This is a genomic window from Pseudomonas guariconensis (assembly GCF_024127895.1).
Taxonomy (GTDB): Bacteria; Pseudomonadota; Gammaproteobacteria; order Pseudomonadales; family Pseudomonadaceae; genus Aquipseudomonas; species Aquipseudomonas guariconensis_B.
This window is the reverse complement of the sequence record NZ_JAMYBK010000001.1, coordinates 54709-112379: the sequence shown is the minus strand read 5'-3', so window position 1 is coordinate 112379 and position 57671 is coordinate 54709. Positions and strand designations below refer to the sequence as shown.

At 65.4% G+C, this 57671-nt stretch carries 50 protein-coding genes, 1 tRNA gene and 2 pseudogenes (1 of these 53 running past the window's edge); 25 read left to right on the top strand and 28 right to left on the bottom strand.

Annotated elements, in window-relative coordinates:
• The first annotated feature begins 104 nt into the window (after positions 1-104).
• The 4 genes from NJF35_RS00530 to NJF35_RS00515 all read left to right on the top strand — a co-directional run bounded on the left by NJF35_RS00530 (position 105) and on the right by NJF35_RS00515 (position 4492).
• Positions 105-189, top strand: a tRNA-Leu gene (locus NJF35_RS00530).
• 355 nt (positions 190-544) lie between these two features.
• Complete coding sequence (locus NJF35_RS00525) at positions 545-1036, top strand: sigma-70 family RNA polymerase sigma factor (RefSeq protein ID WP_253090575.1); 492 nt, start codon at positions 545-547, stop codon at positions 1034-1036.
• A gap of 3 nt (positions 1037-1039) precedes the next feature.
• A complete protein-coding gene (locus NJF35_RS00520) occupies positions 1040-1978 on the top strand; it encodes a FecR domain-containing protein (RefSeq protein ID WP_253090574.1) in 939 nt (312 codons plus the stop codon).
• 102 nt (positions 1979-2080) lie between these two features.
• Positions 2081-4492: a TonB-dependent siderophore receptor gene (locus NJF35_RS00515; RefSeq protein WP_225788597.1), complete on the top strand. Its 2412-nt coding sequence runs from the start codon at positions 2081-2083 to the stop codon at positions 4490-4492.
• A 91-nt stretch (positions 4493-4583) separates the two neighbouring features.
• Here the strand turns inward: NJF35_RS00515 and NJF35_RS00510 are convergent, their stop codons facing one another.
• Entirely contained in the window at positions 4584-5675 is a 1092-nt protein-coding gene (locus tag NJF35_RS00510; protein ID WP_253090573.1) for a diguanylate cyclase, read from the bottom strand.
• A gap of 181 nt (positions 5676-5856) precedes the next feature.
• Between NJF35_RS00510 and NJF35_RS00505 the strand changes: the two genes are divergently transcribed.
• Complete coding sequence (locus NJF35_RS00505) at positions 5857-6408, top strand: GNAT family N-acetyltransferase (protein ID WP_253090572.1); 552 nt, start codon at positions 5857-5859, stop codon at positions 6406-6408.
• Here NJF35_RS00505 and phnE read toward each other — a convergent pair.
• The 4 genes from phnE to NJF35_RS00485 are packed head-to-tail and all read right to left on the bottom strand — an operon-like array spanning position 6371 to position 9601.
• Positions 6371-7138, bottom strand: coding sequence for a phosphonate ABC transporter, permease protein PhnE (gene phnE / locus NJF35_RS00500; protein ID WP_253080788.1), 768 nt, complete (start codon positions 7136-7138; stop codon positions 6371-6373). The two genes, NJF35_RS00505 and phnE, sit on opposite strands and share 38 nt — an antisense overlap.
• A complete protein-coding gene (locus tag NJF35_RS00495; protein ID WP_225788593.1) occupies positions 7135-7962 on the bottom strand; it encodes a PhnE/PtxC family ABC transporter permease in 828 nt (275 codons plus the stop codon). Before NJF35_RS00495 ends, phnE begins: the two co-directional genes overlap by 4 nt.
• The gene (locus NJF35_RS00490; protein WP_253090571.1) at positions 7956-8750 is read right to left on the bottom strand and encodes a phosphonate ABC transporter ATP-binding protein; all 795 of its coding nucleotides are present in this window, start codon (positions 8748-8750) and stop codon (positions 7956-7958) included. Before NJF35_RS00490 ends, NJF35_RS00495 begins: the two co-directional genes overlap by 7 nt.
• A complete protein-coding gene (locus NJF35_RS00485) occupies positions 8747-9601 on the bottom strand; it encodes a putative selenate ABC transporter substrate-binding protein (protein ID WP_225788591.1) in 855 nt (284 codons plus the stop codon). Before NJF35_RS00485 ends, NJF35_RS00490 begins: the two co-directional genes overlap by 4 nt.
• 187 nt (positions 9602-9788) lie before the next feature.
• Between NJF35_RS00485 and selD the strand changes: the two genes are divergently transcribed.
• Positions 9789-10823 carry a selenide, water dikinase SelD gene (gene selD, locus NJF35_RS00480; protein WP_253090570.1) on the top strand — a complete coding sequence of 345 codons (1035 nt, stop codon included), beginning with the start codon at positions 9789-9791 and terminating at the stop codon, positions 10821-10823.
• Positions 10823-11941: a tRNA 2-selenouridine(34) synthase MnmH gene (gene mnmH / locus NJF35_RS00475; RefSeq protein ID WP_253090569.1), complete on the top strand. Its 1119-nt coding sequence runs from the start codon at positions 10823-10825 to the stop codon at positions 11939-11941. The genes selD and mnmH overlap by 1 nt, the downstream gene beginning before the upstream one ends.
• A 193-nt stretch (positions 11942-12134) precedes the next feature.
• On the opposite strand, the gene NJF35_RS00470 is transcribed toward mnmH, so the two are convergent.
• The 11 genes from NJF35_RS00470 to hmpA form a co-directional block, all read right to left on the bottom strand.
• Positions 12135-12674 (bottom strand): hypothetical protein, encoded by a 540-nt coding sequence (locus NJF35_RS00470; protein WP_225788588.1) that lies wholly within the window; start codon positions 12672-12674, stop codon positions 12135-12137.
• A gap of 52 nt (positions 12675-12726) precedes the next feature.
• A complete protein-coding gene (locus NJF35_RS00465) occupies positions 12727-13290 on the bottom strand; it encodes a GNAT family N-acetyltransferase (RefSeq protein ID WP_225788587.1) in 564 nt (187 codons plus the stop codon).
• A 234-nt stretch (positions 13291-13524) separates the two neighbouring features.
• Positions 13525-13911 carry a YkgJ family cysteine cluster protein gene (locus tag NJF35_RS00460; RefSeq protein WP_225788586.1) on the bottom strand — a complete coding sequence of 129 codons (387 nt, stop codon included), beginning with the start codon at positions 13909-13911 and terminating at the stop codon, positions 13525-13527.
• Between the two features lie 232 nt (positions 13912-14143).
• Positions 14144-15352: an alanine transaminase gene (alaC, locus tag NJF35_RS00455; RefSeq protein ID WP_225788585.1), complete on the bottom strand. Its 1209-nt coding sequence runs from the start codon at positions 15350-15352 to the stop codon at positions 14144-14146.
• A gap of 252 nt (positions 15353-15604) precedes the next feature.
• Complete coding sequence (gene cyoE / locus NJF35_RS00450) at positions 15605-16492, bottom strand: heme o synthase (RefSeq protein ID WP_225788584.1); 888 nt, start codon at positions 16490-16492, stop codon at positions 15605-15607.
• Between the two features lie 11 nt (positions 16493-16503).
• Complete coding sequence (gene cyoD / locus NJF35_RS00445) at positions 16504-16836, bottom strand: cytochrome o ubiquinol oxidase subunit IV (RefSeq protein WP_225788583.1); 333 nt, start codon at positions 16834-16836, stop codon at positions 16504-16506.
• A complete protein-coding gene (cyoC, locus tag NJF35_RS00440; RefSeq protein WP_225788582.1) occupies positions 16836-17459 on the bottom strand; it encodes a cytochrome o ubiquinol oxidase subunit III in 624 nt (207 codons plus the stop codon). The genes cyoD and cyoC overlap by 1 nt, the downstream gene beginning before the upstream one ends.
• Before the next feature lie 3 nt (positions 17460-17462).
• Positions 17463-19484, bottom strand: a complete 2022-nt coding sequence (gene cyoB / locus NJF35_RS00435) for a cytochrome o ubiquinol oxidase subunit I (RefSeq protein WP_225788581.1) — start codon at positions 19482-19484, stop codon at positions 17463-17465.
• Positions 19485-19487: 3 nt separating this feature from the next.
• Complete coding sequence (gene cyoA / locus NJF35_RS00430) at positions 19488-20432, bottom strand: ubiquinol oxidase subunit II (protein WP_225788580.1); 945 nt, start codon at positions 20430-20432, stop codon at positions 19488-19490.
• A 556-nt stretch (positions 20433-20988) separates the two neighbouring features.
• On the bottom strand, positions 20989-21495 hold the full coding sequence (locus tag NJF35_RS00425; RefSeq protein ID WP_225788579.1) for a disulfide bond formation protein B: 507 nt from the start codon (positions 21493-21495) through the stop codon (positions 20989-20991).
• Positions 21496-22099: 604 nt separating this feature from the next.
• On the bottom strand, positions 22100-23278 hold the full coding sequence (gene hmpA / locus NJF35_RS00420; protein WP_225788578.1) for an NO-inducible flavohemoprotein: 1179 nt from the start codon (positions 23276-23278) through the stop codon (positions 22100-22102).
• Positions 23279-23434: 156 nt separating this feature from the next.
• On the opposite strand from hmpA, the gene norR reads away from it, so the two are divergent.
• From norR to NJF35_RS00400, 4 genes are all read left to right on the top strand, one after another.
• A complete protein-coding gene (norR, locus tag NJF35_RS00415; protein ID WP_225788577.1) occupies positions 23435-24985 on the top strand; it encodes a nitric oxide reductase transcriptional regulator NorR in 1551 nt (516 codons plus the stop codon).
• A gap of 103 nt (positions 24986-25088) precedes the next feature.
• Positions 25089-25988, top strand: a complete 900-nt coding sequence (locus NJF35_RS00410; RefSeq protein ID WP_225788576.1) for a chemotaxis protein — start codon at positions 25089-25091, stop codon at positions 25986-25988.
• A gap of 88 nt (positions 25989-26076) precedes the next feature.
• Positions 26077-26388 carry a hypothetical protein gene (locus NJF35_RS00405; protein WP_225788575.1) on the top strand — a complete coding sequence of 104 codons (312 nt, stop codon included), beginning with the start codon at positions 26077-26079 and terminating at the stop codon, positions 26386-26388.
• Complete coding sequence (locus NJF35_RS00400; protein ID WP_253090568.1) at positions 26388-27122, top strand: YkgJ family cysteine cluster protein; 735 nt, start codon at positions 26388-26390, stop codon at positions 27120-27122. The genes NJF35_RS00405 and NJF35_RS00400 overlap by 1 nt, the downstream gene beginning before the upstream one ends.
• Before the next feature lie 169 nt (positions 27123-27291).
• Here NJF35_RS00400 and NJF35_RS00395 read toward each other — a convergent pair whose 3' ends face one another.
• Positions 27292-28395 (bottom strand): methyl-accepting chemotaxis protein, encoded by a 1104-nt coding sequence (locus NJF35_RS00395; RefSeq protein ID WP_410046054.1) that lies wholly within the window; start codon positions 28393-28395, stop codon positions 27292-27294.
• A 198-nt stretch (positions 28396-28593) separates the two neighbouring features.
• Positions 28594-28863 (bottom strand): annotated as a pseudogene (locus NJF35_RS24775) (PAS domain-containing protein); the annotation flags it as partial.
• A gap of 234 nt (positions 28864-29097) precedes the next feature.
• On the opposite strand from NJF35_RS24775, the gene NJF35_RS00390 reads away from it, so the two are divergent.
• From NJF35_RS00390 to NJF35_RS00360, 7 genes are all read left to right on the top strand, one after another.
• On the top strand, positions 29098-30261 hold the full coding sequence (locus NJF35_RS00390) for an efflux RND transporter periplasmic adaptor subunit (RefSeq protein ID WP_225788572.1): 1164 nt from the start codon (positions 29098-29100) through the stop codon (positions 30259-30261).
• The gene (locus NJF35_RS00385; RefSeq protein ID WP_225788571.1) at positions 30258-33350 is read left to right on the top strand and encodes a multidrug efflux RND transporter permease subunit; all 3093 of its coding nucleotides are present in this window, start codon (positions 30258-30260) and stop codon (positions 33348-33350) included. The genes NJF35_RS00390 and NJF35_RS00385 overlap by 4 nt, the downstream gene beginning before the upstream one ends.
• A 9-nt stretch (positions 33351-33359) precedes the next feature.
• Positions 33360-34034 carry a heavy metal response regulator transcription factor gene (locus NJF35_RS00380; protein WP_225788570.1) on the top strand — a complete coding sequence of 225 codons (675 nt, stop codon included), beginning with the start codon at positions 33360-33362 and terminating at the stop codon, positions 34032-34034.
• Positions 34009-35421: a heavy metal sensor histidine kinase gene (locus tag NJF35_RS00375; protein ID WP_225788569.1), complete on the top strand. Its 1413-nt coding sequence runs from the start codon at positions 34009-34011 to the stop codon at positions 35419-35421. The genes NJF35_RS00380 and NJF35_RS00375 overlap by 26 nt, the downstream gene beginning before the upstream one ends.
• Positions 35422-35550: 129 nt before the next feature.
• The gene (locus NJF35_RS00370) at positions 35551-35775 is read left to right on the top strand and encodes a hypothetical protein (RefSeq protein ID WP_225788568.1); all 225 of its coding nucleotides are present in this window, start codon (positions 35551-35553) and stop codon (positions 35773-35775) included.
• A 205-nt stretch (positions 35776-35980) separates the two neighbouring features.
• The gene (locus NJF35_RS00365; protein ID WP_225788567.1) at positions 35981-37309 is read left to right on the top strand and encodes an OprD family porin; all 1329 of its coding nucleotides are present in this window, start codon (positions 35981-35983) and stop codon (positions 37307-37309) included.
• A gap of 180 nt (positions 37310-37489) precedes the next feature.
• Positions 37490-38986 carry a sensor domain-containing diguanylate cyclase gene (locus tag NJF35_RS00360; RefSeq protein WP_253090646.1) on the top strand — a complete coding sequence of 499 codons (1497 nt, stop codon included), beginning with the start codon at positions 37490-37492 and terminating at the stop codon, positions 38984-38986.
• Between the two features lie 75 nt (positions 38987-39061).
• On the opposite strand, the gene NJF35_RS00355 is transcribed toward NJF35_RS00360, so the two are convergent.
• Complete coding sequence (locus NJF35_RS00355; protein ID WP_225788566.1) at positions 39062-39538, bottom strand: ferritin-like domain-containing protein; 477 nt, start codon at positions 39536-39538, stop codon at positions 39062-39064.
• A gap of 66 nt (positions 39539-39604) precedes the next feature.
• Here NJF35_RS00355 and NJF35_RS00350 point away from each other — a divergent pair, with 66 nt between their 5' ends.
• Together NJF35_RS00350 and NJF35_RS00345 are read left to right on the top strand one after the other, a co-directional pair.
• The gene (locus NJF35_RS00350; protein ID WP_225788565.1) at positions 39605-39742 is read left to right on the top strand and encodes a hypothetical protein; all 138 of its coding nucleotides are present in this window, start codon (positions 39605-39607) and stop codon (positions 39740-39742) included.
• Entirely contained in the window at positions 39739-39975 is a 237-nt protein-coding gene (locus tag NJF35_RS00345) for a DUF3820 family protein (protein WP_225788564.1), read from the top strand. The genes NJF35_RS00350 and NJF35_RS00345 overlap by 4 nt, the downstream gene beginning before the upstream one ends.
• A gap of 52 nt (positions 39976-40027) precedes the next feature.
• Here the strand turns inward: NJF35_RS00345 and NJF35_RS00340 are convergent, their stop codons facing one another.
• Genes NJF35_RS00340 through ptsP form a run of 3 tightly spaced genes read right to left on the bottom strand, consistent with a single transcriptional unit; the run spans position 40028 to position 45550 of the window.
• Positions 40028-41755 carry a PTS fructose-like transporter subunit IIB gene (locus tag NJF35_RS00340; protein ID WP_253090567.1) on the bottom strand — a complete coding sequence of 576 codons (1728 nt, stop codon included), beginning with the start codon at positions 41753-41755 and terminating at the stop codon, positions 40028-40030.
• The gene (gene pfkB, locus NJF35_RS00335; RefSeq protein ID WP_225788562.1) at positions 41752-42699 is read right to left on the bottom strand and encodes a 1-phosphofructokinase; all 948 of its coding nucleotides are present in this window, start codon (positions 42697-42699) and stop codon (positions 41752-41754) included. Before pfkB ends, NJF35_RS00340 begins: the two co-directional genes overlap by 4 nt.
• 1 nt (position 42700) lies before the next feature.
• The gene (gene ptsP, locus NJF35_RS00330; RefSeq protein ID WP_225788561.1) at positions 42701-45550 is read right to left on the bottom strand and encodes a phosphoenolpyruvate--protein phosphotransferase; all 2850 of its coding nucleotides are present in this window, start codon (positions 45548-45550) and stop codon (positions 42701-42703) included.
• A 288-nt stretch (positions 45551-45838) separates the two neighbouring features.
• Here ptsP and cra point away from each other — a divergent pair, with 288 nt between their 5' ends.
• Both cra and NJF35_RS00320 read left to right on the top strand, forming a co-directional pair.
• A complete protein-coding gene (gene cra / locus NJF35_RS00325; protein WP_225788560.1) occupies positions 45839-46834 on the top strand; it encodes a catabolite repressor/activator in 996 nt (331 codons plus the stop codon).
• Between the two features lie 2 nt (positions 46835-46836).
• Entirely contained in the window at positions 46837-47622 is a 786-nt protein-coding gene (locus NJF35_RS00320) for a TatD family hydrolase (RefSeq protein ID WP_225788559.1), read from the top strand.
• Positions 47623-47700: 78 nt separating this feature from the next.
• Here NJF35_RS00320 and NJF35_RS24770 read toward each other — a convergent pair whose 3' ends face one another.
• The 5 genes and pseudogenes from NJF35_RS24770 to NJF35_RS00300 all read right to left on the bottom strand — a co-directional run bounded on the left by NJF35_RS24770 (position 47701) and on the right by NJF35_RS00300 (position 53598).
• Positions 47701-48405, bottom strand: coding sequence for a methyl-accepting chemotaxis protein (locus tag NJF35_RS24770; RefSeq protein ID WP_410896952.1), 705 nt, complete (start codon positions 48403-48405; stop codon positions 47701-47703).
• Positions 48406-48555: 150 nt separating this feature from the next.
• Positions 48556-48762: pseudogene (locus NJF35_RS24765) on the bottom strand (HAMP domain-containing protein); the annotation flags it as partial.
• Positions 48763-49838: 1076 nt separating this feature from the next.
• Complete coding sequence (ampE, locus tag NJF35_RS00310) at positions 49839-50669, bottom strand: regulatory signaling modulator protein AmpE (protein ID WP_225788557.1); 831 nt, start codon at positions 50667-50669, stop codon at positions 49839-49841.
• On the bottom strand, positions 50666-51232 hold the full coding sequence (gene ampD / locus NJF35_RS00305) for a 1,6-anhydro-N-acetylmuramyl-L-alanine amidase AmpD (RefSeq protein WP_225788556.1): 567 nt from the start codon (positions 51230-51232) through the stop codon (positions 50666-50668). The genes ampE and ampD overlap by 4 nt, the downstream gene beginning before the upstream one ends.
• 191 nt (positions 51233-51423) lie before the next feature.
• Complete coding sequence (locus NJF35_RS00300) at positions 51424-53598, bottom strand: DUF1631 domain-containing protein (protein WP_253090565.1); 2175 nt, start codon at positions 53596-53598, stop codon at positions 51424-51426.
• Between the two features lie 244 nt (positions 53599-53842).
• Between NJF35_RS00300 and nadC the strand changes: the two genes are divergently transcribed.
• Positions 53843-54691 (top strand): carboxylating nicotinate-nucleotide diphosphorylase, encoded by an 849-nt coding sequence (gene nadC / locus NJF35_RS00295; RefSeq protein ID WP_225788554.1) that lies wholly within the window; start codon positions 53843-53845, stop codon positions 54689-54691.
• Positions 54692-54852: 161 nt separating this feature from the next.
• Here nadC and trxB read toward each other — a convergent pair whose 3' ends face one another.
• On the bottom strand, positions 54853-55815 hold the full coding sequence (gene trxB, locus NJF35_RS00290) for a thioredoxin-disulfide reductase (RefSeq protein WP_225788553.1): 963 nt from the start codon (positions 55813-55815) through the stop codon (positions 54853-54855).
• A 329-nt stretch (positions 55816-56144) separates the two neighbouring features.
• Here trxB and cysZ point away from each other — a divergent pair, with 329 nt between their 5' ends.
• The gene (cysZ, locus tag NJF35_RS00285; protein WP_225788552.1) at positions 56145-56873 is read left to right on the top strand and encodes a sulfate transporter CysZ; all 729 of its coding nucleotides are present in this window, start codon (positions 56145-56147) and stop codon (positions 56871-56873) included.
• A 151-nt stretch (positions 56874-57024) separates the two neighbouring features.
• Positions 57025-57671, top strand: the 5' portion of a protein-coding gene (locus NJF35_RS00280; protein WP_225788551.1) for a glycosyltransferase family 4 protein. Its footprint extends 571 nt past the window's final position; only the first 647 of its 1218 coding nucleotides appear in the window; it begins with the start codon at positions 57025-57027; its stop codon lies beyond the right edge, outside the window.

Here is a 57671-nt window from a genome sequence, read left to right as displayed (position 1 = left end):
GTGTTCGGTTCGACAGGGCCGGAAAGTTTAGCCCAACGCGCGAAAATTGACCATGAAACCCGATTGACCGACCCTCGACGCCTCTCTATACTGCGGCGCCACAAGCCCTGATGGCGGAATTGGTAGACGCGGCGGATTCAAAATCCGTTTTCGAAAGGAGTGGGAGTTCGAGTCTCCCTCGGGGCACCAAGATCCGAAAGAACCGACCTTATGGTCGGTTTTTTTATGCCTGGAATTCTGGATGCCAATCCGACCGTTCCAGCACGCCGCAGGTGATTCCGATAGACAAGGCATTATTTCCCACTTCAGCGCTCTGCCTGTGGGAGCGGCCTTGTGTCGCGATTGGGGCGCACAACGCCCCTACACCGCCTTCCAACGCGATCAACGATCTCGTTTCGCACATCCATGCAGCCTCCGCATACGCCCAATGCAGCGATTGCAGTGCCCCGTTGACGAGGCACAAGCGGAACAACGAAAAAGCCCCTTGTTCTGAACAAACACATAAGCCAACATTACAGAGAATCATTCTCATGAAGAGCCGATCATGCCCTCCGCCACCCTGCACCAGCTCTACCAGACCCACAACGGCTGGCTGAACACCTGGCTCCGCGCACGCCTGGGCAACTCCAGCGATGCCGCCGACCTGGCGCAGGACACTTTCATGCGCGTGCTGGCCGCCCGCAACGTCGAGGCCATCCGCGAACCGCGCACCTACCTCAGCTCCATCGCCCGCGCCTTGATGATCGATCGCTTCCGCCGCCGTGCCGTGGAACAGGCCTACCTCGACGCCCTGGCCCTGCGCCCGGAGCCGCTGGACATCTCCCCGGAAACGCGCCTGCTGATCCTCGAAACCCTCACCGCCGTGGATGCCATGCTCGACGGCCTGGGCGATCGCACCCGTACGGTATTCCTGGCGGTGCAACTGGAAGGCCTGAGCTACGTGGCCACGGCGCAGCGCCTGAACGTGTCGGTGACCACGGTGAAGAAGCACATGATCCGCGCCATGACCCAGTGCCTGCTGCTGGTGGAAGACTGAGCGATGCTGGAGCGCAAGGTGCTGGAGGCCGCGGCCACCTGGTACGTGCAGCTCAATGCCGCGCCGCCAGGCCAGGCCGATCATGCTGGCTGGCAAGCGTGGCTGGAGCAGGACGAGCGCCACGCCAGGGCCTGGGCACGATTAGAAAAATTGCAACGCCAGCTCGACACACTCCCCGGCGAGATCGCCCTGCCGGCCCTGGCCGGTGTCCGCACAAGGCGCCGGGCGGTGGCCAAGGTGCTGGGGCTGTTGCTGGCCGCTGGCGCCACGGGCTGGGGCCTGCAGGTGATCGAACCGTTGTCGTCGCGGCTGGCGCAGTATCGTACCCGCAAAGGCGAGCGGCGCCATGTGCACCTGGCCGATGGCGGGCGGTTGGAGATCAACACCAACAGTGCCCTGGACGTTCTCTATGGCGCGACCCTGCGCGAGGTACGCCTGCACCACGGCGAAGTCCTCATCCAGACGGCAGCCGATACGGCGCAGCGGCCCTTCATCGTGCATACCCCACAGGGCAGCATCCGCGCCCTGGGCACGCGCTTCAGCGTACGCAGCGAAGGCCAGCGCTGCCTGGTCCAGGTCACGGCGCATGCGGTCGAACTGCGTCCGGCACAGTCCCCCAGCCGCCTGCTGCGACTGGAAGCCGGCCAACAGGCCTGGTTCGACGATCATCGCCTGGATGTGCCGAGCCCCCTGCCCGACGATAGCGATGCCTGGGTGCGCGGCATGCTGATGGTGGTGGACTGGCGCCTGCGCGACCTGGTCGTCGAGCTCGGCCGCTACCGCCCGGGCTTGCTGGCCTGCAGCGACGCCGTCGCCGACCTGCGCGTCTCCGGCGCCTTCCGCCTGGACGATAGCGATCGCATCCTGGAAAACCTGGCCACATCACTGCCGATCCGGGTGCGTTACCTGACCCGCTACTGGGTGCGCATCGAGGCCGCATGAAAAATTTCCTGCAAAGGGTTGCCGATTTTCATTCTCATTCGGCCAAGCACTGAAGCGGCGACAACTGCCGCACCTTTGCCACGCCAACCCTAGGAAAACACGATGCCCCGTCTTGCCCTGGCCCATGCCATCCACCTGGCCTTGTTTGGCCTGATCGCCACGCCCTTGATCCCCACGGCCTACGCTGCCGAGCAGAACCAGGCCCGTCATTTCGAGATCGAGCCGGGCCCACTGGGTTCCGCCCTGAGCCAGTTCGCCAGCCATGCGGGGGTGAACCTGTCGTTCGCCAGCGAGCAGACCCAAGGCCTGACCTCGCCCGGCCTGCGTGGCCACTACTCGGTGGAGGATGGCCTGGCCCATCTGCTGGCCGGCAGTGGCCTGCAGGCGCGGCGCCAGAGCAATGGCGGCTACGTGCTGATGCCGGTTTCGGCACCGGGAGAAACCGCCCTGGAGCTGACCGCCCTGAGCATCTCCGGCAAGGCGCCGGGCTCGACCACCGAGGGCTCGGGCTCCTACACCACCGAGTCGTCGAGCAGCTCGACCCGCCTGAACCTGTCGCTCAAGGAAACCCCACAATCGGTCACCGTGCTGACCCGCCAGCGCCTGGAAGACCAGAAGCTCGACAACCTCACCGACGCCCTCGACGCCACCACCGGCATCACCGTGGTACGCGAAAGCATTGGCGGCGACAGCACCACCTACCTGTCGCGCGGCTTCCCGATCAACAACTTCGAGATCGACGGCGTACCCACCTCGTCGCGCATGGACAACTACACCCAGAACACCGCCATGTACGACCGAGTCGAAGTGGTGCGCGGTGCCACCGGCCTGATCAGCGGGCTGGGCAACCCGTCGGCGACCATCAACCTGATCCGCAAGCGCCCCACCGTGGATCCACAGGTCCTGCTGTCGGCCGAAGCCGGTAGCTGGGACCGCTACGGCCTGAGCGTGGATGTGGGCGGCGCGCTGAACGACAGCGGCAACGTGCGTGGCCGCTTCGTCGCCGACCAGAAGGACCAGCATGCCTGGATCGACCGCTTCAACCAGGAGCTGTCGACCCTCTATGGCATCACCGAACTCGACCTGAGCGACTCGACCCTGCTGACACTGGGCTTCAGCCACCAGGTCACCCACGCCAACGCGCCGATGCGCACGGGCTTTCCGCTGTTCACCACCGACGGCGACCTGACCGACATCCGCCGCTCGTTCAACCCCTCGCCCGACTGGACCTACTACGACCGCAAGCAGAGCACACTTTTCGCCTCGGTCGAGCAGCACTTCGCCAACGGCTGGAGCGGCAAGCTGGAATACAGCCACGCCCGCAATGACTACGACAGCGTGGTCACCTACATGAGCGGCGAAATCGACAAGGCCACCGGTGCCGGGGCCTACATCATGCCGACCCGCTGGAAGGCCACGCCCGAGCAGGACAACCTCGACGCCTACATGACCGGCACCTTCCCTTTGTTCGGCCGTGAACACGAACTGATCACCGGCGTCACCCTGTCACGCATCGAGGAGCGCGGCACCGCCAACTATGGCGGCTGGCAGCGCCCAGGGTCCGGCTACCAGGGCACCATCGACAACATCTATACCTGGGACGGCCATGCGCCCAAACCGGTATTCAACAAAATCGGCGAAGACGACCTGACCGAAACCCAGTACGGCGCCTACCTGACGTCGCGCTGGCACCTGAGCGATGCCGCCAGCCTCATCGTCGGCGCACGGGTGGTGGACTGGAACCGCGAGAGCAAGAGCCGTCTCTATGCCGGTTCGAGCAGCAAGAGCGAGCGCACCGAGACCGGCATCGTCATCCCCTATGCCGGCTTCGTCTATGACCTGGACGACACCTGGACCGCCTACGCCAGCTACACGCAGATCTTCAACCCACAGTCGTCGAACATCCGCGACGTCAATGGCACCCCCCTCGATCCCCTGGAGGGCACGGGCTACGAGCTGGGCTTGAAGGCAGGCTTCTACGAAGGCCGGCTCAATGCCAGCCTGGCGCTGTTCCGGGTCGAGCAAGACAACCTCGCGGTGGCCGACGGTGACCGCCTGCAACCCAATGGCTACCAGGCCTACAAGGCCGAGAGCGGCACCACCAGCGAAGGCGTGGAGCTGGAGGTCAATGGTGAACTCGCCGACGGCTGGCAGATCACCGGCGGCTACTCCTACAGCGTCAGCTTCAACGATGACGACCATCGCATCGTCACCGAGATCCCGCGCAACAGCGTCAAGCTGTTCACCACCTACCGCCTGCCCGGTGCGCTGGACAAGCTGACCGTCGGCGGCGGGGTGAACTGGCAGAGCGAGACCGGCTACGACCTGAGCTACGCCACCACCCAGAGCAGCTATGCCCTGGCCAACCTGATGGCGCGCTACCAGATCACCCCGTCGCTGTCGGCCACGCTCAACGTCAACAACCTGTTCGACAAGGAGTACTACACCACCACCGCCGCCGGGCTGTATGGCGCGCCGCGCAACTTCATGACGACGTTGCGCTACGCCTACTGAGGTACAGGGGCCCTTGGTTTCGACGAGCTCGGTGAACGTGTCCTTACCGGCCTTGGGAGCCAGAGGCCCCAAGGCATGGAACTGCGTCGTCTCAATGCTGCGCTTGGAAGCCCGTGCTGCTGTTCCCGGACCAGTCAACCCAACTGGTCCCCGCTACCACGGTGCGATTGCGACCTTCGCTCTTGGCCTGGTAGAGCGCCGTGTCCGCCTCATGCAGCCAGGCCTCGGCATCGGTCAGGTGCAGCCCGAAAGGCGCGATGCCGATACTCAGGCTCAGGCGCAAATGCGCCAGGGCAGGGTCGCGGTATTCCTCGACAGCCTGGCGCAGGCGCTCGAGGATTTCCCTGGCCTGTGCCGGTGTGGTGCCGGGGAGCATGACGCAGAACTCGTCCCCTCCATAGCGGGCCACGGGGTCGCTCTTGCGCAGGTAACTGGAAAAGAAGGCGCTGACGATACGTAGAATATTGTCCCCGGCCAGATGCCCATGGCCATCGTTGATCTGCTTGAAGTGGTCGATATCGATCAGGGCCAGGGTATTGGGCAGGTGGTTGGCGCGACAGTGCTCGAATTCACGCAGCAACAGGTCTTTCCAGGCACCGTGGTTGATCAGCCCGGTCAGGCTGTCGGTCTGGCTCAGGCGTGCCAGGGCACGCTTGTGCTCGCCAAGCAGTACGGTGACCCGGTAGCAGATCATGCCGATGGCCATGGGGTAGACCAGCAGGATCGGCAGGCAGGCGAGCATCTGCGCCTGGCTGGTCTCGGGGAACAGCGGCGGCGCGTACAGCCACAGGCCCAGGCCGATGCCCAGCAACTGGGCCAGGAGGGTCTTGAACAGCATGTGCCAGCCGCCAGCGGCGATCTTGTCCATGGCGATCATCGACAGGATGATCACGCTCGGCAGCGGATTCAGGCCCATGACCCCAGCCCAGCAGCCGCCGGCGAAGCCGTCGAACACCAGGTTGCGCTGCTCGCAGCGAAAAGGTTGCGACGACAGCCGGGCGATCTGGAAAGCCAGGTGCGGCCAGACGAAGCCATGGGCCACCAGCAACGCCCATGTCCACCAGGCCGGCTGCAGCGGCCAGATGCCGATCATCACACAGAAGAAGCCCAGCCCCGTGCCGATGGCACGCGGCACGTACATGCGCTTGGCAAAAGAGAGGCCCTTACCCGTTCGCTCGCTCATAGAGGATCACCGATTCGACTGCTGTCCTGGAGGGCACCGGACAGGCGACAGGGCGGGGAAAGGCCCTGGGGTACGGCGACCGCGGCATTGTGCCATCAGCCAGAAGCCGACTTCAAATAACCTGGACGAATTGCATGGGCATGGATAATGTCATCTCGGAATCCACTACTTCCAGCCTGCCATGCGCCTGAACCACCGCCCTGCCCAGCCCGCCGACATCGCTGCCATCTGCCGCTTTCCCCAGGGCCCGGACGAGCTGTTCTACATGTTCCCCAAGGCCAGCTACCCCCTGACCCCGGCCCAACTGAGCGAAGCCATCGCCCAGCGCAGCGGCTCGACGGTGGTCGAGGCCGATGACGAGGTGCTGGGCTTCGCCAACTTCTACAAGGCCGAGCACGGTGGCGTGTGCGCCTTGGGTAATGTGGTGGTGGCGCCGAAGGCGCGTGGCCGTGGCGTAGCGCGCTACCTGGTGCAATGCATGATCGACAAGGCACGGGAACAGTTCGCGGCGCGGGAGGTGTGGGTGTCGTGCTTCAACCACAACACCGCCGGGTTGCTGCTTTATCCACAGCTGGGCTTCGTGCCGTTTGGCATCGAGGAACGGCAGGCGCCGGAGGGTGGCAGGGTGGCGTTGGTGCAGATGAGGCAAGTGCTCTGCGACCCCGATAAACCTCTTGCTACACCCTCCCCCCACCTCAAGCACGCACATAGCGCTGACGCAACAGGTCGCTGAACGCATCCACCAGCAACACCAGCACCAGCATGGCGATGATCACCGTACTGGCCTGCGCCTCCTGGAACAGGCTCAAGGTGGTATAGAGCATCTGCCCCAACCCACCCGCGCCCACGAAGCCGAGCACGCTGGCCATGCGGATGTTGTTCTCCCAGCGGTACAGGCTGTAGGCGAGCAACTGCGGCCAGAGGTTGGGCAAGGTACCGAAACAGAACGCCACGGCCTGGCTACCGCCCTGCAGGCGGATGGCTGCAGCAGGCTCAGCGGGTGCATTTTCCAGCGCTTCGGCGAACAGTCGGCCAAGCACACCGGTGGTGTGCAAGGCCAGCGCCAGGGTGCCGGCATTCGGCCCAAGGCCTGCGGCCAGGACGGTCAGGGCCGCCCAGACCAGCTCGGGAATGGCACGCAGGGCGTTGAGCAGCAGGCGCGCCAGCGATTGCAAGGGCCAACCGAATCGCCCTGCGGCAGGCAGCGCCAGCAGCAACCCCAGGGCCATCGCCAGCAAGGTGCCCAGGCCGGACATGGCCAGAGTCTCCAAGGCCCCCCAACCCACTGCCCGCAAATGGTCGGTGGACAGGTCCGGGCTGAGGAAGCGCGTGGCATATTCGCCCATCTGCGCCAACCCACCGTGGCCGATCACCGAGGCGAGGTCCAGCTCCAGGTAGCCGAACGAGGCCACCACCGCTGCCAGGATGCAGACGATCACCAACAGGTTGAGCAAACGGCTCACGCCAACCTCCCACGCAGGATGCGGCTGAGCAGGTCGGCGAGCATCACCAGCACCAGGAACGCCAGCAGCATGCTCGCCACTTCGGCCCCGGCGAACATACGCATGGACAGGTCGATCTGCTGCCCCAGCCCGCCCGCACCGACGAACCCCATCACCACCGAGGCCCGCACCGCGCACTCCCAACGGTAGACGGTGTACGACACCACCTCCGCGGCCGCATTGGGCAGGATACCGTAGAAGAAGGCCGCCAGCCGGCCGCTGCCCGCCTGCAACAGGGCATGGACCGGGCGCTGGTCGACCGACTCGAAGATCTCCGCATAGACCTTGCCGAGCATGCCGCTGTAGGTGATGGCGATGGCCAGCACGCCAGCGGTCGGCCCCAGCCCCACGGCACGCACGAACAACAGCGCCCAGACGATCTCCGGCACGCTGCGCAGGAACACCAGAAGGCCCCGTACCGGCAGGCGCAGGATGCGCGACCAGGGCCCGGCACGCCCGCCCCGGGATGCCGCGCCCAGCGACAGCGCACGGCTGGCCAGCAGGCTCGTCGGCACCGCCAGCAGCAGCGCCAGGGCCATGCCGGCGGTCGCCACGGCCAGGGTCTGCAAGGTGGCCTCGAACAGCAATGCGAGAAAGTCGCGGTCATGGGCAGGCGGCCAGAAGGCCGCGACGAAGCTGCCCATCTGCTGCCGGTTCTCCTCCTGCAGCAGCACGCCGGGGTTCAATTCGCTCAATTGCACCCCTGGCCACAACACGGCCAGGGCCAGCAAGGTCAGCAACAGACGGGGCAAGGCCGCCGGGTCGCGGGCATCGGCCTTCAGCATCGCGGGATCTGCACCGTCAAGGTCGGCCCCGGCACAGGCGGTGAGCTGAGTTGCTCGTTGGCGTAGAGCGCATCCAGCAGGCTCTCGGTAACGGCCTCGGCCGGGCAGTCGAAAACCACCTGGCCATCGCGGATGCCGACCACCCGGGGGAAATGCGCCAGCGCCAGTTCCACCGCATGCAGGCTGGCCACCAGGGTCACGCCGTGCTCACGGGCATGGCGGTTGAGCAGCGCCAGGCTGTGCTCGGCCAGCACCGGGTCCATGGCCGAGACCGGTTCGTCGGCCAACAGCACGTCGGGGCGCTGATACAGCGCCCGGGCGATGCCCACCCGTTGCAACTGGCCACCGGACAACTGCCCGCACTGGACGAACAGTTTGTCGGCCAGGCCCAGCTCGGCAAGCGCCTGGCGCGCACCCGGCACATCGCTGGGATAGATCAGGTTGAGCAAGCCGCGCAACGTTCCCCACTGCCCCAGGCGCCCGGCCAGCACGGCGGTGACCACCCGCTGGCGCGGCGGTAGCGGCGGTGCCTGGTGCACCAGGCCAACCCGCGCGCGCAAGCGCTGGCGGGCCCCGGACGACAGTGCCCAGGGCTGCTCGTCGAGCAGCTCCAAGCGCCCCGCGCTGGGCCGTACGGCGGTGGCGATCAGGTGCAGCAGGCTGGACTTGCCGGCCCCGGACGGGCCGATGATCGCCACCCGCTCGCCCTTGTCGATGCGCAGGTCCACCGCTTCGAGGGCGCGGACCTGGCCATGGCGCAGGCCTGCGCCGTGCAGATGGATAGTCACTTGAGCAGGCCGGCCTCGCGTGCGGCTTGCTCGGTGCCCACGTAGTTCTCAGGCTTGGTCTCGATGAAGCGGCTGGCGGCCTGCAGGTCGAGGATCGCCTTGTGCTCCGGGTTGGCCGGGTCGAGGGCGAGGAAGGCCTGCTTGATCTTCTCTTTCAGGGCCGGGTCCATCTTGCCGCGCACGGTCCAGTTGTAGTCGTAGTAGGTCGGCGTGGTGGCGAACACCTTCACCTTGCTGGTATCGACCTTGCCCGAGGCGACCAGCTTGTCCCACACGCTGGCGTTGAGCACGCCGGCGTCGACCTTGCCGGCCTGGACCCAGGCAGCAGTGGCGTCATGGGCGCCGGAGTAGGCGATGCGGCTGAAATAGCCCTCGGGCTTGATGTTGTCGTTCTTGAGCATGAAGTAACGTGGCATCAGGCTGCCGGAGGTCGACGAGATCGAACCGAAGGCGAAGGTCTTGCCCTTGAGGTCGGCCAGGCTGTGCACGTCCGGGTTGGCGGTGATGAACTTGCTGGTGAACTGGGCATCCTGCTCACGCTGCACCAACGGCGTCGCGGCCGGGTCCTTCAGGTGCACCTGGACGAAGGTGAAGCCGCCCAGCCAGGCCAGGTCCAGCTTGTCGCTCGCCAGCGACTCGACCACCGCGGGGTAGTCCGCCACCGGCACGAACTTCACGTCCATGCCCAGTTGCTTCTCCAGGTACTCGCCCAACGGCTTGAACTTGCGCAGCAGTTCGGTCGGCGCCTCGTCGGGGATGGCGCTCACCCGCAAGGTTTCAGCAGCCTGGGCGATGACGGCACAGCAGGACAGCGCGAGGCCGGCGGCAAGCGCCAGGGGACGTTTGAGCATGGGGGTTCTCCGGTTCAATAGCGGGGAAGATCAGCGGCGAGCTGCCAAAGAAACTACGAGCTGCAAGAAAGAGCAAATCGGTGCACTGGCTGCTTGAAGCTTGCCGCTGGATGGAGGGGATTATAAGAGGCGCTGGCGCAAAGGCCAGCTTTGCTACAATCGCGCATCACGAAAATCAGAGGTGCGTATGAGCGAGCCGATTCGCCTGACCCAGTACAGCCACGGCGCCGGCTGTGGCTGCAAGATCTCTCCGAAGGTGCTGGATGTGATCCTCGCCGAGAGCGGTGCCCAAGCCCTGGACCCGAAGCTCTGGGTGGGCAACGCTTCGCGCGACGACGCCGCAGTGTATGCGCTGGACGACGAGCGCGGCGTGGTCTCGACCACCGACTTCTTCATGCCCATCGTCGACGACCCGTACGATTTCGGCCGTATCGCCGCCACCAACGCCATCAGCGACATCTACGCCATGGGCGGCGACCCGCTGATGGCCATCGCCATCCTCGGCTGGCCGGTCAACCTGCTGCCGCCGGAAGTGGCCCGCGAAGTGATCCGCGGCGGCCGCGCCGTGTGCGCCGCAGCGGGTATCCCCTTGGCTGGCGGCCACTCCATCGATGCGCCCGAACCGATCTTCGGCCTGGCCGTCACCGGCGTGGTCGGCAAACGCGACCTCAAGCGCAACGATACCGCCACCCAGGGCTGCCGCCTGTACCTGACCAAGCCGCTGGGCATCGGCATCCTCACCACGGCCGAGAAGAAGTCCAAGCTGCGTGAGCAGGACCAAGGGCTGGCCCGCGACTGGATGTGCACCCTCAATACCCCTGGCAGCCGCTTCGGCAAGCTCGATGGGGTCAAGGCCATGACCGACGTGACCGGTTTTGGCTTGCTCGGGCATCTGGTCGAAGTGGCCGATGGCAGCGGCCTGACCGCGCGGCTGCAGTTCGATGCCGTGCCGCGCCTGCCCAGCGTCGAGCACTACCTGGCCGAGGGCTGCATCCCCGGCGGCACCTTGCGCAACTTCGACAGCTACGGCCACCGGATCGGCGCCCTGAACGACGACCAGAAACACCTGCTGTGCGACCCGCAGACCAGCGGTGGCCTGCTGGTGGCCGTGAGCCCCGAAGGCGAAGCCGAGTTCCTCGCCGTGGCCGCCGAACTGGGCCTGTCGCTGTCGCCGATCGGCGAGCTGGTCGAGCGACAGAGCCACGCGGTCGAGGTGTTCTGATGCGCCACGACTGCACCGATTACCGCCAGTTGTTCCTCGACGATGTGCCGATGATGGACATGCGCGCACCGGTCGAATTCGCCAAAGGCGCCTTCCCCGGCGCCGTCAACCTGCCGCTGATGAACGACCAGGAACGGCAGAAGGTCGGCACCTGCTACAAGCAGCACGGCCAGGCCGCCGCCATCGCCCTGGGCCACCAGTTGGTCAACGGCGCCACCAAGCAGCAGCGCCTGGAAGCCTGGGCCACGTTCGCCCAGGCCCATCCGCACGGCTACCTGTACTGCTTGCGCGGCGGCCTGCGCTCGCAGATCGTCCAGGGCTGGCTGAAGGATGAAGCCGGTATCCAGTACCCCAAGGTCAAGGGCGGCTACAAGGCCATGCGGACCTTCCTGCTGGAGACCACCCAGCAGGCGGTCGAGCAGTGCGATTTCGTGCTGGTGGGCGGCCTCACCGGCACCGGCAAGACCGACGTGCTGCACCAGCTGGACAACGTGCTCGACCTGGAAGGCCACGCCAACCACCGTGGTTCCAGTTTCGGCAAGCGCGCCACCGCACAACCGGCGCAGATCGATTTCGAAAACCGCCTGGCCATCGACGTGCTGAAGAAGCGCGCCAAGGGCATGCAACAGTTCGTGCTCGAAGACGAAGGGCGTATCGTCGGTAGCTGCTCGGTGCCGCTGGAGCTGTACCAGGGCATGCAACAGTACCCGCTGGTGTGGCTGGAAGACAGCTTCGCTAATCGCGTGGAGCGCATCCTGCGCGATTACGTGATCAACCTCTGCGCCGAGTTCGTCGCCCTGCATGGCGAAGAGAACGGTCGCCGGCTGTTCGCCGAGCGGATGCTGCAGAGCATGGCCAATATCCACAAGCGCCTGGGCGGCGAGCGCTTCCAGCGCCTGTCGGCCCTGTTGGGGCAAGCGCTGGACGAGCAACTGCGCAGCGGCGATGTGAGCCTGCACCGGGGTTGGATCGAAGGGTTGCTCAACGAGTACTACGACCCGATGTATGCCTACCAGCGCGAAGCCAAGGCCAGCCGTATCGAGTTCGCCGGGGATGGCGTGGAAGTGCGGGAATACCTCAAGGCCAGGGCTCGGCGCGAACCTCGCGTAGCCCCCTAGGGCTGCTTTGCAGCCCATTCGCGGCGCCTCGGCGCCCCGACAAGGCCGCTTCGATCACCAATGATGCGATCTGCAGGCTCCTGGAGCGGCCTTGATGTCGCGAAAGGGCTGCGAAGCGGCCCCAGCCTTCGCCAAGCCAACGGGCTTGCCGGAGCGCCTCGAACGCCTCTTGCTGACACCACACGACCACTTTTCAAAACGACTGCGGCTGCTCCGGCGGCATCAGCACCTTGTCCACATCGAACTGCAGCGAAGGCATCTGGGCCCCGGCATACAGCGTCACGCCAAGCGCGGCGATCAGCGCCACATCGAGCCAGTGCCAGTCAGGCATGTCATTGGCACTGCGCGCCTTCCAGCACCACCAGGCCTGGCCCACGCAAAACAGCAGGATGGCCAGCAACCACAGGTAGAAACCGGCACCAAAACCCGTGACGTCCTGGAAGGCATAGCTCTGGTTGTCTGGCAGGCGCTCGATGCCGAAGCTGCTCGCAGCCAGGTACAAGGCTCCCAAGCCGAGCAGCAGCGCCAGCCGACGAAAGCGCCGGTGCGCCAGGATCGCCACCGCCAGCAAGGGGTTGGCGAACCACTGGTACAAGCCGAAGGGCACGCCCCATGGGCCATACAGCAGCATCTGCAACGCTGGCATGTGCCGCCCGGCCCCCGTCAGGACGCCATCGAAGCACAAGGCGAGCAGGTACAGCAGCAGGCTGAAGGTCAGGTAGTAGGCAGGCAACCGCGTGCTCCATCGGCTCTGGGCAGGCCCCTGACCATACAGCACCCAGGCCTCATGCGACAGGCGGCTCCAGCAGCAAGCCGTAGATGCCCGAGTCGGTGAACTCGCCTGCCACGCACCAGCGCGCCCGCAAGGTGCCCTCGAGGACGAAGCCCTGGCGCTCCAGGGTACGTGCCGAGCCGGTGTTGCGCGGGTCGATCTCCGCTTCCAGGCGGCGCATGTGCAGGGTATGGGCCAGGTAGTCGATGAAGCAGGTCAGCGCCTCGTCCATGTAGCCACGGCCTTGCACGGCGCTGGCCAGGCAGTAGCCGATCTCGCCGCGGCGAGACGCTTCGTCGATGTTGAACAACTGGACCATGCCGATCAGCTCGCCGTTGTCGCGGCGGTACATGCCCAGCTTGAGCATCTGGCCGCTGGCATAGGCCTCGCGATCGGCAGCCAGGGCGCTCTCGGCCTCGGCCAAGTCGTGCCAGGGCGCGTGGTGCCAGTAACGCATGACCTCTGGATCGGCCATGATCGCCAGCCATCGAGGAGCGTCGCCATGACGCATGGGGCGCAGCTGCAGCCGTGGGCTATCGAGGCACAGGTCGCTGGGGAAACTGCGGGGTGGGGTCACGCCGGGACTCCTGTCCATTGCGAAGAAGATGACAGTCTAGCGTCAGCGGGGAGACAAGGCAGTAGTGGAGTCGGCCTGTTTGCCATTTGGGGCAGCTTCGCGCCCTATCGCCGGCAAGCCGGCTCCCACAGGGTCTTCTGCATGACACACGATATGTGGAGCACCACAGACCTCCTGTGGGAGCCGGCTTGCCGGCGATGGGCTGCACAGCAGCCCCAATGCGCAGCAGACAGCTCAGGCCACCGCCGCCCCGTCATCATCCGGCCAATGCGGCTCGTTGGCTTCCGGCGGAGTCAACGGCGCCAGCCCATAGTGGGCCCGGGCGGCATCGCAACTGGGGTTGTGCACGCCATGGGCCCAGGACGCCTCGAATTCACGGCAAGGGGTCGAACGGTTGGCATAGAGCGTACAGGCGACCTGCTTGCCGATCTCCCCATCCAGGCCGATGCAACGGCAGGGCTTGGCATCGGTGCCGATCATGGCGACCCGGGTCGGGTTGATCTGCACCACCAGGTCATCGGGCACCAGACCGCCCGCGGATTGGCATTCGCCCCAGAAGAAGGACACACGGAAGTACCCGCAGCAAGCGCCGCAGTCAAGGCAAGGGTTGTATTCGGACATGATGACACGGAGGGAAGGTTGTTGTTATCGGGGCGCTGCCCGCGCGCCATTTTTAATCCAAGGATGGGGGGGTTGAGAAGAGGGGGATTGCAAAAAATCTCGCCATTTATCAGCTTCAAGCGGCAAGCTGCAAGACGAATCGCGTCGGCCTCCTACCCCGCATGAACTGAAAAGCCGCAAGAGGCCGCCTTCACACGGGCCTGCTTGCGGCTTGAAGCTACGAGCTTGTCGCTTACTTGCGAGCCAAGCCGTCGGCCCGGAACATCTGGCGAATCCCACGGATCGCCTGGCGAATGCGGTCCTGGTTCTCGATCAGGGCAAAGCGCACATGATCGTCGCCATAGTCACCGAAACCGATACCCGGCGAGACGCAGACCTTGGCCTCGGCCAGCAGCTTCTTGGAGAACTCCAGCGAGCCCATGTGCGCGTAGGCTTGCGGGATCTTCGCCCAGACGTACATCGACGCCTTGGGGTTCTCGACCATCCAGCCCAGCTCGTGCAGGCCCTTGACCAGCAGGTTGCGGCGCTGGCGGTACTGCTCGGCGATATCGCGCACGCACTGCTGGTCGCCTTCCAGCGCAGCGATGGCTGCTACCTGCAAGGGGGTGAAGGTGCCATAGTCGTGGTAGCTCTTGATCCGCGCCAGGGCGCTGACCAGCTCCGGGTTGCCGACCATGAAACCGATGCGCCAGCCGGCCATGTTGTAGCTCTTGGACAGGGTGAAGAATTCCACCGCGATGTCCTTGGCGCCCGGCACCTGCATGATCGAGGGGGCCTTCCAGCCGTCGTAGACGATGTCGGCATAGGCCAGGTCATGGACCACCAGCACGTCGTACTGCTTGGCCAGGGCCACCACACGCTCGAAGAAGTCGAGCTCGACGCACTGCGCGGTGGGGTTGGACGGGAAGCCCAGGATCATCATCTTCGGCTTGGGGATCGACTCGCGGATCGCCCGCTCCAGCTCATTGAAGAAGTCCACGCCCGGCACCAACGGCACCGAACGCACCTGGGCACCGGCGATCACCGCGCCGTAGATGTGGATCGGGTAGCTGGGGTTGGGCACCAGCACCGTGTCGCCGTGATCGAGGGTGCCCAGCATCAGGTGGGCCAGGCCCTCCTTCGAGCCGATGGTGACGATGGCTTCGCTTTCCGGGTCGATCTGCACCTGGTAGCGCTCCTGGTACCAGCGCGAGATGGCCCGGCGCAGGCGTGGGATGCCGCGGGACGTGGAATAGCCGTGGGTGTCGTCACGCTGGGCGACCTGCACCAGCTTCTCGACGATATGAGGCGGCGTGGCACCGTCGGGGTTGCCCATGCTCAGGTCGATGATGTCCTCGCCACGGCGGCGGGCAGCCATCTTGAGCTCGGCGGTGATATTGAAGACGTAGGGGGGGAGACGATCGATGCGCGCGAAACGGCGCGGCGAACCTTGGTCGGCCATGCTTTCCTCGAAGACGTAAGCGCCCGGAACCGTCCGAGCGACGTTGGCCACTGCGGTGGCCGATTCGGAAGATAATCCCGAAAGAGAATTTCTGTAAAGGGATTTTTCTTGTCCGCCTAGAGTTTTTCAGACGAATTTATTGAATCCATTAGATCTGCGGTGTTCGAACTTGCCCGCGAAAGGGGCCGGCACAAGCAGCACAAAATGAAAAACCCCGGCACAAGGCCGGGGTTTTCACGTAGCAGGCGACTGTCAGCGCGCGTAGGTCATCAGCACATCGGCTGCCGTCTGGCTGTCCACCGACATCATCACGCTCAGGGCAGTGACGGTGAGGATGGAGAAGCCAAACACCTTGCGCGCCCATTTGCTGTCGTCCTCGGCCTTGTAGCCACCCCAGGCCATGTACAGCCAGTACAGGCCCATGGCGGCCGCCACGGCCAGGTAGCCGAGGCCAGCATAACCGCCAAGGGTCAGCATCAGGGTAGCGAGCACGAAAGCCAGCACGTACAGCACGATCTGCTTCTTCGCCGCGAGGATACCGCGCGCCACCGGCAGGACCGGAATGTTGGCAGCGCTGTAGTCCTTGAAGCGGAAGATGGCGATCGCGAAGCTGTGCGGCATCTGCCACAGGCTGAACATCACCAGCAGGGTCACTGCGGCCAGGTCGAAGCTGTTGCTCACGGCGCAGTAGCCGATCACCGGAGGCATGGCACCGGACAGGCTGCCAACCAGGGTGCCGTGCACCGATTTACGCTTGAGCCACAGGCTGTAGAAGCCCACGTAGACGATGAAGCCGACCAGCGCGCAGAACGCCGCCAGGGGGTTGGCCTGGACATACAGCAGGCTGAAGCCCGCCACCCCGAGCAGGGTGGCGTAGGCCAGCGCAATGGTCAGCGGCATGCCGCCCTGGACCATGACACGGTTCTTGGTACGTTCCATCTTCTGGTCGATGTCGCGGTCGATGCAGTTGTTGAACACGCAACCGGACGCGACGACCAGGGAAGTACCGACGACCACCGCCAGGAACAGGGCGAAGTCCACATGGCCCTTCGCGGCAAGGAAGAAACCGCCTGCCACGGAAAGCACGTTACCGAAAATGATCCCCGGTTTGGTGATTTGGATAAAGTGCTTAACGGACATGCAGTCTTACCTCACTTGGCCATCATTTCGATGTGGATGCTGAACATGATCCACAGCGACAGGCCGACCAGCAGAGCGATTACCAAGGTGGTGAACAGGAACGTCGACACATTGGAACGTTGCTCTTTCGAGCGGTCCATGTGCAGGAAGTACACCAGGTGCACCACCACCTGAATGACGGCCAGGGCCACCACGATCAGGACGGTCAGGTTCTTCGGCAGGCTCGGGTACATCACCAGGCCGAACGGGATCGCAGTCAGGATGATCGACAGCACGAAGCCGATCATGTAGGACTTCACGCTGCCGTGGTTACCTTCGTGATGAGTGTCGTGTGCATTGGCCATTACAGAACCCCCAGCAGGTAGACGACGGTGAAGACGCAGATCCAGACCACGTCCAGGAAGTGCCAGAACAGGCTCAGGCAGCTCATGCGGGTCTTGGCGGTCGGGGTGATGCCCTTGGTCTGGATCTGATACATCAGCACAGCCATCCAGATCAGGCCCGAGGTCACGTGCAGACCGTGGGTACCGACCAGGGCGAAGAAGCCCGACAGGAAGCCACTGCGGTTCGGACCGTAGCCTTCGGAGATCAGGTGATGGAACTCATAGACTTCCATCGCGATGAAGCCGGCACCGAACAGGAAGGTGATGGCCAACCAGCCCAGCACGCCGCCCTTGTTGCCCTTGAACATCTGCAGCATGGCGAAGCCGAAGGTGATCGACGACAGCAGCAGCAGTGCGGTTTCAACAGCTACGAAATCGAGCTGGAAGATGTCATGACCCGACGGGCCGCCGGCAAAACTGCCGGACAGCACCGCGTAGGTGGCGAAGAGCGACGCAAACAGGATGCAGTCGGTCATCAGGTACAGCCAGAAACCGAGGACGGTCATCTGGCCCGAGTCGTGGTGGTGATCGTCGTGCCCATGGTCGTGACCATGAGCAGCGCCGTGGATTACTTGACTGGACATTGATTACACCCGCTCAAACGATTCGACACGTGCGCCGCCGGCAGGCAGTGCACCGGCCTGGGCCAGCGCCTTCATGCGCTCGCCTTCGATACGCGCCACTTCTTCGGCCGGAACCATGTAGCCCTGGTCGTCACGCGCAGCGTGGCGAACGAAGACAGCGATGGTCGCAACCAGGCTCGCGCCAACCAGCCACCAGATGTGCCAGATGAAGGCGAAGCCGAACACGGTCAGGAACAGACCCATGAACAGACCGGTGGAGGTGTTGCTCGGCATGTGGATCGGCTCGTACTTGCCCGGCACCTTGTAGGCGACACCGGCTTCCTTGGCTTCGTGCCAGGCGTCCAGGCCAACCTTCTCAGGCATGTGGGCGAAGTTGTAGAACGGAGGTGGCGACGAAGTCGACCATTCCAGGGTACGGCCACCCCATGGGTCGCCGGTCACGTCCAGGTTCTGGTTGCGGTCGCGGACCGACACGTACAGCTGGATCAGCTGGCAGGCGATACCGAACAGGATCAGCACGGCGCCGACGACGGCAACGTACAGGTACGGTTCCCAAGCCGGGTTGTCCGAGTGGTTCAGACGACGGGTCATGCCCATGAAGCCCAGGGCGTACAGCGGCATGAACGCTACGTAGAAGCCGGAGATCCAGAACCAGAAGGCAGCCTTGCCCCACTTCTCGTTCAGGGTGAAACCGAAGGCTTTCGGGAACCAGTAGGCGAAACCGGCGATGTAGCCGAATACCGCACCACCGATGATCACGTTGTGGAAGTGGGCGATCACGAACAGGCTGTTGTGCAGGACGAAGTCAGCACCTGGAACAGCCAGCAGGACGCCGGTCATGCCACCGATGGAGAAGGTGACCATGAAGCCCAGGGTCCACATGATCGGCGCGGTGAAGCGCAGACGGCCCTGGTAGATGGTGAACAGCCAGTTGAACAGCTTCACACCGGTCGGAATGGAGATCAGCATCGTCGCCAGGCCGAAGAAGGTGTTGACGCTGGCGCCGGCACCCATGGTGAAGAAGTGGTGCAGCCATACGGCGAAGCCCAGGACGGCGATCGCGCCCGATGCGTAGATCATCGAGTGGTGGCCGAACAGACGCTTGCCAGCGAAGGTCGAGGTGACTTCCGAGAACACACCGAAGGCCGGCAGGATCAGGATGTAGACCTCAGGGTGACCCCACGCCCAGAACAGGTTGACGTACATCATCGGGTTCCCACCAAGCTCGTTGGTGAAGATGTGGAAGTCCAGATAACGGTCAACGGTCAGCAGGGCCAGGGCAGCGGTCAGGATCGGGAAGGAAGCGACGATCAGGACGTTGGCCCAGGTGCAGGTCCAGGTGAAGATCGGCATGTCCATCAGTTTCATGCCAGGCGCGCGCATCTTCATCACGGTGACGAGGAAGTTCACGCCGGTAAGCGTCGTACCCAATCCGGAGAGCTGTAGCGCCCAGATGTAGTAGTCCACGCCCACGCCAGGGCTGTACTGGATACCCGCAAGCGGCGGATAGGCCACCCAGCCGGTCTTGGCGAATTCACCAACGCCCAGCGAGATGTTGACCAGCAGCACGCCTGCCAGCAGCAGGTAGAAGCTCAGGGAGTTCAGGAACGGGAAGGCGACGTCACGCGCACCGATCTGCAGGGGCACGGCCAGGTTCATCAGGCCAGTGAAGAACGGCATCGCCATGAAGATGATCATGATCACACCGTGGGCGGTGAAGATCTGGTCATAGTGTTCAGGCGGCAGGTAGCCTTCGGCGCCGCCAGTGGCCGCGGCCAGCTGGGTACGCATCATGATGGCGTCGGCGAAGCCACGCAGCAGCATGACCATCGCGACGATGATGTACATCACCCCGATCTTCTTGTGGTCGACCGTGGTCAGCCACTCGGTCCACAAGTAGGTCCACTTGCGGTAATAGGTGATAGCACCGATCAAAGCGATACCACCGAGCGCGATCATGGCAAGCGTCACCATGACTATCGGCTCGTGATAGGGTATCGCCTCCAGACTTAGTTTACCGAACATCTCTTACTCCTCTGCCCCGGCAGCTGGTTGCATACTCGACTCCACACCATTGGTAGTGGCCAGATCCTTGCTGCCTGCTTCTTCGTGGCTCGGGCGACCGCGGTTCATACCCTCGTACTTGTCGACGATGATCTGGAACTGGTCAGCCGATGCCTCGCTGTACAGCGTGACTGGGTTGTTTTCGCTAGGTTTGGCCAAGGCTTCGTATTCAGCCTTATCCAGCTTCTTCGGCGATTGCTTGACTTCGTCGATCCAGGCCTGGAAATCGGCCTCGGAAGTCGCAATGGCCTTGAACTTCATGCCGGTGAAGCCGGCGCCGCTGTAGTTTGCGGAAATACCGTCGAACTCGCCGTTCTCGTTGGCGATCAGGTGCAGCTTGGTGGTCATGCCGGCCATGGCGTAGATCTGGCCGCCCAGGCCTGGGATGAAGAAGGAGTTCATCACGGCGTCGGACGTGACGCGGAAGTTGACCGGGGTGTTGGCCGGGAAGACGATCTTGTTGACCGTGGCGATGCCCTGCTCCGGATAGATGAACAGCCATTTCCAGTCCAGTGCGACCACGTCGATCTGCACCGGCTTCACGTCGGAGTCCAGCGGGCGATAGGGGTCGAGGGAGTGGGTGGTCTTGTAGGTGACGATACCCAGGGCGATGATGATCAGGATCGGGATGATCCACACCGCGGCTTCGATCTTGGTCGAGTGCGACCAGTCGGGAGTGTAGGTGGCGGACTTGTTGGAAGCACGGTACTTCCAGGCGAAGACCAGGGTCATGATGATGACGGGCACGACGACCAGCATCATCAGGCCGAAGGCGATCAGGATCAGGTTCTTCTGCTCAATGCCCACCTGGCCCTTCGGATCGAGAAGGGTCCAGTTGCACCCACTGAGTAAAAGCATGCCTAAAAAGGGCAAAATGCCAAACAGTCTGGGGTAACGCTTTTTACTCATCTCACGACCTCTAGATCAGCTTGCTTCAATGCAATTTGTGTTTTGGTCGCCAACACTTCGTCCTGCCAAGCGTCAGCATTTCGGGCTCGAATTCGCTCATGCCTGTGGTCCGACTGCAGGACCTGGCGTCGAGCGTGTTTACGGTGCTTATGGTTTCGTAGGCTAACGGCCTGTACTTCAGACCAAGTCCATTTGGTGCGGGAAAACGCGGAGGGAGGTCCGCCCGGTATCGCCGTTGGGCGAAACTTGTCGAAGTCAGCAAAAGGAGCCTCGGCTTCCTTCAATCCTGCGACTCGCAAGCAGTGCCGAACGGAAATTGGGGGCGATTGTAGATAGGTCGCCCCCCCTTGACTATGACTTATTGAGCAACAGTCTTTTACAGGATACGTAACAATACGGATCAAAAAATCAACTTCGCGACAGTTTGTCGCACCCGGGTTGATAGCCCTGAAACCCGCATCGCGCAAGGCTTCTTTATTGATCTGGATCAACCGGGAGGCGAGTTTCGGTTGTTGTCTCGCCCTGCAAAAGACCCGCCTCGAAGCGGGACTTTTGTCTAAGCCCGACGCCGGTTCCGGTAGATGCCCAGCGGCACCAGGATGGCGGTGAGGATGAAGGCCAACAGTGCCCATTGGGCCAGGGACAGCCCCAGGATCGGCGGGTAGGGCGTGGTGCAGAAACCATCGACCTGGAACGCCAGCGGCCAGACCCGCGCCAGGGGCAGGTCGTCGACGATCGGCTGCAGGGTATCGATGCCGCAACTGACTGCCGGGTTGGCGAGTATATACACATGGTTGCCGGCCGCAACGATTCCGCCGATCGCACTGAGCACCACCAGGCCTTCGAAGAAGGTCAGGCTGCGCCGTCCAGGCATGGCGGCGGCGATGAAGGCGAACACGGCGATCAGCAGCAGCGCATAGCGTTGCAGGATACACAACGGGCAAGGCGCCTCGCCGAGGACCACCTGCATGTAGAGCGCGCCACCGATCAGGGAGAGGCAGATCACCCCCAGCAGCACCAGGAAGCGCCGTTCGCGATTCAGGCGCAATGTTTGTTCGTTCATGACCGGTTCCTTCGATGGATAGTGGCAGCGCCTGCACGCCTGCCAGGGCTGCAGTCTACACGTGCGTCGAGGAAACGGCGTGATAGCACTGCGCGGGGCTATCCGGAGACGACTTCAGACCAGGCGCAACGACGTCGGTTCAACGTCGACCGCCAAAATGCGGCAACCCGGATGCCGGACAGGCGCAAGCCCCTCGACACCCGGGAGTGAAGGATACAGTGATTAAAGGAGGATTAAAGATGAAAATTGGCGCAGCCCGATTCATCTCTCCTTATATAGATAGAAAGGGTAGGCCCAATCGCTGGCAAGCCAGCCCCCGTACGGCAATGTCACGTACGCTTCGTCTCGATTACCCACGTCCGGGAGCACAGTGCACGAGAGCTGGCTTGCCAGCGATTGGGATGACACGACGAGCCGGTCGGTCAGACGTTAGTGGAGCCGCTTCGCGGCCCATCGCCGGCAAGCCGGCTCCCACAGGGTCTTGTGCATGACACACGATATGTGGAGCACCACAGACCTCCTGTGGGAACCGGCTTGCCGGCGATGGGCTGCAAAGCAGCCCCAATGCCACTAGACCGACTGGCGTTGCCCCGCTACCGCCTCATCACTCCAGCGCCGCCGCCGGCCCGAAGAACTCGTAGCGGCTCTGCTGTTCCGGTACGCCCAGGCCCTTGAGCTGGCGCTTGACCGCCGCCATGAAGCCTTTCGGGCCGAGGAAGTAGGCATCCACGTCGCGCTCGCGCGGCAGCCACTCGCCCAGCAGGTCCTGGCTCAGCAGGCCCACCGCGTCGACGTCGCCCTTGCCATCGTCCTCGGCGTAGCAGTAGAAGCGCTTGAGCTGCGGGTGGCGCGCGGCCAGGCCATCGATCCAGTCACGGAAGGCATGCACCGCGCCGTTGCGCGCGCAATGGATGAAATGCACCGGACGCTGGGTCTGCAGCGCCGCCTGGAGCATCGCCAGGGTCGGGGTGATGCCCACGCCACCGCTGATCAGCACCAGCGGCTTGTCGCTGGCGGCCAGGGTGAAGTCACCCGATGGCGGGAACAGCTGCAGGGTCTGGCCGACCATGAGTTGGTCATGCAGGTAGTTGGACACCTTGCCGCCAGCCTCGCGCTTGACGCTGATGCGGTATTGCTCGCCATCGCACAGGGCCGAGAGGGAATAGTTGCGGCGCTGCTCGACGCCATCGATGAACAACTGCAGGCCGATGTACTGGCCCGGTTCGGCCTTGAGTACCGGCTTGCCATCCACCGGGGCGAAGTAGAACGAAACGATCTCGCTGCTCTCCTGCTCGCGGCGCACCAGGCGGAATTCGCGGGTACCGCGCCAGCCACCCTCGGCCTCTTCCTTCTGTTTATAGAGATTCTCCTCGGCGCCGATGAGGATATCGGCCAGCTGGCCATAGGCCGCGGCCCAGGCGTCGATGACCTGCGGGGTGGCGATGTCCTTGCCCAGCACTTCCTCGATGGCGCGCAGCAGGCAGCTGCCGACGATCGGGTAGTGCTCGGGGAGAATCTGCAGGGCGACGTGCTTGTTGATGATCTGCCCCACCAAGCCGCCGAGCTGCTCCAACTGGTCGATGTGGCGGGCATACATGAGCACGCCGTTGGCCAGGGCACGCGGCTGGTCGCCGCTGGCCTGGTGGGCCTGGTTGAACAGCGGACGCACCTCGGGGTACTCGCTGAGCATCATCTTGTAGAAGTGGGTGGTCAGCGCCTCGCCACCGCTTTCGAGCAGCGGGACGGTGGCCTTGATGATTGCACGTTGTTCGGCAGTGAGCATTTGCAACGACTCCTGAGCCTGTGGCTTCAATTTGACTGCCCTGGCTATATCAGCAATCGTGCCAACTCTGCGGGCCAATGAATTCGGGGCTTTGACAGGTAGAGAGTCAAAACGACCGCATTCCCTGTATAGTCATATCGACCAACAGGAGTCCTTATGACCGCAAAGCCTCTGCTCACCACCCTGCTGCCCCTGGTCAGCGACCTGTCCCGCGACCTGCCCGACCAGGAGCGCTACCGCCGCTTGCTGCAGGCCATGCGCGGGCTACTGCCGTGCGACGCCGCCGCGCTGCTGCGCCTGGATGGCGAATGGCTGGTGCCGCTGGCGGTCGATGGGTTGTCGGCCGACACCCTCGGCCGACGCTTCCGGGTCAGCGAGCACCCGCGCTTCCAGATCCTGCTCAGCCGCACCGAGCCGACCCGTTTCGCCAGCGACAGCGACCTGCCCGATCCCTATGACGGCCTGGTCAATGCCCCTCACGCCGACCTCGAAGTGCATGACTGCATGGGCTGCCCGCTGATGGTCGATGAACGTCCCTGGGGCCTGGTCACCCTCGATGCCCTCACCCCCGGGCAATTCCAGAGCCTCGAGCTGGATGCCCTGCAGGCCTTCGCCAGCCTGGCCGCGGCCACCGTCACGGTGGCCGAGCGCATCGAGGACCTGGCCCTGCGCGCCGAGGACGAGCACCAGCGTGCCGAGGTCTACCGCCAGGCCAGCAGCCAGGCCAAGGAGTTGATTGGCCAGAGCAAGGCGCACAAGCGCCTGCTGGAGGAAATCCGCCTGGTCGGTGGCAGCGACCTGACCGTGCTGATCACCGGAGAGACCGGGGTCGGCAAGGAGCTGGTGGCCCAGGCCCTGCACCAGGCCAGCGCCCGTGCCGACAAGCCGCTGATCAGCCTCAACTGTGCCGCCCTGCCCGATACCTTGGTCGAGAGCGAGTTGTTCGGCCATGTTCGCGGCGCCTTCACCGGCGCCCATGGCGAGCGCCGTGGCAAGTTCGAGCTGGCCAACGGCGGTACCCTGTTCCTCGACGAGGTGGGGGAACTGCCCCTGACCGTGCAGGCCAAGCTGTTGCGCGTGCTGCAGAGCGGCCAGTTGCAGCGCCTGGGTTCGGACCGCGAACACCGAGTGGACGTACGCCTGATCGCCGCGACCAACCGCGACCTGGCCGAGGAAGTGCGCAACGGCCGCTACCGCGCTGACTTCTACCATCGCCTGAGCGTGTATCCCTTGCATGTCCCGCCGCTGCGCGAGCGCGGCCGCGATGTGCTGCTGATCGCCGGCTATTTCCTCGAACAGAACCGTTCGCGCCTGGGCCTGAACAGCCTGCGCCTGAGCAGCGAGGCCCAGGCCGCGCTGCTGGCCTACGACTGGCCAGGCAACGTGCGCGAACTGGAGCACCTGATCGGCCGCTCGGCGCTCAAGGCCCTCGGTCAGCACTCAGAGCGCCCGCGTATCCTCACGCTGGAGGCCGGCGACCTGGACCTGCGCAGTGTCCTGCCCGCCAGCAGCGAACCTGCCCCCGCGCCCATGCCGATAGGCAGCCTGCCCGAGGGCGGCCTGCGCGAGGCGGTGGATGACTACCAGCGCCGGTTGATCGAAGCGTGCCTGGAGCGCCACCAGGACAATTGGGCCTCCGCCGCCCGCGAGCTGGGGCTGGACCGCGCCAACCTCAGCCGATTGGCCAAGCGCCTGGGGTTGCGCTGAAGCCATTCGGGGCCGCACAGCGGCCCCGGCGAGCTAAAGCCTGGTGCCGGTATGCCGATAACCCGGCATCCACCTCTATTCCTGACAAACCCGAAGGTTGCCCATGGCCACGCAAAATGCCCGCGCGGACTCGTTGTCCCTGCTGCTGTTCACCCTGCGCAGCGGCAAGCTGATGGCAATCAACCTGCTCAAGGTCAGCGAGATCATCCCCTGCCCGCCGCTGACCAAGCTGCCCGAGTCGCACCCCCACGTGAAGGGCGTGGCCACCCTGCGTGGCAACTCGCTGTCGGTGATCGACCTGTCTCGCGCCATCGGCGAACGCCCCCTGGCCGACCCCGACGGCGGCTGCCTGATCGTCACCGAGATCAGCCGCTCGCGCCAGGGCCTGCATGTCCAGGCCGTGAGCCGCATCGTCCATTGCCTGAGCACGGACATCAAGCCGCCGCCCTATGGCTCGGGCAACCGCTCGTTCATCACCGGCGTGACCCGGGTCGACAACACCCTGGTGCAGGTGCTGGACATCGAAAAGGTCATCCACGCCATCGCGCCACCCGAAGCCGAGCCACACCCCGGCGAACTGAGCGAGGAGGACGCTAGCCTGCTGGCGGCAGCCAACATCCTGGTGGTCGACGACAGCCAAGTGGCCCTACAGCAGTCGGTGCATACCCTGCGCAACCTGGGCATCGAGTGCCATACCGCACGCAGCGCCAAGGACGCCATCAACGTTCTGCTGGAACTGCAAGGCACCGAGCGGGAGATCAATATCGTCGTCTCCGACATCGAGATGTCCGAGATGGACGGCTACGCCTTCACCCGCACCCTGCGCGAGACACCGGATTTCCAGCACCTGTACGTCCTGCTGCACACCTCGCTGGACAGCACCATGAGCGCCGAAAAGGCCAGGTTGGCCGGGGCCAACGCCATCCTCACCAAGTTCTCCTCGCCGGAGCTGACCGATTGCCTGGTGCTGGCGGCAAGGGCGGTGGTGTTCGCCGAACACTGATATATCCAGCGACAAACTCCCTGGCTTGATGCAGGGGAGGACTCGGGCATAATTCGCGCTTCTCGGTTGTTCTTTGCCGGTACCGTGTATGAAATTTCCCAGTTACCTCCTGCTTGCCTGTACCCTGTTCAGCACCGCCGCCCTGGCCTCCAGCAGCCAGGCCTGGAACGAGCAGCGCCAGCAGATGCTCAAGAGCTGCCTGGCCGCCAGCCAGTTCAAGGATGCCCACGCCCGTGGCAAGCCCGTCGAGTTCGACGACCAGGTCGGCTACAGCGCCCTGCTGATCGAAGGCGTCTACCCACAGAAGCACATGCAACAACGCACGGGCACCGAGCTGTGCCTGTACGACCGCCAGCGCAAGCAGGCCGTCGTCAGCGAGTGGAATCCGGGCGCCTACTAGTGGACCAGCACATCCGTTTCGCCTGTACCGGCTGTGGCAAGTGCTGCACCGGCCACCATGTACCGCTGACCCTGGCCGAGTCCCGCCAATGGGCGGCAGCCGGTGGCCAGGTGGTGGTGCTGATCGAGGCTTTCGTTACCGACGGCCCCGGCATGCCCAGCGAGCAGCGCGAACACGTGCTGCGCCGCTCCTACCCGGTCGCCTGCGGCACTACCGAGATGCGCGTCTCGGTGACCTTCGCAGCCTTCAACCCAGGGCGCTGCCGCAACCTGGACGCCAACGACCTGTGCACCATCTACGAGACGCGCCCATTGGTGTGCCGCATCTACCCGGCGGAGATCAACCCGCACCTGCCCTTGCGCCCGGAAAACAAGGACTGCCCGCCCGAGGCGTGGAAACAAGGCCCCGCGCTGATCCATGGCAACCTGCCGGTCGACCCACAACTGATGGCGTTGATCGAAGCCTCGCGCCAGGCCGACCGTGACGACATCGCCGCCAAGGTTGTCATCTGCCAGGCCCTGGGCATGACCACCAGCGCACTCAAGGGCAATGGGTTCACGGCCTGGCTGCCGGACATGGGGGCGTTTGCCTCGACGCTGGAACAGGAGCCAAGCGACCAGGGCGCCACCTGGGCCTTGCATGTGCAGGACCCGGCCCTGGTCGAACAACTGCACGGCCGTGGTCTGCGCACCATTGGCGAAGCGCCGCTGTACTACGCCTTCATCGGGTTTTGAGGCGGGCTCGCCTACTCAGTAGTCGGTGCTGGTCTTTTCGCGGGCAAGCACGCTCCAACATGGCCCCTGCAATCCTTATCATGCGGGACCGACACGACCCCAAGCGGCGCTTGTCATCCTGGGGCTGCTTTGCAGACCCAGATGCAGAGCATGGCCCACAACGAAACACTCACTGACAACGCCGCCAGAACTCATCCGCCAGACGCCGCAGGTCCTGGGCCAGGTCAGCCACGTCGCTGGCGCTGCTGTGGCTGCGCTGGCCAACGTCGACGGTCGCCTCGCTGGCCTGGCGGATGATGACGATGTTGCGGTTGATGCTCTCGCTGACCCGGCTCTGCTGCTCCACCGCCGCCGCGATCTGCAGGCTCATCTCGTTGATCTGGTTGACCCGTGCACTGATGCTGTCCAGCGCACCACTGGCCAGTTGCGCCTGCTCGACACTGTGCCCGGCATGGGCGCTGCTCTGCTGCATCACCTGCACCGCGGCGCGGGCGCCCTCCTGCAAGGTGGCGATCATGCGCTGGATCTGGTGGGTCGACTGCGCCGTGCGCTGGGCCAGGCCGCGCACCTCGTCGGCGACCACGGCGAAGCCTCGCCCCTGGTCGCCAGCCCGGGCCGCCTCGATCGCAGCATTGAGCGCCAGCAGATTGGTCTGCTCGGCAATGCCACGGATCACATCGAGTACCCCCGAAATTTCGCTGCTGTGGTTTTCCAGTTGCCGCACCACCTCGCTGGCCTCCACCAGCGAGCCGGCCAGGTCCTGTATGGCGCAGCGATTGCGGTCGACCAGCTGGTGACCGGACTGGGTCTCGCCCTCGGCCTGGTCGGCGGCCATGGAGGCCAGCTGCGCGCTGCTGGCCACCTGGGCCACGCTGGCGCTCATCTGGTGGATCGCGGTGGCCACCTGGTCGGCTTCGTCCTGTTGTTCCAGGCTGTTGGCATGGCTGGCCTGCAAAGCATCCACCAAGGCACCGGAATGCCCGGCCAGGCGCGCCGAGGTATCGCCGATGCGCCCCACCACCGCGCCCAGCTGGGCCTTGAGCATGCGCATGGCGAACTCGATCTGGCCAACGCCGTCGCGCCGCCCGGTATACAACTGCTGGCTCAGCGGATTGTCGGCGATCGCCAGGGCCTGCCTGCGCAGGCGTTCGAACGGGCGCAGCAACATCAGGATCAACGCGCTGCTAAGGCCCGCAGCCAGCACGACCTCCAACAGCGTCGGCAACCAGGGTGCCCCCTGCCACCACTGCCCCGCCCCAAGCACCAGCGCCACGATCGCCGCCACCCCGAACGACAGGCGCATGCCCAGGCCCAACACCGGCAAGCGCTCGCACCAGTGCCTGCGCCCCTCGCGCAAGCGCGCGTAGCAGCGCTCGGCCGCGGCCACCTGCTCGACGCTGGGCCGGGTGCGCACCGACTGGTACTCGATGGTCTTGCCGCCACTGCTGATCGGCGAGACGAAGGCGCTGACCCAATAATGATCGCCGTTCTTGCAGCGATTCTTCACCAGCCCCATCCACGAGCGCCCTCCTTTGAGTGCCTGCCACATCTGTTCGAACGCCTGGCTCGGCATGTCTGGGTGCCGCACGATATGGTGCGCATTGCCCAGCAATTCGTCGCGGGTGAAACCGCTGATACGCACGAAATCGTCGTTGGCATAGGTGATCAGGCTGTCCAGGTCGGTGGTGGACAGGATGTTGGCATCGCCGGGGTAATCCACTTGGCGACCGGTAACAGGCATATTGCACTTCATCGGAGGCACTCGTTCTTGTTGGGAAAATCGGCAGGGCATACGACTTTAGGCACAAATCCCGATGAAACATTGATCCACGGCAGCATCTTGGCAATTGGCCATCAATGAGCCGAAACTGACAGCCCTGTCAGCCTGGCGTCACGCTGCCGACCCGATCCAGGCGCTATAAGCTTGATCAGGACAGAACCGCTTCCCCATCCTTCGGCTACGGTGCCCGACCCGATGCGACCTCCATCCCGATCCCTCGTCCTCGCCGCCCTGGCACTTCTCATCCTGGCGGCCCTGGGCGGGTGGCTGAGCCAACGCCAGGAGGCGCCCAGCGTGCGCGCGCAGAACGCCATTCCGGTGCGGGTGGTCAGCGTCGCCCGGCAGGACGTACCACGCTACACCAGCGCCATCGGCTCGGTGCTGTCGCTGCACAGCGTCGAGGTACGCCCGCAGGTCGAAGGCGTACTGACCCGGGTGCTGGTCAAGGAAGGGCAATGGGTCAAGCAGGGCGACCTGCTCGCCACCCTCGACGACCGGGCGATCCGCGCCAGCCTCGACCAGGCCCGCGCCCAACTGGGCCAGAGCCAGGCACAACTGCAGGTCGCCGGTGTGGACCTCAAGCGCTACCGCCTGCTCAGCAGCGACGACGGCGTGTCCAAGCAGACCCTCGACCAGCAGCAGGCGCTGGTCAACCAGTTGCAGGCCACGGTCAAGGGCAACCAAGCCGCCATCGCCAACGCCGAGGTGCAGCTGTCGTACACGCAGGTCCGTTCGCCGGTGACCGGCCGGGTCGGCATCCGCAATGTCGACCCGGGCAACCTGGTGCGCACCAGCGATACCCGCAGCCTGTTCAGCGTCACCCAGATCGACCCGATCGCCGTGGAGTTCGCCCTGCCCCAGCAGATGCTGCCGACCTTGCAGAGCCTGCTGAACGCACCGACCCCGGCGCTGGTGCAAGCCTACCTGGATGCCGACGGCGAGAGCCGCCTGCTCGGCGAAGGTCACCTGGCCCTGATCGACAACCAGGTATCGGCCAACACCGGCACCGTGCGGGTCAAGGCCGAGTTCGACAACAAGGACGGCCATCTGTGGCCCGGCCAACTGGTGACCGTCAAGCTGCGCACCGCGGTGGAGCAAAGTGCCCTGGTGGTTCCACCGCCCGTGGTGCAGCGCGGCATCGACGGCCATTTCGTCTACCGCCTGGACGGTGACAAGGTGACCAGCGTGCCGGTCAAGGTGCTGTACCAGGACAGCACCCTGAACATCGTCGCCGGTGTCGAGCCGGGTGACCGCCTGGTGCTCGACGGGCAGTCGCGGCTCAAGCCCGGCGCCCAGGTCGAGGTCACTCCCGAAGCGCCCGCCCCAGCGGAAATGGCCGACCGCCGGAGCCAGCCATGAACACCCGCAATGGCCTGTCGGCCTGGTGCATCGACCACCCGGTGGCGACCCTGTTGCTGACCTTCGCCTTGGTCCTGCTCGGTGTCATCGCCTTCCCGCGCCTGCCCGTGGCGCCCCTGCCGGAGGCCGACTTCCCGACCATCCAGGTCACCGCCCAGTTGCCCGGCGCCAGCCCCGAGACCATGGCCTCCTCGGTGGCCACGCCGCTGGAGGTGCAGTTCAGCGCCATTCCCGGCATGACCCAGATGACCAGCAGCAGCGCCCTGGGCTCGACCACGCTGATCCTGCAGTTCAGCCTGGACAAGAGCATCGACACCGCCGCCCAGGAAGTCCAGGCGGCGATCAACACCGCCACCGCACGGCTGCCCCGGGACCTGCCCAACCCGCCCACCTGGCGCAAGGTCAACCCGGCCGACAGCCCGGTGCTGGTGCTCACCGTCAGTTCCGCGCAGATGCCTGGCAACGAACTGAGCGACTACGCCGAGACCCTGCTCGCCCGCCAACTGAGCCAGATCGACGGCGTCGGCCTGATCAACATCACCGGCCAGCTGCGCCCGGCTATCCGCGTCCAGGCCCAGCCAGAAAAACTCGCCGCCATCGGCCTGACCCTGGCCGACCTGCGCCAGGCGATCCAGCAGACCAGCCTGAACCTGGCCAAGGGCGCCCTGTACGGCGAACACAGCGTCTCGACCCTCGCCGCCAACGACCAGTTGTTCCACGCCGAGGACTACGCCCAGTTGATCGTCTCCTACCGCGACGGCGCACCGGTGCACCTGCGCGACGTGGCCAAGGTGATCCAGGGCGCCGAGAACGCCTACGTCAGGGCCTGGTCCGGCGAGCGCCCGGGGCTGAACCTGGTGATCTTCCGCCAGCCGGGGGCGAACATCGTCGATACCGTCGACCGGGTGATGGCCGCCCTGCCCAAGCTGCAGGAAATGCTCCCGGCCTCGGTCGAGGTGTCGGTGCTCAACGACCGCACCCAGACCATCCGCGCCTCGCTGCACGAGGTAGAGCTGACCCTGATGATCGCCGTGGCCCTGGTGATCGGGGTGATGGCGCTGTTCCTGCGCCAATGGTCGGCCACCCTGGTGGTCTCCAGCGTGCTCGGCGTGTCGCTGATCGCCAGTTGCGCCCTGATGTACGTGTTCGGCTTCAGCCTGAACAACCTCACCCTGGTGGCCATCGTCATCGCCGTGGGCTTCGTGGTGGACGATGCCATCGTCGTGGTGGAGAACATCCACCGCCACCTGGAGGCCGGCGACGACAGCCGTACCGCGGCGCTCAAGGGCGCCGGCGAGATCGGCTTCACCGTGGTGTCGATCAGCTTCTCGCTGATCGCCGCGTTCATCCCGCTGCTGTTCATGGGCGGAGTGGTCGGCCGGCTGTTCAAGGAATTCGCCCTGACCGCCACCGCCACCATCCTGATCTCGGTGGTGGTGTCACTGACCCTGGCACCGACCCTCTGCGCCCTGTTCATGCGCCGCCCGCCGGCACACCAGCATGGCGGCCTCGGCCAGCGCCTGGTGCGCTGGTACGAGAAAGGCCTGGACCATGCCCTGGCCCACCAGCGCCTGACCCTCGGTGTGTTCGGCCTGACCCTGGCGCTGGCAGTGGCCGGCTACGTGGCCATCCCCAAGGGCTTCTTCCCGCTGCAAGACACCGGTTTCATCCTCGGCACCACCGAGGCGGCGGCGGACGTGTCGTACCCCTCGATGATCGAGAAGCACCAAGCCCTGGCGAAGATCATCGAGGCAGACCCTGCAGTACGCGCCTTCTCCCACGCCGTCGGCGTGACCGGCAGCAACCAGACCATCGCCAACGGCCGCTTCTGGATCGCCCTCAAGCCACGCGGCGAACGCGACGTCTCGGCCAGCGAGCTGATCGACCGGCTACGCCCCAAGCTTGCCCAGGTGCCGGGGATCGTCCTGTACATGCGCGCTGGCCAGGACATCAACCTCAGCTCCGGGCCTTCGCGTACCCAGTACCAGTACGTGCTCAAGAGCAACGACGGCGTCGCCCTGAACCTCTGGACCCAGCGCCTGACCGACCGCCTGCGCGAGATCCCGGCGCTGCGCGATCTGTCCAACGACCTGCAGTTGGGCGCCAGCGTCACCCGTATCGACATCGACCGCCAGGCCGCGGCACGCTTCGGCCTGACCACCGCCGACGTCGACCAGGCGCTGTACGATGCCTTCGGCCAGCGGCAGATCAGCGAATTCCAGACCGAGACCAACCAGTACAAGGTGATCCTCGAACTCGACGCCCGCCAGCGTGGCAAGGCCGAGAGCCTGAATTACTTCTACCTGCGCTCGCCATTGACCGGCGAGATGGTGCCGCTGTCGGCGGTGGCGCATGTCGCCGCGCCGAGCACCGGGCCGTTGTCGATCAGCCACGACGGCCTGTTCCCGGCGGCCAACCTGTCGTTCAACCTGGCACCGGGCGTGGCCCTGGGCGACGCGGTGAAGATCCTCGAGCGCACCCAGCGCGAACTGGGCATGCCCGACTCGATCGTCGGCAACTTCCAGGGCGCGGCACAGGCGTTCCAGAGCTCACTGTCGAGCCAGCCATGGTTGATTCTGGCCGCGCTGGTGGCGGTGTACATCATCCTCGGCGTGCTCTACGAGAGCTTCGTCCATCCGCTGACCATCATTTCCACCCTGCCCTCGGCGGGCCTCGGCGCACTGATCCTGCTCTGGGCCATGGGCCAGGACTTCAGCATCATGGGGCTGATCGGCGTGGTGCTGCTGATCGGCATCGTCAAGAAGAACGGCATCCTGCTCATCGACTTCGCCCTGGATGCCCAGCGCCGCCAGGGGCTGACACCGGAGCAGGCGATCCACCAGGCGTGCCTGACGCGCTTCCGGCCGATCATCATGACCACCCTGGCAGCCCTGCTCGGCGCGCTGCCGCTGATGTTCGGCTTCGGCGCCGGCGCCGAGCTGCGCCAGCCCCTGGGGATCGCCGTGGTGGGCGGGCTGCTGGTCAGCCAGGCCCTGACGCTGTTCACCACCCCGGTCATATACTTGGCCCTGGAGCGTCTGTTCCACCGCCGCCAGGCCGCCAAGGCCGTCGCGCCCAGTGCCAGTTGAGACAAGACCATGCGTGTGCTGATCATCGAAGACGAAGAGAAAACCGCCGACTACCTGCATCGCGGCCTGAGCGAACAGGGCTTCACCGTCGACCTGGCCCGTGACGGTATCGACGGCCTGCACCTGGCCCTGGAAGGCGACTACGCGGTGATCGTGCTCGATGTCATGCTCCCCGGGCTGGATGGCTACGGGGTGCTGCGTGCCCTGCGTGCGCGCAAGCAGACGCCGGTGATCATGCTCACCGCCCGCGAGCGGGTCGAGGACCGTATCCATGGCCTGCGCGAAGGCGCCGACGACTATTTGGGCAAGCCGTTCTCCTTCCTCGAACTGGTCGCCCGGCTGCAGGCCCTGACCCGTCGCAGCACCAGCCACGAGCCGCTGCAGATCCAGGTCGGCGACCTGTGGATCGACCTGCTCAGCCGCAAGGCCAGCCGCGCCGGCCAGCGCCTGGAGCTGACCGCCAAGGAGTTCTCCCTGCTCAGCGTGCTGGCTCGCCGGCAGGGCCAGATCCTGTCCAAGACCGCCATCGCCGAGCTGGTCTGGGACATCAACTTCGACAGTGACGCCAATGTCGTCGAGGTGGCCATCAAGCGCCTGCGCGCCAAGCTCGACGGGCCCTTCGACAACAAGCTGCTGCACACCATCCGAGGCATGGGCTATGTCCTGGAAAACCGTGCGGGGTAACTCCATCGCCCTGCGCCTGTCGGCGCTGTTCACCCTGGTCGCCCTGGGGGTGTTCGTGCTGATCGGCAGCGCCCTGTACCGCCAAGTCGACCGCAGCCTCGACCTGCTGCCGGCAGCCGAACTGGACGCGCGCTTCAGCGTGCTGGAGTCCACCCTCAACCGCTACGGCACACCGGAACACTGGGCCAAGATCCATAACAAGCTCAACCTGCTCGGCGAGGAAGACCGGCGTATCCGCTTCTGGGTGGTCAGCGGCGACCCGGCCTACGAGTACGGCCAACCGGACGAGGCGATCCGTCGCTTCGCCGCAGGCCCGCAGGGCATGCGCGATTTGCGCCTGGCCGAGCATCCGTATCCATACAAGGTGCTGGTCAGCGAACTGCCAGCCCTTGGCGAACGCCCGCCGCTGCGCTTTCTCATCGGTATCGACACCGAGACCTTCTGGCAGGCCCAGCACAGCCTGCTGGTGGCCATCGTCGGCCTCGCCGCGCTCGGCGTGCTGCTGGCCTCGCTGCTCAGCTACTGGGTCGCGCGCATCGGCCTCAAGCCACTGCAGGCCCTGTCGACCGAGGCCCAGGCGCTGGCCCCGCCGCACCTGGACGGACGCCTGCGGACCCAGGACCTGGCCCCGGAGCTGGCGCAGTTCGCCGACGCCTTCAACGCCGCGCTGGACCGGGTCAGCCTGGCGTACTCGCGGCTGGAGGCGTTCAACGCCGACGTCGCCCATGAGCTGCGCTCGCCGCTGACCAACCTGATCGGCCAGACCCAGGTAGCCCTGACCCGCGGGCGCAGCGCCGAGCATTATTTCGAGGTGCTGCAATCGAACCTCGAGGAGCTCGAACGCCTGCGCAGCATCATCAACGACATGCTGTTCCTGGCCAGCGCCGACCAGGGCAGCAAGGTCACCGCCCTGACCCAGGCCTCGCTGGCCGAGGAAGTGGCCACGACCCTCGATTACCTGGACTACATCCTCGAAGACGCCCACGTCAGCGTCACAGTCAGCGGCGATGCCCAGGCACCGATCGAGAAGGCCCACCTGCGCCGGGCGCTGATCAACCTGCTGAACAACGCCGTGCAGCACACTGCGCCCCACCAGGTGATCGATGTACGCATCGAGGCCGGCAACGAGCAGGTCAGCATCGCCGTGAGCAACCCGGGCCCAGCCATCGCCGAGGAACACCTGCCGCTGCTGTTCGAGCGCTTCTACCGGGTCGATGCCGCCCGCAGCAACAGTGGCGGCGGCAACCATGGCCTGGGCCTGGCGATCGTCAAGGCCATCGCCCTGATGCATGGTGGCGAGGTCTTCGTGCACAGCAAAGGGGGGGCCAACACCTTCGGTATCCGCCTGCCGAGCGCTCAACTGCGCGGGTTTGCGACAAAAGCCTGAACGTTGGCCACTCGATCATTACCTTTTACGCAACGGTGCTTATCCAACTTCGCTCTGTTTCCAGGGCGTCGACGGGGCTAACTTACGCCTGTCTCAATTAGCACTTGCCCCGCAAGAAGGTTGTTCCAAATGTCCAACAGTATGGGTGTTGCCAGCGTTTTCGTCCTGTCTTCCCTGTTGTTGTCGCCCCTGGCCATGGCCGAAGAATCGCCGGCCTTCGTTGCCCGTAACGCCGCACTTTCCGCTGTTCACCAACAAGCCCGCGAAGCCTATGCCGCGCAGAAGGCCGACAGCGTGAAAGACGCACAACAGACCGCATCCAAGGCCGTTACCGACGATAATGCCGATAGCTGATCGGCACTTCGAACGCTCTCCTTTTTCCCTTGGCTACTCCATGGGCATTGCCCGTGTCGATATGTTAGCCTTTCAAAGCCGCTGCCGATCAGCGGCTTTTTTTATGTGCTCGAAACTCTCAGCCAGGCTGTTACGTACTTCATAAGAAAGTTGTAAACCCGACAATAAAAACTGCCCCACCGCCAGACCAAAGGAGCTCGTACCGGTGTCTTCCGCGTTTCGTTTCACCCCGTTGTTCGTTGCATTGGCCGCAACGATGCCGCTTGCCGCACAGGCCGATGAAGACAAGGCTGAGGGCTTCATCGAAGGCGCGTCCCTGAACCTGCATTTTCGCAACGCCTACTTCCACCGCAACCAGCTGGACCGCGGCCACAACGACAACCGTGAATGGGGGCAGGGCTTCGTCGCCCGCTTCGAGTCCGGCTATACCCCGGGCGTGATCGGCTTTGGCCTCGATGCCCACGCCATGCTCGGCCTGAAGCTCGATGGTGGCGGCGGGCATGCCGGCACCAGCCTCCTGCCGGAGCACATCGAGGACGACGGTGAGCTGGGCGCCGCGCCGCACTCGTTCTCCACCGCCGGCGCCGCCGTCAAGTTCAAGGCCTTCGACACCGAACTCAAGGCCGGTGACCTGTTCCTCACCAACCCGGTGATCGCCGGTGGCGAGACGCGCATGCTGCCGCAGACCTTCCGTGGCGTGAGCCTGACCAACACCAGCATCGACGGCCTGCTGCTCGAAGGTGGCCAGGTCAGCTTCACCAAGCCGTACAACCAGAGCGGCCACCGCCGTATCGACACCTACTACGGCACGCTCGACGATGGCACCAAGAGCCAGCACCTGACCTGGGCCGGTGCGTCCTGGAGCGGCAGCGAGAGCATCACCAGCAACCTGTATGCCGCCGAGCTGAAGGACATCTGGAACCAGTACTACTTCGACTTCGACTACACCTACGTGGTCAACGACCTGGTCAGCTTCAATCCGGGCCTGCACTTCTACCACACCCAGGACACCGGCCAGGCGCTGCTCGGCGACATCGACAACAACACCTACAGCGTGCACTTCACCGTCAATGCCGGGTACCACAGCGTCACCGCCGCCTACCAGCGGGTCAATGGCGACACGCCGTTCGACTACATCAACCTGGGCGATAGCGTGTACCTGGACAACTCGCGCATGTACTCGGACTTCAACGGCCCCAACGAGCGTTCGTGGAAGCTGCAGTACGACTATGACTTCGCCGGCCTGGGTATCCCGGGCCTGAGTTCGTCGCTGTCGTATTCGCGCGGTGAGTTGGACCTGACCAAGCCCGCCCCGGGCAACCGCCATTACGACTACTACAATCCCGACGGCAAGAACGCCATGCATTGGGAACGTGACCTGGACGTGCAGTACGTGTTCCAGGAAGGCAGCCTCAAGGACCTTTCGGTGCTACTGCGCTATGCCAGCCACCGTGGCAGCCAGGGCTATTCCTCGGTGGACCGTGACATGGACGAGTACCGGGTGATCGTCGACTACCCACTGAACGTGTTCTGACCGGCTGACGCTCAGCGGCTTTTGGGGCTGTTTCGCAGCCCCACACCACGTCAACCCGCTCATTCCGTCGGACAGCCGCGCTAGCTCTTGTCCGGCCATTGCCGCTTGCCTAGAATGAGGCCGCCGCGTAATAGCCCTACCCTCACGGACAGAGGGGCTTATGCAGTAGCGAGCATGACGTTGCCTACTCGATCACCGCGTTCCTCCCTGTCCAGATCGCAGCCCGAGCTGATCCTCAACCTGGGCAGCTGCCTGGCCGTGCTCGCCATCGTCGCCATCGTCAGCTATCTGCTGGCCCGCGAGCGGGACAGCGTCGAGCAATCGGCCAAGCGCTCCTCGAGCAACATCGTCCAACTCATCGAGAGCGATATCCTGCGCAACGTCGAACTCTACGACCAGTCCCTGCGCAGGCTGATCTGGGCGGTACAGCACCCCGACCTGCTGCAGGTACGCTCGCAGCTACGCCAACAGATCCTGTTCAACCAGACCTTCGCCGCGCCGGTGCGCGGGAACATCCTCTGGCTCGACGCCAAGGGCGAGGTGCGCGGTGATTCGCTCAACGTGGTGCCACGCCAGGCCAGCCTCGCCGACTCCGTAGCCTTCCAGGCCCATCGCGACAACCCAGGCCTGGGCCTGTTCATCAGCCCGCCCTTCCAGGCCCGCTGGGGCAACCTCGACTGGTGCATCAGCTTCAGCCGGCGTATCTCCAGGACCGATGGCGAATTCGCCGGGTTGGCCATGGGGGTGCTGCGGTTGTCCTATTTCAGCCAGTTGTTCGAGCGCCTGGACATCGGCACCGACAGCAGCATCAACCTGCTCAATACCGATGGCCAGCTATTGGCGCGCCAACCCAGCCGCCCGCAGGCCCCGCTGATCGGCAGCGATTTCAGCGCACGTGCGAACTTCCAGCGCATCCTCAGCGAACACAGCGGCAGCTTCACGGCCCCTTCCGGGGCTTCCGGCGCCCAGCGCATGTACACCTTCGCCCGGGTGGGCGACCTGCCGCTCATCGTCCTGGTGGCGCATTCCACCGACGAGGTCTTCCAGTCGTGGCGGCGCACGGCAGCCCTGGTCAGCGTGGCGACCGGCATCCTGTGCATCGGCATCCTCTGGCTGACCCTGCTGCTGGCCCGCGAATTGCGCCGCCGCCACGACGCCGAGCAAGGCCTCGCGGCCCTGGCCGCCACCGACAGCCTCACGGGCCTGGCCAACCGCCGGCAACTGGACCAGGTGCTGCGCCAGGAATGGGCACGCGCCCAGCGCAATCGCCAGCCGCTGGCGATCCTCATGGTGGATGTGGATCATTTCAAGGCGTACAACCAGCGCCATGGCCACGCCGGCGGCGACCATGCCTTGCGCGAGGTGGCCCGAACCATAGAGCGCTGCATCCGCCGTCCCGCGGACCTGGCGGCACGCTACGGCGGCGAGGAATTCCAAGTGGTGCTACCGGAAACCGAACTGTCCGGCGCCCGCCTGCTGGCCGAACGCATCCGCGCCAGCGTCCAGCAAATGCCGTCCTTCGACAGTGATGCCCGGCCAGTGACCGTCAGCATCGGCATCGGCCTCTATACCCCCGGTACCCAGCAAGACCTGGCAGGCCTGCTGGGCACGGCGGACGAAGCCCTCTACCGGGCCAAGGCCAATGGCCGCAACCGGGTGGAGGGCCCACTGGAGTAGACCTAGGCCTTTCGTACACCGTTGGGCCTGGCAAAGGCTGCGTAGCAGCCCCATCGATTCACCGCTGGACTGGCCTTAGGAGCGTGCACGCGCAGCATCACGCAGAGCCTTGACCTGGTCATGGTTGCGTTGCACGCCCTGCAACTGCCTCTCCACCAGGGCATAGGTCTCGTCGCTGGCGGTACGGCCGAGCTTGACCAGCTTCTCACGGGCGTCCTTGTAGGCCTTCAGGGCGAAGTCCTCGCCACGCTCGACCTCGTTGAGCACCGCCTCCTCGCTCTTGCCGGTCAGCATCGACTTGAAGTTGACCCAACCCCGGTGCAGGTCGCCGCTGAGGCTGGTGGAGGTTTCCGGATCGCCACCCAGGCGACGCACCTCGCCCTGCAGCTCGGCGGCGGCATTGGCGCACTCCCCGGCCCGCTGGACGAAAAAGGCCTTCAGCTCGGCATTCTTGACATCATCGGCCGACTCCTTGAACCCCTTCTCGCCGTCCTTGCTGTATTCGATCAGGTCGTTGAGCACGTCGATCACGTCTTTGTTCGGATTGCTCATGGCACAAACTCCTTGGCAGGTGATAGTCACCAAGGTTGGAGCAGCCTTCGTGCCAAGCCAAACCCCATGAAAAAACCATCCAAAATCAATCAGATAGCCAAAGGCAAGGAAAGACCGAACGAGGCGTTCTGCATGATCGCCGCTTGGGGCTTCGTGCAGATTGCAGTATGGTCGGAGCCTTTCACCCGCCAGGCCCGCCCATGAAGCCCGAATCCCTGCAACGACTGCTCACCCGCACCATGCCCTTCGGCAAGTACCAGGGCCGCCTGATCGCCGACCTGCCAGGCGACTACCTGGCCTGGTTCGCCCGCAAGGGCTTCCCATCCGGTGAGTTGGGCAGCTTGCTGGCCTTGATGTACGAAATCGATCACAACGGATTGGGCGAGTTGCTGACGCCATTGCGATCCCAGTTGCAAGCCACAAGCCGCAAACCATAAGAAGCCAGCCCCAGCGCCTCTTGCAACTTGCAGCTTGCGGCTCATCCCCCCGCTAGGACGCCACCGCCAACTCCACCCGCTCGCCCTTCTTGATCAGCGCATACACCACCGCCGTCAACAAGCTGCCCGCCAGGATCGCCAGCAGGTACAGCAGCGCATGGTTGATCGCATTGGGGATCAGCAGCACGAACAGCCCGCCATGGGGCGCCATCAGCTTGCAGCCGAAGTACATCGACAGCGCCCCGGTCAGCGCGCCACCGGCGATGCTCGCCGGGATCACCCGCAACGGGTCCTTGGCGGCGAAGGGGATCGCCCCTTCGGAAATGAAGCACAAACCCAGCACCAACGCCGCCTTGCCCGCCTCGCGCTCGCCCAGGGCGAACTTGCGCCGGGCCAGGAAGCTGGCGATGCCCAGGCCGATCGGCGGCACCATGCCAGCGGCCATGGTGGCCGCCATCGGCGCATAGCTGGACGAAGCCAGCAGCCCCACCGAGAAGGCATAGGCCGCCTTGTTGATCGGCCCGCCCAGGTCGACGCACATCATCCCGCCGAGCAGCAGCCCCAGGAGAATGGCGTTGGTGGTGCCCATGCTGTCGAGAAACTGCGTCAACCCCTCGAGCATCGCCGCCACCGGCTGGCCGACCACATAGATCATCACCAGGCCGGTGAACAGGCTGGCCAGCAGCGGAATGATCAGGATCGGCTTGAGCGCATCGAGGCTGCTCGGCAGGCGCGCCCAGCGGCTGATGGCCTTGGCGCTGTAGCCGGCGAGAAAGCCGGCGATGATGCCACCTATGAACCCTGCGCCCAGGGTGCTGGCCAACAGGCCACCGATCATGCCAGGCGCCAGCCCCGGCCTGTCGGCGATGGACCAGGCGATATAGCCGGCCAGCAACGGCACCATCAGCTTGAACGCGGCCTCGCCGCCGATCTGCATCAGCGCCGCTGGCAAGGTACCGGGCTCCTTGTAGGCCTCGATGCCGAAGACGAACGACAGGGCGATCAGCAGGCCACCCGCCACCACCATCGGCAACATGAACGACACGCCGGTGAGCAGGTGCTTGTAGACACCGCTCTTTTCAGACGCCTTGGGCGCCTCGCCGGTGGCGTCACCGGCGTTCTCCACCTTGCCTTCGGCCAACGCCTTGTCGAGAATGCCGCGCGCCTGCTTGAGCGCGACGCCGGTGCCGCAGCGGTAGATGCGCTTGCCGGCGAAACGCGCGGTGGGCACCTCGATGTCGGCGGCCAGCAGCACCACGTCGGCGGCCGCGATGGCCTCGGCCGGCAGCGGATTGCGCGCCCCGACCGAACCCTGGGTTTCCACGGTGAGCAGGTAGCCCAGCTCTTGGGCCGCCTGCTGCAGGGCCTCGGCGGCCATGAAAGTGTGGGCCACGCCCGTCGGGCAGGCGGTGACCGCGACGATCCTCGGCTGCGCGTTGGGCTGCGGCGCTTCGACGGCGCCCACGGCTTCCTGCACCTGGGCCTTGGCGGCGGCCTCGTCGAGAAAACCTTCCCGGTCGGCCAGGGCCTGGGCCGGGGTGCTCTGGTACAGGCGCTTGCCGACGAAACGAGCCAGGTCCACCGGGCCGGTGCTGACCACCAGCACCCAGTCGGCCTCGGCGATCTGCGCGCTCGTCAGGCGGCGTTCGGGCTGTTCGTCGGCCTGCACCTCGACGCTGGTGCTCCAGCCCCGTCGCTGCGCGGCGGCCGCCAGCAGGCGTGCGCTCAGCACGCTGGACACCTGGCCGTTGGGGCAGGCGGTGACGATGGCGATGTTCATCGGCAACCCTCTTGTCGTTCTGTCAGTTGCACGGCGGCCTCCAGGTGGGCCAGTTGCTCGCGATCACAGAGGCCGAAGCCGACCTGGGTCACCGCCTGGGCAGCGATGGCAGTGGCGCGGCGCAGGGTCTGCGCAGGCGCCTCGCCCAGCAGTAGGCCATGGACCATGCCAGCCACCAGCGAGTCACCGGCACCCACGGTACTCGCCACCTGCACCTGCGGCGGTCGCCCATGCAAGGCCAGGCCCTTGGCGAACCAGCTCACGCCCTGCTCGCCCTGGGACACCACCACATGCTGCACGCCGGTCGCCAGCAGGCGCTCGGCGGCGGCACGCTGCTCGGCCGGGCTGTGCACGGCAACACCAAGCACCTCGCCCAGCTCCTCGGTGTTCGGCTTGACCAGCCACGGCGCCGTCCGCAGGCCAACACGCAAGGCCTCGCCGCTGCTGTCTAGGGCGACCTTCAGGCCCTGGGCCTGCAATTGCAGCAGCAACTGGCCGAACCACTGCGGATCGATGCCGCGAGGCAGGCTGCCGGCCACCACCACCGCGTCATGCCCCGGCGCGATCTTCTCCAGGCGGCGCAACAACGCAGTCCGGGCGACCTCGCCGACGTCCGGCCCCTGGCCATTGATATCGGTGACCCGGCCATCGGCCTCCACCAGCTTGATGTTGCTGCGGGTCTCGCCCGCTACGCGGACGAAGCAGTCGGTAAAACCGCGCCGGGCGATCAGTGCATCGAACGGCTGCAGGTTGTCACGCCCGAGGAAGCCGCCGACGGTGACGCTGTGCCCCAGGTCGGCCAGTACCTGGGCGACGTTCAGGCCCTTGCCGGCGGCATGGCTGTGCTGGGCCTGGCTACGGTTGACGTGCCCTGGGCGCAGGGCATCCAGGCTGACGGTGATGTCCAGCGCCGGGTTGAGGGTCAGGGTGAGGATCTTGGCCATTTCAATAACGCTCCACCAGCGCCCGGACCGCCGCGGCGCTGTCTTGTTGCAAAGCCTCGTGCGCCAGGGCGCGGGCCGTCTGGTGATCGGCCTGGCGCACCAGTGCCTTGACTTCGGCGACGCTGCGAGCGGCGACGCTGAGCTCGTCCACGTCCAGCCCGAGCAGCACGGCGACCGCCTGCGGGTCGGCGGCCAGTTCGCCGCAGACACCGACCCACTTGCCCTCGGCATGGGCGGCGCGCACGGTCATGTCGATCAGCCGCAGCACCGCCGGGTGCAAGCCATCGGCCTGGGCCGAAAGGCTCGGATGGCCGCGGTCGATGGCCAGGGTGTACTGGGTCAGGTCGTTGGTGCCGATGCTGAAGAAATCCACCTCGCGCGCCAACTGCGGCGCCAGCAAGGCAGCCGAGGGCACTTCGACCATGATGCCCAGTTGCAGGTCGGCGACCGGCAGTTCCTGGCGCAAGCGCTCGACCATGGCCTTGGCCTCACGCCATTCGTGAACCTGCCCGACCATCGGGAACATGATGCGCAAGGGCCGCTCACCCGCTGCCCGCAGCAAGGCCCGCAACTGATCCTCCATCACCTGTGGGCGCTGCAAGGTCAGGCGCACACCACGCACGCCGAGGAAGGGGTTTTCCTCCGGGGCGATCGGCCAGTAGGGCAAGGGCTTGTCGCCGCCCACGTCGAGGGTGCGCACCACCAACGGACGCCCGTCCAAGCCGTCGAGCACGCGGCGGTATTCGGCCTCCTGGGTGGCCACGTCCGGCGCCTGGGGATGGGCCATGAAAATCAGTTCGGTACGCAGCAGGCCAATGCCTTCGGCGCCCTGCTCCACCACCCGGTCGATGCCACGGCTTTCACCGATGTTGGCGAACACCTCGACAGCATGGCCGTCGCGGGTCACCGCCGGTTCGTGGCGATTGGCCCAGGCGGCCTGCAGGCGCTGCTCGCGCAGATCGCGCTCGGCCAGGGCTCGTTGCAACTCATCCGCCGCCGGCGCGACGACGAGCCGACCGCGCTGCCCATCGAGCAGCAACGGCGTGCCAGGCTCGAGCAGCAGGATCGCCTCCCCCGCGCCGACCACCGCCGGAATACCCAGGGCACGGGCGACGATGGCGCTGTGGGCGGTGGCACCGCCATGGGCGGTCACGATACCGGCCACCCGCGCCGGGTCGAGGCGGGCCACATCGGACGGGCCAACCTCGGCCATCACCAGCACATAGGGTTGTTCGGGCTCGGGCACGTCCTGCACACCGCACAGTTGCGCCAGGACCCGGCGGCCAATGTCGCGCAGGTCGGCAGCGCGCTCGGCGAGCAAGGCATCGTGCAATGCCTCCTGCTGACGCGCCGCCGCCTCGATCACCGCCATCCAGGCCGCCGCGGCGCTCTCGCCCTGGGCCAGGCGCAGCTCGACCTCGTCGCCCAGGGCCGGGTCGGCGAGCATTTCCTGGTGGGTAACGAAGATTTCGCCGATCGCTTTGTCGCTGCGTTGCACCAGGGCCTGTAATTGCGCGTTCACCGCCTCCAGGGCACGACGCAGCTTCAGGCGTTCCTGGGGCGTGGATTCGCCACGCAGGGGGTAGTCGATCTCTCGCTCGACATGTACATGGGCCGGGCCACTGGCGATGCCCGGCGCAGCGCCGACACCCAGGACCTGGCTGCCAGCCGGCGGCACCTGCAACACCTCGACCGGGGCGGCGACCGGCTGGGCGACCTCCGGCAGGGGGTCCACCGCCTCGCCCAGCCCCTCTTCGATGGCCGCCTGCAACACCGGCAAGGCATCCTCGGCGACGCTCGGCTCGGCGATCAGCTCCAGCACCTGGCCACGCCGAGCGCCGAGGCCAAGCAGCTTGCTCAGGCTCTTGACCGACACCGCCGGCTGCGCACTATCCAGCAGGCGCACACGGATCTCGCCGTCGAAGCCCTTGGCCAGCTGCGCCAGCACCTTGGCCGGTCGGGCATGCAGGCCGTGGGGGTTGGCCAGCACGATCCGCACGCTCGGCCAGTCGGCCGGCGCCTCGCCCCCTAGCACTTCGAGCACGGCACGGCTGCTGGTGGCCTGGTAGAGCATCTGCCCACGGCCTTCGATCAGGACTTCGCACAAGCGTTCGAGCAGGGCCTGGTGGGCGGCACCGAGGCTGGCCAGGCAGAACAGGCCGTTGAGCGGCTGGTCGCGGTAGCGCAACGGTTGCTGCGGGGTGACGAACGACAGGCCCGGCCGACGCACCTGCCGCTCGCTGTGCAACCACCACAAACCCTCGCCCAGCGGCAAGGGTTCGGCCTGTTGCAACTGGCTGGCAAAGCCCGCATCGACGCAGCCGGCGCGTTGCAGCAGGCGCGAGCCGCGCCAGGCCAGCTCGTCGAAGTCCTCGGCGGGCAGGTTCAGGCCCACCAGTTGCGCATCCAACGCCAGCTCCTGGGGCGCGCCCTGCAACAGCTTGAGTAGCGCCTCGGCGGAGCTCGCCCGGCGCAAGGCCTCGGCCAGGTCGGTTTCACCCAGGGCACGGGTCAGCAGTTGCAGCAGGCGCAGGTGCTCGTCGGAGCGGGCAGCGATGCCGATGGCCAGGTAGACGATCTGGCCGTCGCCCCAATCGACCCCCTCGGGAAACTGCAACAGGCGCACGCCGGTGGCGAACACCTGGTCACGGGTCTGTGGCGTTCCATGGGGGATGGCGATGCCCTGGCCAAGAAACGTGGAGCCTTGGGCCTCGCGGGCGCATAGCCCTTCCAGGTAACCTTCGGCGACCAGGCCATCGGCAACCAGCCGCTCGGCCAGCAGGCGCAATGCCTCGGCCTTGTCGGCAGCTACCTGGCCCATGGCTATCTGCTCCTTGGCGAGCTCCAGCATGACCTTCTCCTTTTGCAGCCCCATTCGGGGACTGAGGTATTGTTGTGCAATCCACGCAAACGATCATCGCGGGCAACCCCACGATGGCAGGCGCTGACGACGGCAGTGAATACGCCTGCTGAAACGTTTAACCTGACCAGGTGGCCACGTTACTCGATAATCTCCTGACGAAAAAGCCCCATTCTGTCGGACAATTGCGACAATGGTCGTCTGCGCCCGGGCCTGGCCTTCGGGGAAACTACCCAGCCAGGCTTCGCAGCCAGCCCTGGTAATAACAAGGAAAATTCGGTGAAACTCAGCGATATCGCCCGTCTGGCCGGTGTGTCCGTGACCACCGCCAGCTACGTCATCAATGGCAAGGCCGAACAGCAGCGCATCAGCAACAGCACCGTCGAGCGCGTGCGCGCGGTGGTCGAGGCCCATGGCTTCACGCCCAACCCCCAGGCCGCCGGCCTGCGCAGCCGGCACACCCGTACCCTGGGCTTCATTCTCCCGGATCTGGAGAACCCCAGCTACGCCCGTATCGCCAAGCAACTGGAACAGGGTGCCCGCGCCCGTGGCTACCAGTTGCTGATCGCCAGCAGCGACGACCAGCCTGACAGCGAGCACCAGTTGCAGCAGTTGTTCCGCGCCCGCCGCTGCGATGCGCTGTTCGTCGCCAGCTGCTTGCCGCCAGAGGACGACAGCTACCGCGAACTGCAGGACAAGGGTCTGCCGGTGATCGCCATCGACCGTCGCCTGGACCCGGCGCACTTTTGCTCGGTGATCAGCGACGACCGCGATGCCAGCCGTCAGTTGGCCCAGAGCCTGCTGGCCACCCGCCCACGCAGCATCGCGCTGATCGGCGCGCGCCCGGAACTGTCGGTCAGCCAGGCCCGTGCCGGCGGCTTCGACGAGGCCTTGCAGGCGTTCGACGGCGACGTGCGGCGCTACCAGGGCGAGGCTTTCAGCCGTGAGTGCGGGCAGCGCCTGATGCAGCAACTGATCGAAGAGCTGGGCGGTCTGCCGGATGCTCTGGTGACCACCTCCTATGTGCTGCTGCAAGGGGTGTTCGACACGCTGCAGACACGCCCGGTCGATTCGCGCCAATTACAGTTGGGTACCTTCGGCGACAACCAGTTGCTCGATTTCCTGCCACTGCCGGTCAACGCCATGGCCCAGCAACACGGCCTGATCGCCGCCACCGCCCTGGAGCTGGCCCTGGCGGCGATCGAGCACAAACGCTACGAGCCGGGCGTGCATGCCGTGGCCCGCACCTTCAAGCAACGCATCACGGCAGGCTGAGCATGCGCCTGATCGACACCCACACCCACCTGGACTTCCCCGACTTCGACGCCGACCGCGAGCGCCTGCTGGCCAACGCGGCGGCACGCGGGGTAGAGCGCCTGGTGGTGCTGGGGGTGTACCAGGCCAACTGGCAGCGGGTGTGGGACCTGGCCTGCGCGCACGGTAACCTGCATGCGGCACTCGGCTTACACCCGGTGTACCTGGAGCAGCATCGCCCCGAACACCTGGCGCAGTTGCGCGACTGGCTCGAACGCCTGCGCGGCGACCCGCGCCTGTGCGCGGTGGGCGAGTTCGGCCTGGACTACTACCTGCCAGAGCTGGACACGGCGCGCCAGCAGGCGCTGTTCGAGGCCCAACTACAACTGGCCTGCGACTTCGAGCTGCCGGCCCTGCTGCACGTACGCCGCAGCCACGCCCAGGTGATCGCCACCCTCAAGCGCTACAAGCCTGCACGCGCCGGCATCATCCATGCCTTCGCCGGCAGCTACGAGGAGGCCCGCGAGTACATCAAGCTGGGCTTCAGGCTCGGGCTTGGCGGGGCCGCCACCTGGCCCCAGGCCCTGCGCCTGCGCAGGACGCTGCCCCGGTTGCCGCTCGAGAGCATCGTGCTGGAGACCGATGCACCAGACATGGCGCCGGCGATGTTTCCCGGCATGCGCAACAGCCCGGAGCACCTGCCGGAGATTGCCGGGGCGCTGGCCGACGTGATCGGCATCGAAGCCGAACGGCTGGCTGAAGCCAGCAGCCGCAATGCCTGTGAGCTGTTTGGTTGGTCTTTCAGTTAAGCGGGACTCTGTAATCCTGGGCTGCTTTGCAGCCCAATCGCCGACAAGCCGGCGATTGGGCCGGTACAGACAAGACAACTAGACGCGAAACGCCCCGATCAGGCGCTTGAGCTCCAACACCTGCTCCGACAATGCACGGCTGGCTTCTTCGGCCTGGCAAGCACCGGCGGTGGTGTCCTGGGCGGCGCGGTTGATCGCCACGATGTTCTGGTCGATATCGTGGGCCACCGCGGTCTGCTGCTCGACGGCCGCGGCGATCTGCTGGTTCTGCTCGACGATACCGCCCACCGCACCGAGGATGTTGCCCAACGCCTGCTGCACCTGACGCGCTTCATCGACCGTGCCCGCCGCCATCTGGTGGCTGCTGCCCATCGCCTCGACCGCCGCGCCGACACCTGCCTGCAGGCGCTGGATCATCTGGGCGATCTCCTCGGTGGAGTCCTGGGTGCGCCGGGCCAGGGTGCGTACCTCGTCGGCGACCACCGCAAAGCCCCTGCCCTGCTCGCCCGCCCGGGCCGCCTCGATGGCAGCGTTGAGCGCCAGCAGGTTGGTCTGCTCGGCGATGCTGCGGATCACCTCCAGCACCCGCCCGATGGCCTGGCTGTCGCTGGCCAGTTGATTGACCGCGACCACTGTCTGGTCGATCTCCCCGGCCAGGCGGGCGATGCTGTCCTGCTGGCTGGCCACCAGCCCACGGCCTGTGGCGCTCTCGCGATTGACCTGTTGCGCGCCTTCGGCGGCCAGTGCCGCGCTGCGGGCGACTTCCAGGGCCGTGGCGCTCATCTGGTTCATCGCCGTGGCGACCTGTTCGATCTGCTCGCGCTGGCCGCTAACCGCCTGGTTGCTGCGCTCGGAGACCACCAGCACCTGGCCAGCCTGCTCCTCGACCAGCGACACGGTCCGACCGACCTGGCCGATCAGCTCGCGGATACGCCGCACGGTCTCGTTGAACCCCTGGCCCAGCTCACCCAACTCGTCGCGGCTGTTGGCCTGGAGGCTCACAGTCATGTCGCCGGCGGCGAGCTTGTCCATGGCCGTGCCCAGGCGGCCGAGGGTTTGGCGGATGGACACGTAGAAGCCGCCATAGAGGTAGGTGATCAGGACCAGCACCGTGGCCAACGCGGCGACCAGGGCGCCCATGCGCAGGCGATGCTCGCCCAGGCGGTCCTGCAGTTGCACCTGCAAGTGGACAAGGATGGCGTCATTGAGGCGGTAGGTCTGGCCCATCAGCTCGCTGGCCTGCTGGTAGAAGCCCAGCCAGGGCGCATCCAGGGTCTCGGCGACCACCACCTGATCCTCGAACATCGTGGCGGCCTGCTTCACCGAGGCCTGGCTGGCTTGTGCCTGCCCGGCCAGCTCGGCCCTGACCCGCTCGTCGCTGGCCAGGGCATCCTCCAGGCGCACGGCGTAATCGGCCGCAAGGCGCTCCAGGCGTTGCAGCAGGTCTTCGAAGCGGGCACTGCCGGAGGAGTCGATGAAGCCACGGCCCAAGGCCATGGCCCCTATCGCCCGGCCCTCGCCCAGGGTCTGGGTGACCTGGGCGGTGGCGCTACCGAGCAGCTCGCTCAACTGGCGCACCGAGGCCTGGCTGTCCTGGCTCAGGCCAGACTGGCTGGCCACCTGCTTGGCCAGGACCTGGGCCTGGACCAATAGCTTGTCGAACCAGGCCGCCTTGTTCTGCAGGGAGGACTCGTTGCGCGCACGGGCGAAGAGCGCCTCCAGCTCCCCGCGCCTGGCCTCGAGCTGCGGGTCGCTCACCGACAAGTCCTGTAGCTCGGCGGCGACTTTGTCCTGGAGTGCGGCTATGCGCCCCTCCACATCGCCGGCCTGGCCCGACTGGCCGAGCACCGCATTGATCTGCAAGAGGTTGCCCAGGGCCTCCAGGTCACCACGCAGGGTCAGGACGCTGGCTAGGGGCGCGAGCCCCTGAAGTTCTGTGCGGGTGACATGGAACTGGTCGTAGGCGTCGCGGACCAGGTAGAAGCTGGTGACCAGCATGGGCAGGAAGAACAGGGCGCTGATCAGGCTGAACTTCAGGCCGAAGCTCAGCCGGTTCATCAGTGCGATGGCCGGATGGAGCAGATGCTTCACGGGTCACCTCCTTGGATTCTTGTTGTTATACGGGGTAGCACTAAGCCATCAAGGGCCTGCCACCTTGTATAACGCAGATCGAACCCAAGGTTTGTAACTTAAGGTTAAGCGGCCTGGCACGCCGCTCAGACCAGCACCGTCCACAACGCAAAGCAGGCGTACCACAGCACCGCGCAACGCAGCAGCAGTTCCCAGAGGCTGTCGAGCCGCCCCAGGCCACGCTGGCTGTCTTCCTCGTCGGGGATGTCGTCCGCCACCCGCCCTACCCGGGCCACCAGGTGGCCGGCGCTGATGTGCCAATTGAGCAGTTCGTGCAGCATCAGGCGCATCACCGCGACGAAGTTGCCGACCAGGGCGAAACTCAGCGCCAATACCCGCACCGGCAGCCAGTCCATGGCATGGCGCAGTTGCTCGGCCCGCTCCTTGAGCGCCGGCTGGCGGCTGTTGCCGGCCGTGAGGGCCAGCAGGCGATAGGCCAGGGCCGCACCGGGCCCCAGCAGGAAATACCAGAAGATCACGGCGAAGAAGCTCTGGTACGCCTGCCACAGCAGGTAGCCCTGGACCCGCGTCATCAAGCACTGGGGATCGTCGGCGCCCAGGCCCAGGTCACGCTCGGCCACATGCAGCGCGGCCTGTTCGTCGCCGCGTCGCCAGGCATCGCGGAACGGCCCAAGGGCCGCCTTGGCGTCACCACGGCCGAGGCTGTAGATCAGCACCAGCAGGTGCACCGGCAACGCCAGCAGGCCATAGGCCACCGGTTCCAGGACATGCAGCAGCAACACCAGGAGCGCCACCGGTGCCAGGACCAGGATGGCCAGGGTCCACCAGGGATGCACCTTGCCGCTGCGCTCCAGGCGCACCAGTTCGCCGAGAAAGAAACCATCGCGCTGCAAACGCTGACGCAGGGCGGAGAACTTCTCGACCCAGAGAATCAGCACCAACACCAGAAAACTCATGCCTTGTCCTCGTTGTCTTGCAGCGCTGCACGGTAGCGGCGCCAGTCGAAAGCCGGGCCCGGATCGGTCTTGCGCTGCGGGGCGATATCGCTATGGCCGCAGATGCGGCCCAGGCCGATGACCGGCCAGGCACGGCGGATCTCCCGGGTCAACTGCTCCAGGGCGGCGTACTGGGCATCGGTATAGGGCAGCTCGTCGGTGCCTTCCAGCTCGATGCCGATGGAAAAGTCGTTGCACCCTTCTCGCCCGTCGAAGCATGAAACGCCCGCATGCCAGGCCCGGTCCAGCAGCGACACGAACTGGGTCACCGCGCCGTCACGTTCGACGAACAGGTGCGCCGACACCGTCAGGTGGCGGATGCCTTCGAAATAGGGATGCTCGGCCGGATCGAGGCGGTTCTGGAAGAACTGCTGGACCTTGCCGGTGCCGAAGCAGGCCGGCGGCAGGCTGATGTTGTGGATGACCAGCAGGGAAATGGCTTCGCCTTCGGGGCGGGCGTTGAAGTTTGGCGAAGGGCAGTGGGTGACGCCGGAAAACCAGCCTGTCGCACGGTCCAATTGCATGGAGCAGATCCTGAAAGTCGCCAGGGATGGGCTGCCAGTATGCCCGGAGGCTGGCGTGGTTGCATGTAAATGATCGTTCGGGGGCCGCTTTGCAGCCCATTCGCGGGCAAGCCCGCTCCCACAGGGGCCCCGATGCGGTTTGCAGGGCCCCTGTGTGGGCTTGCCGGCGATGGGGCGCGCAGCGGCCCCTCTCACAACGCCTGCTGGCAACGCAGCCTGTCGAGCACCGCCTCCAGGGCACGCTCGAACAACAGCCCATCGTCCAGCACCCGTACCTCCCCCCGGCGTAGGGCCAAGGCCAGGCCAGCACGATTCCACTCGCGCACCTTCATGCCGGTACGGTTGGCGAAGACGAAACGCTCGCTGCTATCGATCCGCGCCACCAGTTTGCAACGTAGCGGCGGCTGCTCGTCGAGCACCTCGACCCAGGTACCGATGCGCAGGCGCTGCACCTGCCGCCACTCGGGCCCTTGCTCGTCCGGCTGCAACAAGGGGCCGCAAGCCGACTCTTCGGCGATGGCCAGGACGATTTCCTCGGCCACCAGCACCTGCGGCACAGACAGCCCCTCCCCCGCTGGCGACACGTCTGGCCCGGCCAGGGCCCGTAGGTGCAACTGCTCCAGTTGCAGGAAGAATTCGCGGGTCGCCGCCGAGTCCAGCACCACACCGGCCAACCCATCACGCAACGCCTTGAGCAGGCCGGGCACCTGCTGCAACAGCCGCTCGCGCGCCTGGGCCTCCCGGTGCGGGGCAATGCTCGCCAGCAACGCATCCATGGTCGCCAGCCCTGCGCGCCAGGCCGCGGACGCCTCGCCCTGCTTGAGCCAGGCCAGCAACAGGACCTGGCTCCAGCCCTGCACCAGCATCTGCACCACCACCTGCGGCAAGTACTTGCCGTGCAGGCGCTGGTTGAGCGCCTGCTGCACCTGCTGGCGCGCCAGCAGCGTGCGGGCACGGCCCTCCTCGGCATCGCGGGTACGTTGTTCGAGCAACTCGTTGCGGCGCCGTTCCTCATGGCTGAAGGCGAGGAAGTCCTCGAGCAGCTCGGCGAACAACGCCAGATCGTCGACAAAGTCGTTGAGCAGGCGCTGGACGATACGCTCCACGCGCAGGTGCAGGCTGTCGCGCAGGCCTTCGCCATTGTCCTCCCCGCCGATCGCGAGCATCGCGATCTCGTTGAGCAGCCGCCGGGCCGGATGGCTGGCACGGCTGAACAGCCCTTTGTCGAGCAGGGCCACCTTGAGCAGGGGGATATGCAGCCGCGCGAGCAGGGCGCGCACGCTCGGCGGCAGGTTGGCGTCGGCCTGGATGAAGTCGAACAGCAGGCCCACCAGGTTGATCGTATCTTCGTCCGCAGTGGCGATGCAGCGACGGGTACCGCTGCGCACGCTGACACGCAGGAGCAACTGCTCCAACTGCTGGCCGAGGTCGAAGTCATCGTCCTCGGTAGTCGCCGGCACGTAGTGCTGCAGGTGCGAGAGCAGGCGTAGCAGGTCGGCGGTGCTGATCGGTTGCGCCGTGGCAACGCGCTGCAGGCGCGGGGCGACACGCCCGCGGGTGGGCGCCAGCAGGTCCTGCAGCGAATCGAAAAAGGCCTGGCCCGCGTTGTCCAATTCCACCTCTTCAGCGCTGGGTAGGCTAGCCAGCCCACGGCGGGGCGCCGGGCGGTGGTCATCGGCACGGCGGCGCGGTGGCGGCTTGAGTGCAGGCAGCACGTCGGCGGCGGCAAGCAGTTGGTTGGCCTGTTCGTAGAGCAGGTCGACATCGCGCAGGACATAGCGCTCGAACAGCCTGAGCAAGATCAGCTTGACCCGCGGGCCTACTCCCAGGTTTCGCCCGGCCGCCAGGAAATAGCCGCACAGGCTGTCCGGCCCCAGGGGGTTGCAGCGCGCCTCCAACGCCTGGCCGAGCAGTGCCTGGAAACGCAGCCCCAACTGCTCGAGCGCAACCCCCTCACGGGACAGCACCCGGGCGACCATCGCTTCGACGACCGCGGCGCGCTCCAATTGTACCCTGCCCTGCGACGCGTCGGCCGCCGTCAGGCACTGCCGGGCATCCGCCTGGCCAAGGCGCGAGAAGGTGTCGTAGAAACTGTCGAGAAAACCCCGCTCGATGCTCTTGCGCTTGAGCCTTACGTCGCGCATGGCTTCGAAGTACAGGTTCTGCTCGAAGCGCTCGCCGGCCTTGTCGGCCATTTCGAAGAGGGTGTCGTCGGCGTTGTCGAACAGCACCTGCAGCCCCCGGCGCAGTTGCAACGCCGCCTGGTCGCGCACCTGCAGGAGCAGCACCGGAAGGCAAGGCAAGGGCGTATGCGCCGCCCGGTCGATGGCGGCCGCCAAGGGCACCACCTTGCCGTCTTCATGCATCCCGGACTCCTTGCTGGATGATTCTGTTCAATGGGACAGGTAACCGTCAAAGCCATGACGCCAAATACAAGGCGCCATTATCAGAAAAAAATCCGACAGCTTCCAGCGCGCAGTTCGCACGCCCCACACTGACCATGAATTCCGGCAAACGCTCATTCATCCTGACCAAAGGTCACGGCCCAGGCTGCTGTACAGCAGCCCCCCCTGCCCTATAATCGCCGGCACCTAGCTTGTGGAGCCGACCATGCCGAACCTACGCCTCGCCGACCTGACCGCCGAAATCGAAGCCAACGTGCGCCGCGCACTGCTGGAAGACATCGGCAGCGGCGACATCACCGCCCAGCTGATCCCGGCCGAGCGCCTGGCCAAGGCGACCATCATCACCCGCGAGGACTGCATGATCGCCGGTACCGCCTGGGTCGATGCGGTGTTCCGCCAGCTCGACCCTCGGGTGGCAGTGCACTGGCAGGTGGCCGATGGCGAGCGGGCCAGCGCCAACCAGGCGCTGTTCCACCTCGAAGGCCCGGCTCGCTCGCTGCTCAGCGGCGAGCGCACGGCGCTGAACTTCCTGCAGATGCTCTCGGGTGTGGCGACCCGCGCTCGCCTGCTCGCCGACCTGGTGGAAGGCACCCAGGTGCGCCTGCTCGACACCCGCAAGACCCTGCCCGGCCTGCGCCTGGCGCAGAAGTACGCGGTCACTTGCGGCGGCTGCCACAATCACCGCATCGGGCTGTACGACGCCTTCCTGATCAAGGAAAACCATATTGCCGCCAGCGGCGGCATCGCCGAGGCGATCACTGCGGCGCACCGCATCGCCCCGGGCAAGCCGGTGGAGATCGAAGTCGAGAGCCTGGACGAGCTGCGCCAGGCACTGGCGGGCGGGGCCGATATCGTCATGCTCGACGAGCTGACCCTCGACGAAATGCGCGAAGCCGTGCGCATCACCGCTGGCAAGGCCAAGCTGGAGGCCAGTGGCGGTGTGAACGAGAGCACCCTGCGGGTGATTGCCGAGACGGGGGTGGACTACATCTCCATTGGCGCGATGACCAAGGATGTGAAGGCGGTGGACCTGTCCATGCGCCTGAGCCTGTGAGCTGACCTGCGCGCCTTCATCACGACACAAGGCCGCTCCCACGGATACGGCGCTCGATTGCAGAGCGGCGCGGTATCCGCAGGAGTGGCCTTGTGTCGTGATAGGGCTGCAAAACAGCCCTATCAGGTGCCTGGCTCCAGCCCCCTTGAAGGGGCTGGCACTCAGAACGAAGCGTTCGCCAGACCGTCCAGGTAACGCTCGACGTCCAACGCGGCCATGCAGCCGGCGCCAGCGGAGGTGATCGCCTGGCGATAGACGTGGTCGGCCACGTCGCCCGCGGCGAACACACCCTCGACGTTGGTGGCGGTGGCATTGCCCTCACGGCCGCCGTTGACCACCAGGTAGCCGTCCTTGAGGGTCAGCTGACCTTCGAACAGCGAGGTGTTCGGGGTATGGCCAATGGCGATGAACACGCCGTCGACCTTGATCTCGTCGCTGCTGCCGTCGTTGTTCTTCAGGCGCGCACCGGTCACGCCCATGTCATCACCCAGCACTTCGTCCAGGGTGGCGTTGAGCTTGAGCTCGATCTTGCCTTCGGCCACGCGGGCGTGCAGCTTGTCGACCAGGATCTTCTCGGCGCGGAAGGTATCGCGACGGTGCACCAGGGTCACCTTGCTGGCGATGTTGGCCAGGTACAGGGCCTCTTCCACGGCAGTGTTGCCACCACCGACCACGGCCACCGGCTTGTTGCGATAGAAGAAACCGTCGCAGGTAGCGCAGGCCGAAACGCCCTTGCCCATGAACGCTTCTTCCGAAGGCAGGCCCAGGTAGCGAGCGCTGGCACCGGTGGCGACGATCAGTGCATCGCAGGTGTAGGTGCCGCTGTCGCCCTGCAGGGTGAACGGCTTGCTGGCCAGGTCAACGGCGTTGATGTGGTCGAAGACGATCTCGGTCTCGAAACGCTCGGCGTGTTCCTGCATGCGCTGCATCAGGGCCGGGCCGGTCAGGCCATGGGGGTCGCCCGGCCAGTTGTCGACTTCGGTGGTGGTGGTCAACTGGCCGCCGGCCTGCATGCCGGTGATCAGCAACGGCTTGAGGTTGGCACGGGCCGCATAGACCGCAGCGCTGTAACCGGCAGGGCCGGAACCGAGGATGATGACGCGCGAATGACGTACTTCAGACATGTCGAACTCCTGTGGAGCGGGACGCACGAGGCCGGCATCGATGTGCCGGTGGCACCAGCTGGAATTAAAAGGGGCCCGCGCAGCACTTGGGGAAGGCTACTACGCGCAGGCCCGGAAACCTAAAGTTGAGCGCACTTTAGCGAGGTGGCAGAGATTAAGGAAATATCCTTCGACAATCCACCTTATAGACAACCTCTATCTACAGACAAAACCGATGGAAACCGACCGCTGTGCTTTGTTACAGCCCGTTTCCCCATGCCCTGACACCTTTCGTCGGCGCGGCAAACTCGGTAAGGTCAGCGCGTTTTCCCTTTATCCGGAGCGTCTCGATGCAAGCCCCCGTCCTCTCTGGCCCCCAGTACCTGCGCGAAGGGCTGAAACTGGTCATGAGCCCGAACCTGCGGCTGTTCGTCCTGCTGCCCCTGGCGGTCAACCTGCTGCTGTTCGGCGGCCTGATCTACTTCGCCGCGCACCAGTTCAGCCTGTGGGTCGACGCACTGATGCCGAGCCTGCCGGACTGGCTGGGCTTTCTCAGCTACATCCTCTGGCCGCTGTTCGTCGTCCTGGTGATCCTGATGGTGTTCTTCACCTTCACCCTGGTGGCGAACGTGATCGCCGCCCCCTTCAACGGCTTCCTCGCCGAGAAGGTCGAGGTGGTGGTGCGCGGCGAAGACAACTTCCCGGCCTTCAGCTGGGGCGAACTGGCGGCCATGGTGCCGCGCACCTTCGGCCGCGAGATGCGCAAGCTCGGCTATTTCCTGCCACGGGCCATCGGCCTGTTCATCCTGTCGCTGATTCCGGTGGTCAACGTGATCGCGGCGCCCCTGTGGCTGATTTTCGGTATCTGGATGATGGCTATCCAGTACATCGACTACCCGGCGGACAACAACAAGATGAGCTGGCAGGACATGCTCGCCTGGCTGCGCGAAAAACGCTGGCAGTCGCTGGGGTTTGGCGGGATCACCTACCTGGCGCTGATGATCCCGCTGGTGAACGTGCTGATGATGCCGGCGGCGGTGGCCGGGGCCACGCTGTTCTGGGTGCGTGAGCGTCGTTGAAATCCTGGGCTGCTGTGCAGCCGATCGCCGCCAAGCCGGTTCCCACAGGGCGCCGAGTCGATCACAGATGATGTGGCTTTGCAGGCCCCTGTAACCTGTCCATCACAAGACCGTCACAGGGCCGCAACCCTGTAGGCGGACACTTTTCGCCATGAATACACCGGCCCTGCGCATCACCCTCGTCAGCGAGACCTTCCCACCCGAGATCAACGGCGTGGCCAACACCCTTGGCCGGTTGAGCGAGGGCTTGCGCCAGCGCGGGCATCAGGTGGCACTGGTGCGCCCACGCCAGGCGAGCGACGCTGCCGCCCACGGCGACGACGACCTGCTGCTCTGCCGAGGCTGGGCACTGCCCGGTTACCCGGGCCTGCAATGGGGCGAGATCTCCATGCATACCCTGCTGCGACGCTGGCGCCGGCAGCGGCCAGACGTCCTGTACATCGCCACGGAGGGGCCGCTGGGCCTCAGCGCCCTGCGCGCCGCACGGCGCCTGGGCATCGCGGTGGTCAGTGGCTTCCATACCAACTTCCCGCAGTATTCCGGGCAATACGGCCTGGGTCTGTTGACCCGCCTGCTCACCCATTACCTGCGCTGGTTCCACCGGCGTACCGCGACCACCCTGGTGCCCAGCGCCAGCCAGCGGCTGGAGCTGGAGCGGCGCGGTTTCGAGCGCCTGGCCCTGATGGCCCGTGGCGTCGATGCCTGCCTGTTCAATCCGGCCAAACGCAGCCAGGCACTGCGTGATAGCTGGGGCCTGGGCCCGGACGACATTGCCGTGCTGCATGTCGGCCGCCTGGC

Bases quoted from the DNA above. Each gene is read 5' to 3' on its own strand.
- cyoD (WP_225788583.1), bottom strand. From the start codon at position 16,836: ATGGCCAATGCACACGACACTCATCACGAAGGTAACCACGGCAGCGTG.
- NJF35_RS00380 (WP_225788570.1), top strand. From the start codon at position 33,360: ATGCGTGTGCTGATCATCGAAGACGAAGAGAAAACCGCCGACTACCTG.
- cysZ (WP_225788552.1), top strand. From the start codon at position 56,145: ATGCAAGCCCCCGTCCTCTCTGGCCCCCAGTACCTGCGCGAAGGGCTG.
- NJF35_RS00405 (WP_225788575.1), top strand. From the start codon at position 26,077: ATGAAATTTCCCAGTTACCTCCTGCTTGCCTGTACCCTGTTCAGCACC.
- NJF35_RS00320 (WP_225788559.1), top strand. From the start codon at position 46,837: ATGCGCCTGATCGACACCCACACCCACCTGGACTTCCCCGACTTCGAC.
- cyoE (WP_225788584.1), bottom strand. From the start codon at position 16,492: ATGTCCGTTAAGCACTTTATCCAAATCACCAAACCGGGGATCATTTTC.
- ampD (WP_225788556.1), bottom strand. From the start codon at position 51,232: ATGCAATTGGACCGTGCGACAGGCTGGTTTTCCGGCGTCACCCACTGC.
- norR (WP_225788577.1), top strand. From the start codon at position 23,435: ATGACCGCAAAGCCTCTGCTCACCACCCTGCTGCCCCTGGTCAGCGAC.
- cyoB (WP_225788581.1), bottom strand. From the start codon at position 19,484: ATGTTCGGTAAACTAAGTCTGGAGGCGATACCCTATCACGAGCCGATA.
- cyoA (WP_225788580.1), bottom strand. From the start codon at position 20,432: ATGAGTAAAAAGCGTTACCCCAGACTGTTTGGCATTTTGCCCTTTTTA.
- NJF35_RS24770 (WP_410896952.1), bottom strand. From the start codon at position 48,405: ATGAGCGCCACGGCCCTGGAAGTCGCCCGCAGCGCGGCACTGGCCGCC.
- selD (WP_253090570.1), top strand. From the start codon at position 9,789: ATGAGCGAGCCGATTCGCCTGACCCAGTACAGCCACGGCGCCGGCTGT.
- NJF35_RS00425 (WP_225788579.1), bottom strand. From the start codon at position 21,495: ATGAACGAACAAACATTGCGCCTGAATCGCGAACGGCGCTTCCTGGTG.
- mnmH (WP_253090569.1), top strand. From the start codon at position 10,823: ATGCGCCACGACTGCACCGATTACCGCCAGTTGTTCCTCGACGATGTG.
- NJF35_RS00345 (WP_225788564.1), top strand. From the start codon at position 39,739: ATGAAGCCCGAATCCCTGCAACGACTGCTCACCCGCACCATGCCCTTC.
- nadC (WP_225788554.1), top strand. From the start codon at position 53,843: ATGCCGAACCTACGCCTCGCCGACCTGACCGCCGAAATCGAAGCCAAC.
- NJF35_RS00515 (WP_225788597.1), top strand. From the start codon at position 2,081: ATGCCCCGTCTTGCCCTGGCCCATGCCATCCACCTGGCCTTGTTTGGC.
- cyoC (WP_225788582.1), bottom strand. From the start codon at position 17,459: ATGTCCAGTCAAGTAATCCACGGCGCTGCTCATGGTCACGACCATGGG.
- hmpA (WP_225788578.1), bottom strand. From the start codon at position 23,278: ATGCTCACTGCCGAACAACGTGCAATCATCAAGGCCACCGTCCCGCTG.
- trxB (WP_225788553.1), bottom strand. From the start codon at position 55,815: ATGTCTGAAGTACGTCATTCGCGCGTCATCATCCTCGGTTCCGGCCCT.
- NJF35_RS00485 (WP_225788591.1), bottom strand. From the start codon at position 9,601: ATGCTCAAACGTCCCCTGGCGCTTGCCGCCGGCCTCGCGCTGTCCTGC.
- alaC (WP_225788585.1), bottom strand. From the start codon at position 15,352: ATGGCCGACCAAGGTTCGCCGCGCCGTTTCGCGCGCATCGATCGTCTC.
- NJF35_RS00410 (WP_225788576.1), top strand. From the start codon at position 25,089: ATGGCCACGCAAAATGCCCGCGCGGACTCGTTGTCCCTGCTGCTGTTC.
- NJF35_RS00355 (WP_225788566.1), bottom strand. From the start codon at position 39,538: ATGAGCAATCCGAACAAAGACGTGATCGACGTGCTCAACGACCTGATC.
- NJF35_RS00385 (WP_225788571.1), top strand. From the start codon at position 30,258: ATGAACACCCGCAATGGCCTGTCGGCCTGGTGCATCGACCACCCGGTG.
- NJF35_RS00390 (WP_225788572.1), top strand. From the start codon at position 29,098: ATGCGACCTCCATCCCGATCCCTCGTCCTCGCCGCCCTGGCACTTCTC.
- NJF35_RS00495 (WP_225788593.1), bottom strand. From the start codon at position 7,962: ATGCTGAAGGCCGATGCCCGCGACCCGGCGGCCTTGCCCCGTCTGTTG.
- NJF35_RS00370 (WP_225788568.1), top strand. From the start codon at position 35,551: ATGTCCAACAGTATGGGTGTTGCCAGCGTTTTCGTCCTGTCTTCCCTG.
- NJF35_RS00510 (WP_253090573.1), bottom strand. From the start codon at position 5,675: ATGAGCGAGCGAACGGGTAAGGGCCTCTCTTTTGCCAAGCGCATGTAC.
- NJF35_RS00340 (WP_253090567.1), bottom strand. From the start codon at position 41,755: ATGAACATCGCCATCGTCACCGCCTGCCCCAACGGCCAGGTGTCCAGC.
- pfkB (WP_225788562.1), bottom strand. From the start codon at position 42,699: ATGGCCAAGATCCTCACCCTGACCCTCAACCCGGCGCTGGACATCACC.
- ptsP (WP_225788561.1), bottom strand. From the start codon at position 45,550: ATGCTGGAGCTCGCCAAGGAGCAGATAGCCATGGGCCAGGTAGCTGCC.
- NJF35_RS00520 (WP_253090574.1), top strand. From the start codon at position 1,040: ATGCTGGAGCGCAAGGTGCTGGAGGCCGCGGCCACCTGGTACGTGCAG.
- NJF35_RS00375 (WP_225788569.1), top strand. From the start codon at position 34,009: ATGTCCTGGAAAACCGTGCGGGGTAACTCCATCGCCCTGCGCCTGTCG.
- NJF35_RS00460 (WP_225788586.1), bottom strand. From the start codon at position 13,911: ATGTCCGAATACAACCCTTGCCTTGACTGCGGCGCTTGCTGCGGGTAC.
- NJF35_RS00505 (WP_253090572.1), top strand. From the start codon at position 5,857: ATGCGCCTGAACCACCGCCCTGCCCAGCCCGCCGACATCGCTGCCATC.
- NJF35_RS00300 (WP_253090565.1), bottom strand. From the start codon at position 53,598: ATGCATGAAGACGGCAAGGTGGTGCCCTTGGCGGCCGCCATCGACCGG.
- NJF35_RS00525 (WP_253090575.1), top strand. From the start codon at position 545: ATGCCCTCCGCCACCCTGCACCAGCTCTACCAGACCCACAACGGCTGG.
- NJF35_RS00350 (WP_225788565.1), top strand. From the start codon at position 39,605: ATGAAAAAACCATCCAAAATCAATCAGATAGCCAAAGGCAAGGAAAGA.
- ampE (WP_225788557.1), bottom strand. From the start codon at position 50,669: ATGAGTTTTCTGGTGTTGGTGCTGATTCTCTGGGTCGAGAAGTTCTCC.